General features: G+C 71.3%; 52 protein-coding genes and 1 riboswitch (2 of these 53 running past the window's edge). Of the genes, 29 read left to right on the forward strand and 23 right to left on the reverse strand.

Features of this window, described 5'->3' with window-relative positions; translation table 11 throughout:
• The 3 genes from J2W21_RS03430 to J2W21_RS03440 all read right to left on the reverse strand — a co-directional run.
• On the reverse strand, positions 1 to 56 hold the 5' end (the start) of the coding sequence (locus tag J2W21_RS03430) for a DUF6318 family protein (protein WP_307113115.1). It extends 583 nt beyond the left edge of the window; only the first 56 of its 639 coding nucleotides appear in the window; its start codon is at positions 54 to 56; its stop codon lies off the left edge, out of view.
• A 109-nt stretch (positions 57 to 165) separates the two neighbouring features.
• Positions 166 to 1,497: a UDP-glucose dehydrogenase family protein gene (locus tag J2W21_RS03435; protein WP_307113116.1), complete on the reverse strand. Its 1,332-nt coding sequence runs from the start codon at positions 1,495 to 1,497 to the stop codon at positions 166 to 168.
• 34 nt (positions 1,498 to 1,531) lie between these two features.
• Positions 1,532 to 2,713: a glycosyltransferase family 4 protein gene (locus J2W21_RS03440; RefSeq protein WP_307113117.1), complete on the reverse strand. Its 1,182-nt coding sequence runs from the start codon at positions 2,711 to 2,713 to the stop codon at positions 1,532 to 1,534.
• A gap of 154 nt (positions 2,714 to 2,867) precedes the next feature.
• Between J2W21_RS03440 and J2W21_RS03445 the strand changes: the two genes are divergently transcribed.
• A complete protein-coding gene (locus J2W21_RS03445; RefSeq protein WP_307113118.1) occupies positions 2,868 to 4,034 on the forward strand; it encodes an NADH:flavin oxidoreductase in 1,167 nt (388 codons plus the stop codon).
• A gap of 65 nt (positions 4,035 to 4,099) precedes the next feature.
• Positions 4,100 to 5,410 (forward strand): cell division protein PerM, encoded by a 1,311-nt coding sequence (locus tag J2W21_RS03450; protein ID WP_307113119.1) that lies wholly within the window; start codon positions 4,100 to 4,102, stop codon positions 5,408 to 5,410.
• A 3-nt stretch (positions 5,411 to 5,413) separates the two neighbouring features.
• Here the strand turns inward: J2W21_RS03450 and J2W21_RS03455 are convergent, their stop codons facing one another.
• Positions 5,414 to 5,797 carry a hypothetical protein gene (locus tag J2W21_RS03455; RefSeq protein ID WP_307113120.1) on the reverse strand — a complete coding sequence of 128 codons (384 nt, stop codon included), beginning with the start codon at positions 5,795 to 5,797 and terminating at the stop codon, positions 5,414 to 5,416.
• A 61-nt stretch (positions 5,798 to 5,858) separates the two neighbouring features.
• Between J2W21_RS03455 and purN the strand changes: the two genes are divergently transcribed.
• On the forward strand, positions 5,859 to 6,440 hold the full coding sequence (purN, locus tag J2W21_RS03460; RefSeq protein WP_307113121.1) for a phosphoribosylglycinamide formyltransferase: 582 nt from the start codon (positions 5,859 to 5,861) through the stop codon (positions 6,438 to 6,440).
• Positions 6,441 to 6,552: 112 nt separating this feature from the next.
• Here the strand turns inward: purN and J2W21_RS03465 are convergent, their stop codons facing one another.
• From J2W21_RS03465 to J2W21_RS03480, 4 genes are all read right to left on the reverse strand, one after another.
• Positions 6,553 to 7,026, reverse strand: coding sequence for an SRPBCC family protein (locus tag J2W21_RS03465; RefSeq protein WP_307113122.1), 474 nt, complete (start codon positions 7,024 to 7,026; stop codon positions 6,553 to 6,555).
• A 79-nt stretch (positions 7,027 to 7,105) separates the two neighbouring features.
• Positions 7,106 to 7,591: a DoxX family protein gene (locus J2W21_RS03470; protein WP_307113123.1), complete on the reverse strand. Its 486-nt coding sequence runs from the start codon at positions 7,589 to 7,591 to the stop codon at positions 7,106 to 7,108.
• Between the two features lie 35 nt (positions 7,592 to 7,626).
• Positions 7,627 to 8,199: a hypothetical protein gene (locus J2W21_RS03475; protein WP_307113124.1), complete on the reverse strand. Its 573-nt coding sequence runs from the start codon at positions 8,197 to 8,199 to the stop codon at positions 7,627 to 7,629.
• 12 nt (positions 8,200 to 8,211) lie between these two features.
• A complete protein-coding gene (locus J2W21_RS03480; protein ID WP_307113125.1) occupies positions 8,212 to 9,360 on the reverse strand; it encodes a zinc-dependent alcohol dehydrogenase in 1,149 nt (382 codons plus the stop codon).
• 161 nt (positions 9,361 to 9,521) lie between these two features.
• Between J2W21_RS03480 and purH the strand changes: the two genes are divergently transcribed.
• Complete coding sequence (gene purH / locus J2W21_RS03485) at positions 9,522 to 11,195, forward strand: bifunctional phosphoribosylaminoimidazolecarboxamide formyltransferase/IMP cyclohydrolase (protein ID WP_307113126.1); 1,674 nt, start codon at positions 9,522 to 9,524, stop codon at positions 11,193 to 11,195.
• A gap of 168 nt (positions 11,196 to 11,363) precedes the next feature.
• Here purH and J2W21_RS03490 read toward each other — a convergent pair whose 3' ends face one another.
• Complete coding sequence (locus J2W21_RS03490) at positions 11,364 to 11,618, reverse strand: hypothetical protein (protein WP_307113127.1); 255 nt, start codon at positions 11,616 to 11,618, stop codon at positions 11,364 to 11,366.
• 240 nt (positions 11,619 to 11,858) lie between these two features.
• Here J2W21_RS03490 and J2W21_RS03495 point away from each other — a divergent pair, with 240 nt between their 5' ends.
• A complete protein-coding gene (locus J2W21_RS03495) occupies positions 11,859 to 14,081 on the forward strand; it encodes an NADP-dependent isocitrate dehydrogenase (RefSeq protein WP_307113128.1) in 2,223 nt (740 codons plus the stop codon).
• Between the two features lie 245 nt (positions 14,082 to 14,326).
• Positions 14,327 to 14,773, forward strand: a complete 447-nt coding sequence (locus tag J2W21_RS03500) for a DoxX family protein (RefSeq protein ID WP_307113129.1) — start codon at positions 14,327 to 14,329, stop codon at positions 14,771 to 14,773.
• A 181-nt stretch (positions 14,774 to 14,954) separates the two neighbouring features.
• On the opposite strand, the gene J2W21_RS03505 is transcribed toward J2W21_RS03500, so the two are convergent.
• The 3 genes from J2W21_RS03505 to J2W21_RS03515 all read right to left on the reverse strand — a co-directional run bounded on the left by J2W21_RS03505 (position 14,955) and on the right by J2W21_RS03515 (position 18,806).
• Positions 14,955 to 16,535, reverse strand: coding sequence for a hypothetical protein (locus J2W21_RS03505; protein WP_307113130.1), 1,581 nt, complete (start codon positions 16,533 to 16,535; stop codon positions 14,955 to 14,957).
• An 81-nt stretch (positions 16,536 to 16,616) separates the two neighbouring features.
• Positions 16,617 to 17,633: a hypothetical protein gene (locus tag J2W21_RS03510; protein WP_307113131.1), complete on the reverse strand. Its 1,017-nt coding sequence runs from the start codon at positions 17,631 to 17,633 to the stop codon at positions 16,617 to 16,619.
• Between the two features lie 99 nt (positions 17,634 to 17,732).
• The gene (locus J2W21_RS03515) at positions 17,733 to 18,806 is read right to left on the reverse strand and encodes a Gfo/Idh/MocA family protein (protein ID WP_307113132.1); all 1,074 of its coding nucleotides are present in this window, start codon (positions 18,804 to 18,806) and stop codon (positions 17,733 to 17,735) included.
• 112 nt (positions 18,807 to 18,918) lie between these two features.
• Here J2W21_RS03515 and J2W21_RS03520 point away from each other — a divergent pair, with 112 nt between their 5' ends.
• Complete coding sequence (locus J2W21_RS03520; RefSeq protein WP_307113133.1) at positions 18,919 to 20,799, forward strand: heavy metal translocating P-type ATPase; 1,881 nt, start codon at positions 18,919 to 18,921, stop codon at positions 20,797 to 20,799.
• A gap of 12 nt (positions 20,800 to 20,811) precedes the next feature.
• On the opposite strand, the gene J2W21_RS03525 is transcribed toward J2W21_RS03520, so the two are convergent.
• From J2W21_RS03525 to J2W21_RS03540, 4 genes are all read right to left on the reverse strand, one after another.
• Positions 20,812 to 21,912 carry a substrate-binding domain-containing protein gene (locus J2W21_RS03525; RefSeq protein WP_307113134.1) on the reverse strand — a complete coding sequence of 367 codons (1,101 nt, stop codon included), beginning with the start codon at positions 21,910 to 21,912 and terminating at the stop codon, positions 20,812 to 20,814.
• A 112-nt stretch (positions 21,913 to 22,024) separates the two neighbouring features.
• A complete protein-coding gene (mmsB, locus tag J2W21_RS03530; protein WP_307113135.1) occupies positions 22,025 to 23,317 on the reverse strand; it encodes a multiple monosaccharide ABC transporter permease in 1,293 nt (430 codons plus the stop codon).
• Positions 23,318 to 23,334: 17 nt separating this feature from the next.
• Positions 23,335 to 24,879, reverse strand: coding sequence for a multiple monosaccharide ABC transporter ATP-binding protein (mmsA, locus tag J2W21_RS03535; RefSeq protein WP_307113136.1), 1,545 nt, complete (start codon positions 24,877 to 24,879; stop codon positions 23,335 to 23,337).
• A gap of 156 nt (positions 24,880 to 25,035) precedes the next feature.
• Complete coding sequence (locus J2W21_RS03540; RefSeq protein WP_307113137.1) at positions 25,036 to 26,229, reverse strand: ROK family transcriptional regulator; 1,194 nt, start codon at positions 26,227 to 26,229, stop codon at positions 25,036 to 25,038.
• Between the two features lie 95 nt (positions 26,230 to 26,324).
• On the opposite strand from J2W21_RS03540, the gene J2W21_RS03545 reads away from it, so the two are divergent.
• Positions 26,325 to 26,846, forward strand: coding sequence for a gamma carbonic anhydrase family protein (locus tag J2W21_RS03545; protein ID WP_307113138.1), 522 nt, complete (start codon positions 26,325 to 26,327; stop codon positions 26,844 to 26,846).
• A 210-nt stretch (positions 26,847 to 27,056) separates the two neighbouring features.
• On the opposite strand, the gene purU is transcribed toward J2W21_RS03545, so the two are convergent.
• Entirely contained in the window at positions 27,057 to 27,905 is an 849-nt protein-coding gene (gene purU / locus J2W21_RS03550) for a formyltetrahydrofolate deformylase (RefSeq protein ID WP_307113139.1), read from the reverse strand.
• 54 nt (positions 27,906 to 27,959) lie between these two features.
• Positions 27,960 to 29,066, reverse strand: a complete 1,107-nt coding sequence (locus J2W21_RS03555; RefSeq protein ID WP_307113140.1) for an NAD(P)-binding domain-containing protein — start codon at positions 29,064 to 29,066, stop codon at positions 27,960 to 27,962.
• A gap of 96 nt (positions 29,067 to 29,162) precedes the next feature.
• Positions 29,163 to 29,249, forward strand: a riboswitch (ZMP/ZTP riboswitch).
• A 103-nt stretch (positions 29,250 to 29,352) separates the two neighbouring features.
• Between J2W21_RS03555 and glyA the strand changes: the two genes are divergently transcribed.
• From glyA to J2W21_RS03580, 5 genes are all read left to right on the forward strand, one after another.
• On the forward strand, positions 29,353 to 30,645 hold the full coding sequence (glyA, locus tag J2W21_RS03560; RefSeq protein WP_307113141.1) for a serine hydroxymethyltransferase: 1,293 nt from the start codon (positions 29,353 to 29,355) through the stop codon (positions 30,643 to 30,645).
• Between the two features lie 8 nt (positions 30,646 to 30,653).
• Positions 30,654 to 31,559, forward strand: coding sequence for a bifunctional methylenetetrahydrofolate dehydrogenase/methenyltetrahydrofolate cyclohydrolase (locus J2W21_RS03565; protein ID WP_307113142.1), 906 nt, complete (start codon positions 30,654 to 30,656; stop codon positions 31,557 to 31,559).
• A 134-nt stretch (positions 31,560 to 31,693) separates the two neighbouring features.
• Complete coding sequence (locus J2W21_RS03570) at positions 31,694 to 32,836, forward strand: sensor histidine kinase (protein ID WP_307113143.1); 1,143 nt, start codon at positions 31,694 to 31,696, stop codon at positions 32,834 to 32,836.
• The gene (locus J2W21_RS03575; RefSeq protein ID WP_307113144.1) at positions 32,833 to 33,501 is read left to right on the forward strand and encodes a response regulator transcription factor; all 669 of its coding nucleotides are present in this window, start codon (positions 32,833 to 32,835) and stop codon (positions 33,499 to 33,501) included. The genes J2W21_RS03570 and J2W21_RS03575 overlap by 4 nt, the downstream gene beginning before the upstream one ends.
• Positions 33,502 to 33,658: 157 nt before the next feature.
• Positions 33,659 to 33,997: an SHOCT domain-containing protein gene (locus J2W21_RS03580; RefSeq protein ID WP_307113145.1), complete on the forward strand. Its 339-nt coding sequence runs from the start codon at positions 33,659 to 33,661 to the stop codon at positions 33,995 to 33,997.
• A 138-nt stretch (positions 33,998 to 34,135) separates the two neighbouring features.
• Here J2W21_RS03580 and J2W21_RS03585 read toward each other — a convergent pair whose 3' ends face one another.
• On the reverse strand, positions 34,136 to 35,521 hold the full coding sequence (locus J2W21_RS03585; RefSeq protein ID WP_307113146.1) for an MFS transporter: 1,386 nt from the start codon (positions 35,519 to 35,521) through the stop codon (positions 34,136 to 34,138).
• Positions 35,522 to 35,724: 203 nt separating this feature from the next.
• Between J2W21_RS03585 and J2W21_RS03590 the strand changes: the two genes are divergently transcribed.
• From J2W21_RS03590 to J2W21_RS03625, 8 genes are all read left to right on the forward strand, one after another.
• Positions 35,725 to 36,720 (forward strand): LysR family transcriptional regulator, encoded by a 996-nt coding sequence (locus J2W21_RS03590; RefSeq protein WP_307113147.1) that lies wholly within the window; start codon positions 35,725 to 35,727, stop codon positions 36,718 to 36,720.
• Positions 36,721 to 36,803: 83 nt separating this feature from the next.
• A complete protein-coding gene (locus J2W21_RS03595; protein WP_307113148.1) occupies positions 36,804 to 37,742 on the forward strand; it encodes an ABC transporter ATP-binding protein in 939 nt (312 codons plus the stop codon).
• Positions 37,735 to 38,586 carry an ABC transporter permease gene (locus tag J2W21_RS03600; RefSeq protein ID WP_307113149.1) on the forward strand — a complete coding sequence of 284 codons (852 nt, stop codon included), beginning with the start codon at positions 37,735 to 37,737 and terminating at the stop codon, positions 38,584 to 38,586. The genes J2W21_RS03595 and J2W21_RS03600 overlap by 8 nt, the downstream gene beginning before the upstream one ends.
• Positions 38,583 to 39,413: an ABC transporter permease gene (locus tag J2W21_RS03605; RefSeq protein WP_307113150.1), complete on the forward strand. Its 831-nt coding sequence runs from the start codon at positions 38,583 to 38,585 to the stop codon at positions 39,411 to 39,413. Before J2W21_RS03600 ends, J2W21_RS03605 begins: the two co-directional genes overlap by 4 nt.
• 337 nt (positions 39,414 to 39,750) lie before the next feature.
• Positions 39,751 to 40,275 (forward strand): hypothetical protein, encoded by a 525-nt coding sequence (locus J2W21_RS03610; protein WP_307113151.1) that lies wholly within the window; start codon positions 39,751 to 39,753, stop codon positions 40,273 to 40,275.
• Positions 40,276 to 40,284: 9 nt separating this feature from the next.
• Entirely contained in the window at positions 40,285 to 41,112 is an 828-nt protein-coding gene (locus J2W21_RS03615) for an exodeoxyribonuclease III (protein ID WP_307113152.1), read from the forward strand.
• Positions 41,113 to 41,134: 22 nt separating this feature from the next.
• Entirely contained in the window at positions 41,135 to 42,178 is a 1,044-nt protein-coding gene (gene trpS, locus J2W21_RS03620) for a tryptophan--tRNA ligase (protein ID WP_307113153.1), read from the forward strand.
• Between the two features lie 4 nt (positions 42,179 to 42,182).
• Positions 42,183 to 42,761, forward strand: a complete 579-nt coding sequence (locus J2W21_RS03625) for a 2'-5' RNA ligase family protein (RefSeq protein WP_307113154.1) — start codon at positions 42,183 to 42,185, stop codon at positions 42,759 to 42,761.
• Positions 42,762 to 42,858: 97 nt separating this feature from the next.
• Here J2W21_RS03625 and J2W21_RS03630 read toward each other — a convergent pair whose 3' ends face one another.
• From J2W21_RS03630 to sdhC, 4 genes are read right to left on the reverse strand one after another with little or no spacing between them, the layout of a single operon-like run.
• Positions 42,859 to 43,641: a succinate dehydrogenase iron-sulfur subunit gene (locus J2W21_RS03630; protein WP_307113155.1), complete on the reverse strand. Its 783-nt coding sequence runs from the start codon at positions 43,639 to 43,641 to the stop codon at positions 42,859 to 42,861.
• A complete protein-coding gene (gene sdhA, locus J2W21_RS03635; protein WP_307113156.1) occupies positions 43,641 to 45,428 on the reverse strand; it encodes a succinate dehydrogenase flavoprotein subunit in 1,788 nt (595 codons plus the stop codon). The genes J2W21_RS03630 and sdhA overlap by 1 nt, the downstream gene beginning before the upstream one ends.
• Positions 45,429 to 45,464: 36 nt before the next feature.
• Positions 45,465 to 45,947 (reverse strand): succinate dehydrogenase hydrophobic membrane anchor subunit, encoded by a 483-nt coding sequence (locus J2W21_RS03640; RefSeq protein ID WP_307113157.1) that lies wholly within the window; start codon positions 45,945 to 45,947, stop codon positions 45,465 to 45,467.
• Position 45,948: 1 nt separating this feature from the next.
• On the reverse strand, positions 45,949 to 46,329 hold the full coding sequence (sdhC, locus tag J2W21_RS03645; RefSeq protein WP_084249366.1) for a succinate dehydrogenase, cytochrome b556 subunit: 381 nt from the start codon (positions 46,327 to 46,329) through the stop codon (positions 45,949 to 45,951).
• Between the two features lie 251 nt (positions 46,330 to 46,580).
• Here sdhC and J2W21_RS03650 point away from each other — a divergent pair, with 251 nt between their 5' ends.
• From J2W21_RS03650 to J2W21_RS03685, 8 genes are all read left to right on the forward strand, one after another.
• Positions 46,581 to 47,741 carry a mannose-1-phosphate guanylyltransferase gene (locus J2W21_RS03650; RefSeq protein WP_307113158.1) on the forward strand — a complete coding sequence of 387 codons (1,161 nt, stop codon included), beginning with the start codon at positions 46,581 to 46,583 and terminating at the stop codon, positions 47,739 to 47,741.
• 25 nt (positions 47,742 to 47,766) lie between these two features.
• Complete coding sequence (locus J2W21_RS03655; RefSeq protein ID WP_307113159.1) at positions 47,767 to 48,966, forward strand: amidohydrolase; 1,200 nt, start codon at positions 47,767 to 47,769, stop codon at positions 48,964 to 48,966.
• 178 nt (positions 48,967 to 49,144) lie between these two features.
• Positions 49,145 to 50,263 (forward strand): BMP family lipoprotein, encoded by a 1,119-nt coding sequence (locus J2W21_RS03660; RefSeq protein ID WP_307113160.1) that lies wholly within the window; start codon positions 49,145 to 49,147, stop codon positions 50,261 to 50,263.
• A 144-nt stretch (positions 50,264 to 50,407) separates the two neighbouring features.
• Entirely contained in the window at positions 50,408 to 51,979 is a 1,572-nt protein-coding gene (locus J2W21_RS03665) for an ABC transporter ATP-binding protein (protein ID WP_307113161.1), read from the forward strand.
• The gene (locus J2W21_RS03670) at positions 51,972 to 53,261 is read left to right on the forward strand and encodes an ABC transporter permease (RefSeq protein ID WP_307113162.1); all 1,290 of its coding nucleotides are present in this window, start codon (positions 51,972 to 51,974) and stop codon (positions 53,259 to 53,261) included. The genes J2W21_RS03665 and J2W21_RS03670 overlap by 8 nt, the downstream gene beginning before the upstream one ends.
• Positions 53,258 to 54,724: an ABC transporter permease gene (locus J2W21_RS03675; RefSeq protein WP_307113163.1), complete on the forward strand. Its 1,467-nt coding sequence runs from the start codon at positions 53,258 to 53,260 to the stop codon at positions 54,722 to 54,724. The genes J2W21_RS03670 and J2W21_RS03675 overlap by 4 nt, the downstream gene beginning before the upstream one ends.
• On the forward strand, positions 54,711 to 55,124 hold the full coding sequence (locus J2W21_RS03680) for a cytidine deaminase (RefSeq protein WP_307113164.1): 414 nt from the start codon (positions 54,711 to 54,713) through the stop codon (positions 55,122 to 55,124). Before J2W21_RS03675 ends, J2W21_RS03680 begins: the two co-directional genes overlap by 14 nt.
• 17 nt (positions 55,125 to 55,141) lie before the next feature.
• Positions 55,142 to 56,200 carry the 5' portion of a thymidine phosphorylase gene (locus J2W21_RS03685; RefSeq protein WP_307113165.1) on the forward strand. Its footprint extends 270 nt past the window's final position, so only the first 1,059 of its 1,329 coding nucleotides appear in the window; its start codon is at positions 55,142 to 55,144; the stop codon falls past the right edge of the window.

Genomic DNA, 56,200 nt, shown 5'->3' on the forward strand with positions numbered 1-56,200 from the left:
GAGGCCAGGACGAGAGCGGGCAGGGCAGAGCGAAGCGTGCTGCGGCGAATCGCCATTGACATCCCCCGAGGTCGTTGGTGTGGGCGCCGCCCGGTGCATGGCGACGCTTGTCCGGCAGTCTACAAGCTCATGACTAGACCTGTCGGGAGTTATCCACAGGGCCGCTCACCGGGCCCGGGCCGGGAGGGCGTCACCGGTGCCGAGGCCGTGGAGCTCCCAGCCCGCGTCCCGCCAGGCCCGAGCGTCGAGGACATTGCGCGCGTCGAGCATGACGGCCCGGCGGACCCGGCACGCGGCCTCGGCAGGGTCGATGGCCCGGAACTGCGGCCACTCGGTCAGCAGCAGGACGAGCTCGGCGCCGTCGAGCGCCGCGGCCGGGGACGGCTCGAACTCGAGCTGTGGGAAGCGCAGCCAGGCGTTGTTGATCGCCTTCGGGTCGGTCACGACCACATGCGCCCCGGCTGCGGCGAGCCGCACCGCCACATCGAGGGCGGGGGAGTCACGGATGTCGTCGGTGTCCGGCTTGAACGCCGCGCCGAGCACGGCCACGCGCCGCCCCGCGACGTCGCCGCCGCAGAGGTCCGCGGCGCGGGCCGCGACGCGCCCGCGCTGGCCCTCGTTGACCGCGTCGACGAGGCCCATCCACGCGTCGACGGAGTCCACGCCGAGATCCTGTGCCTGGGCGCGGAACGAGCGGATGTCCTTGGGCAGGCACCCGCCGCCGAAGCCGAGGCCGGCGGCGAGGTAACGCTGGCCGATGCGGGGGTCCAGGCCCATGGCCGCGGAGAGCTGGGTGACGTCGGCCCCGGCGGCGTCGCACAGCTCGGACATCGCGTTGATGTAGGACAGCTTCGTGGCGAGGTAGGCGTTCGCCGCGGACTTGATGAGCTCGGCGGTCGCGAAGCCGCACACGATCCGGGGCACGCCGGCCTGCAGCAGGGGAGCGTAGACCGTATCGAGCGTCCGCGCGGCGGCCGCCCCGCCGTCGTCGTCCGCCACCCCGTACACGAGCCGGTCCGGCACGAGCGAGTCCTTCACCGCGGTCCCCTGCCGCAGGAACTCGGGGTTCCACGCGAGCCCGAGGTCCTCGCGGCCGAGCCACTCGCGCACGCGGTGGACCGTCCCCACGGGGACCGTGGACTTGCCGACGACGGCGGCCCCCGGCTTCGCGTGCCGGCCCACCGAGCGGGCGGCCGCCTCCAGGTACCCCAGGTCGGCGACGCCGCTCGTCTTGGCCTGCGGGGTCCCGACGCACAGGAAGTGCACGTCGCAGTCCGCGGCGAGGGCCATGTCGGTGGAGAAGGCGAGCCTGCCCGTGGCCCGGCCGTCGGCGAGGAGCTCCTCGAGTCCGGGCTCGAAGAAGGGTGCGGTGGCGCGGGCCAGGCGCGCCGCCTTGTCCGCGTCGGTGTCGATGCCCACGACGGTGTGGCCCATCGAGGCGAGGGTGGCGGCGTGGACCGCCCCGAGGTAGCCGCAGCCGATGACGGAGATCTTCATGGTGTCGCTTCCTTCTCTTGCGGACTGAGCGGACTCAGCGGACTCGCCGGGCGGTGGTTTCGACTCCGCTCAACCAGCGCTCTTCGATGACGTCTTCGTAGTGGCGGATGAGCTCGCCGCAGATGGCGCTCCAGGACCGGCCCTGCACGCTCCGCCAGGCGGCCTCCGCGAACGCGGCCCGCTTCGCGTCGTCGCCGAGAAGGTCCTGGGCGTAGGAGCGCAGCTGGGCCAGGTCGCCGGGGGAGTACAGCCAGCCGGTCTTGGAGTTCTGCACGAGGTCGAGCGGGCCGCCCCGGCCGGTCGCGACCACCGGCACGCCGGAGGCCATGGCCTCCTGGATCGTCTGGCAGAACGTCTCGAACTCGCCCGGGTGGACGAACAGATCGAAGCTCGCCACGATCCGCGCGAGGTCCTCGCCGCCCTTGAAGCCGGTGAAGAGCGCGCCGGGGAGCTGGGCCTCGAGCTGGGAGCGCAGAGGCCCGTCGCCCACCACCACGAGGCGGGTGCCGGGCAGGTCCGCGAGCACGCGCAGGTCCTCGACCTGCTTCTCCGCCGCGAGCCGCCCCACATAGCCGATCACGGCCACCGGTGAGCCCTCGGGGGTGCACCCGGCCACCGAGGCCCGCCACACGGCGTCGCGCTTCGCCGGGGTGAACCGGTCCGTGTCCACGCCGCGGCGCCACAGCTCGACGCCGGGGATCCCGCGCCCGCGCAGCTGGTTGAGCGCGAACGTGGACGGCGCGAGGGTCCGGTCCGCGAGGAGGTGGATCGCCTCGACCCGCTGCCAGGCCCAGTTTTCGAGGAAGGGCACCCCGTACCGGGCGGCGTACCCGGGCACCTCGGTCTGGTAGACCGCCACCGTGGGGATCCCGAGCTGGCTCGCGGCGCGCACGGCCCGCCACCCGAGCTCGAACGGGGAGGCCAGATGCACCACATCCGGCTGGAACGCCCGCAGGAGGCGCCGCACCCTCGGCACGGCCCCGAACGCGATCCGCACATTCGGGTACCCGGCCACCGGCACGGCCGGCAGCCGCACGACCCTCGCACCGGAGACGGTCTCATGCTGCGGGAACACTGCGCCGGCGCCCTCGCCGGACGGGGCGAGCACGAGCACGTCGTCGCCGCGCTCACGCAGGTGGTCGAGCACCCGCAGGACGGAATGGGTGACGCCGTTCATCTGCGGCAGGAACGACTCGGCAACAATCGCGATCCTCACGCCTCCACGCTCCGCCGCTTCTCTGGCCGGGCGGCGGCGGGGGCGTGACCTGCGGGGGAAGCCCGGGTGAACGCCCGGCAGACCGGCTGCGTGAGGTGCGCCACACTCGCAGGGCCAGGGGAATGGTGCGGCGCGGGGCTCGGTTGCCCAGAGCATGACGATCCAGGACACCGCAACCGGCCGCGCCACGGCGGCTCCGCTCTCGAGCCTCTTCACGCCGTTCGACCTCGGCACCCTCCGCGTGCCCAACCGCTTCGTCATGGCCCCCATGACGCGGGAGTTCTCGCCCGAGGGGACCGTCACGGACGACGTCGTGGGCTACTACGCGCGCCGCGCCGCGGCCGGCGTCGGGCTCCTCATCACGGAGGGCGTGTACGTCTCCGAGGACTCCGGCCCCAGCACCCGCGTGCCGCGTCTGTTCGGCGAGGCCCAGCTCGCCGCGTGGCGCCGCCTCGTCGAGGAGGTCCACGCAGCCGGCGGCACGATCGTGCCCCAGCTCTGGCACCTCGGCGCCGCCCGTGGAGACCACGCGGAGTTCAACCCGCAGCTGCCGTCCCTGAGCCCCTCCGGGATCGCGCCGATCGGCGCCGAGCGCGGCCGCGCCGCGACCGTGGAGGAGCTGGCCCGCATCCGGGACGACTTCGCCCGGGCCGCCGCCGCGGCCAAGGAGGCCGGGTTCGACGGCGTCGAGCTGCACGGCGCCCACGGCTACCTCCTCGACCAGTTCCTCTGGGAGGGCACCAACCGCCGCGAGGACCAGTACGGCGGCTCGCTCGAGGCCCGGCTGCGCTTCCCCGCGGAGGTCGCCTCGGCGGTGCGCGCCGCCGTCGGCCCCGACTACCCGGTGATCTTCCGCTTCTCCCAGTGGAAGTCCGGCGACTACGGCGCCCGGATCGCCCAGACGCCCGAGGAGCTCGGCACCATCCTGCGCACCCTCGCCGAGGCGGGCGTCTCGGCCTTCCACCCGTCGACCCGGCGCCACTGGGAGCCCGCGTTCCCCGAGGCCGGGGCCGAGGCCGGGAACGCCGGCGACGCCGCCCTCGGCCTCGCCGGCTGGACCAAGAAGCTCACCGGCCTTCCGGTCATCACGGTCGGCTCGGTGGGCCTGGACAACGAGTTCGAGGTCACGTGGCAGGAGGGCGGGCGCTCCCAGGTCCGCGGCCTCGAGGCCCTGCTGGCGCAGTTCGGTCGCGGCGAGTTCGACCTCGTCGCGGTGGGCCGCGTCCTGCTCTCCGACCCGTTCTGGGTCGAGAAGGTCCGCGAGGGGCGCACCGACGAGATCCGCCCGTTCAGCGCCGAGGACCGCCTCCACCTCTCCTGAGCCCGGCCGGCAGCGCCGGTGCGCCTGAGCGGCGCACCGGCGGCGCCGTGGCACAGTGGAGGGCGATGAAACTCCGCGCCGACCAGTCTGGACTCCGCGGGCTCCCCATGCCGCTGTGGCTCCAGGGGGCCGCGGAAGCCGTCCAGGCCCTCCTGATCTCCGCCGTCCTGGCGATCGTGCCCGTGTTCGCCGTCTGGATGACCGGCGGCCTCGGGCCCTGGCCGCCCGAGGACGCCGCCCGCCTGGCGGGCCAAGCGTGGCTCCTCGCCCACGGGGTGCCGCTCAAGCTCAGCCTGGCCGCCGGGACGTCGGAGGCCGCCCAGCCGGTGACCGGGACGCTGTCCCTCGTCCCGCTCGGGCTCACGATCATCCCGGTGCTCCTGGCCTGGCGCGCGGGCCGGCGGCTCGCCCGCGCCTCCTACGCGGACACGCTGTGGCAGGCGCTCGCCGGGGCCGCGGCCGCCTACGCGGCATTCGCGTTCGCGACCGCGTTCGTGTGCCGCACGGCCCAGGTGGACGTGGGCATGGTCGCCGCGACCCTGATCCCGATGGTCCCTGCGGGCCTCGGCCTCGTGGCCGGCGCCCGGCGCGAGGCCGGCGCCTGGACCCGGCTCATCGGCGTGGACGCCGTCGACTGGATCGCCCGCACCGGCCAGTACTCGCGCTGGGCCGGCAGCTACGTCTGGGCGGCGGTCCGCGCCGGGGCCGTGGGCCTGCTGACCTCGCTCGCCCTCGCCGCGCTGCTGCTCGCCGTGGACCTCCTGGGCCACTGGGCCGAGGCCGTCGCCGTGTTCGAGGGCGTCGGCGCAGACGCCGTCGGCGGGGCCGCCCTGACCGTTGCCCAGATCGGCTACATCCCCCACCTCGTCGTCTGGACGCTCGGCTGGGCGTCCGGCGCCGGCGTCGCCCTCGGGACGGGCTCGACGGCGGGTGCGCTCGCCACCGCGGTGGGGCCCCTGCCGCCCGTCCCGATGCTCGCCGCCGTGCCCACCGGGCCGCTCGTGTTCGGCCCGGCGGCCCTGGTGGTGCCGGTCCTCGGCGGCCTCGTCGCCGGCTGGTGGTTCGTGCGCGAGGGGGAGGACCACTTCGACGAGTGGCTCTCGATCAAGGTCCGCGCCCGCTGGTTCTCGGCGCCTGTCTCGGCGCTCTTCCTCGGCGCACTCGTCGGGGCCGTCGCGGGCGCCCTCGCGGCCGGGCTCGCGTGGCTCACGAGCGGCTCCGCCGGCGTCGGCCGGCTCACCGACCTCGGCGTGAGCCCGCTGTGGATGCTGGTCTGGGTCGGGGCCGAGACCGCGGTCGGGGCCTGCATCGGCTACGGGCTCGGGCCATGGCTCGAGCGCTCCCGCGCCCGCAGCGCCGACTCGGCGGACGCCTAGAACTCAGCCTCGCTGTGCGGCCGCGGCCAGGCCAGCACGGAGGTCCGCCTGGCAGATGTCCTTGGCGGTGATCGTGATCGCGTGGTGGGAGCACTCCTCGAAGCGGGCCACCTGCCCGGCGAATGCCAGTGCGGCCGCCGAGTAGAGCCCCAGCACGAGCCCGACGAGCATGCCGGCCACAGCCCCCACGGCCAGCGACCGTGGATGGCCCCCGCGCCCGACGAGCACGAGCACCGTGATCCCGCCGCCCAGCACCGCCGCGGACAGCAGTGCCGAGGCCCAGGCCCAGCCGACGCCGTGCGCCGCGGCGATCCACGTCAGGAGGACGGCCACCGCGAGGGCGCGGAGCAGGAACTGGGTGCGGGCGAGGGAGGCCGGGGCGGTCACGGTTCCCCACCCTACCGGCGCGCGGGACGGCCGGCGTGCGCGGCGCCGGTAAGGTTTTCCCATGCGCATCGTGGTCCTCGTCTCCGGCACCGGCTCCAACCTGCAGGCCGTCATCGACGCGGTGAGGGCCGGCGATCTCGATGTCGAGATCGCGGCCGTCGGGGCGGACCGCGAGGGCACCTATGGGATCGAGCGATCCGACGAGGCCGGCATCGAGACCTTCGTGGTGAACTTCAACTCGTTCCCCACCCGTGACGAGTGGGACGCCGCCCTCGCGGACAAGGTCGCCTCCTACCGCCCGGACGTGGTCGTCTCCTCGGGCTTCATGCGGATCGTCAGCCCCGCGTTCATCGCGCGCTTCGGCGGCCGCTACCTCAACACCCATCCCGCGCTCCTGCCCGCCTTCCCCGGCGCGCACGGGGTCCGCGACGCCCTCGACTACGGCGTCAAGGTCACCGGCTGCACCGTCCACTGGGCCGACGCCGGCGTGGACACCGGGCCCATCATCGCCCAGGAGGCGCTCGCGGTCGCCGACGGTGAGGACGAGGACTCCCTCCACGAGCGCATCAAGGTCATCGAGCGGCGCCTGCTCATCGACGTCCTGCGCCGGCTCGCCGCCGGAGAGGTCCCCGCACCCGCCTGAGCCAGGCTGACCCGGGCTGGCGCCGCCTGTCCCGGTCCAGCAGGGGGAGACGCACGACGGCGCGTGCCCGCCTGAGCGGGGCACGCGCCGTCGTGCGCGGAAAAGCTGCGGGTCAGAGGGTGCCGCCGCTCTGCGGGGGCGCGTCCACGGAGCCGCGCCATCCGCCGGTGGCGCCGTGGGACTCGACGAAGTCCTTGAACTTCTTCAGGTCGCTCTTGACCTGGGCGTTGTCGGCGCCGAACGCTGCACCGATCTTCTCGGTGGCGGAGCCGGGCTCCCAGTCGAACTGCACCGACACGCGGGATTCGGCGTCGTTGAGCCGGTGGAACGTGACGACTCCGGCGTGGTTGGGGCCGTCGATGCTCTTCCAGGCGATCCGCTCGTCCGGGTTCTGCTCGGTGATCACCGTGTCGAACTCGCGGGTCTGCCCGGCCACCTTCGTGGTCCAGTGCAGGTGGGTGTCGTCCTGCTGGACCACGGACTCGACGCCGCCCATGAAGTGCGGGAAGGACTCGAACTGGGTCCACTGGTTGTACGCCGTCGCGACGGGGACGGCAACATCGATCGTTTCCTGGACGGTAGACATGCGTTTCTCCTAGCGAAGTTGGCGCTGTGGGGACTCTCTACAGGTACCCGGAGGTGCGGGGATCAAAACACGGGGCGGACTACTTCACGGCGGCCTTGACGGCCGTCTTCGCCTGGGCCGCCCTGGCCCGCGCCACCTTGCGGCGGGCCTTGACGGGATGGTGCTTGCGGTCGAGGAGGAGGGCCACGCCGATCCCGGCAAGCCAGACGTCCTTGGCCATCGGCACGCCGGCGGGCGTGGGCCTGATGCCGTCCGACTGGGTCAGGCCCGGGGTCTTGGCGTAGACCGCGAGCAGGCCGCCGGAGAACGCCGTGAGCCCGAGCGCCGCGAGCCGGGTGGGGACGAAGGGCGCCAGCAGCGCGGCACCCAGTGCCACCTCGGCGCCGGCGACCAGCTTGCCGAACGTCGTCGGGGCCACCTGCTTGGCCTGGGGGATCGCGTTGGCGGTCATGTCCTGCAGCCGCCCGGCGCCCTCGGCGTCGAGGGAGAACTTGGAGACTCCCGAGTTGAGGAAGAAGGCGCCCGTGACGAGGCGCAGGACTGCGTGGCTGGGCTTGAATCCCATGGTGTGTATGCCTTTCGGTGGTGGAGGGTAGGCCGTTAGCGGGTGGGGGAGGGCTTCAGGAGCCGGCGGACGCCGAGCCAGGCGACCACGACTGCCGCGGCCCAGGGGCCGCCCACGATGATCGGGTCCATCCACGCATGCTTGAGGTCGGCGCGGTTCCGGCCGAGCCGGGAAGACAGCGGCCGGCGGCCGGCCTCGGCGAGGATGCCCGACTCGGTGATCGGGTTGTCAGGATGGCGCGTCGCGAAAGATCGGAGGTGCGACTCCCAGGCATCGACGCGGTCCCCGGCCAGGAGCAGCAGCCAGTGCGGCGTCTGCCCCTCGCTGTAGCGCCGGTATGCGAACCGGCGGATGGCGCCGGAGGCCCCGTGCAGCGGGGTGGTCGTGCCGAACGCCGGGGTGAGGAACTTGTGCTCGAGGGAGCGCTCGCGCGGGGCGTTCTCCGGCTGCCGCTCCGGGAAGTCCCAGTGGGCCCCCGTCGGCTCCCGCTTCTCCCGCGGCACCGAGGGCCGGTCCGCGGGGTCCAGGTCTGCTCCCCAGCCCGGGATCCGGCCGCGGAGCTCGTCTGCGGACGGCGGCTGGCGGCGCATGTCGGCGGTGTACGGCATGGCTGGCTCCTTTCAGGACGCCCCGGGGACCACGAGGGGCTTGATGATGCCGTCGAGCTTGCTCGAGAACAGGTGGTAGCCCTCGGCGATGTGCTCGAGGGGGATGCGATGGGTGACGAGCTCGCTGGGCTTGAGGTAGCCGTTGCGGATGTGCTCGAACAGGCGCGGCCACTGCCTCTTGACCGGACACTGGTTGGTGCGGATGGTGAGCCCCTTGTTCATGGCGTCGCCGAACTTGATGCCCGTGGGCGCTGGCCCGTAGGCGCCGAGGACGGACACTGTTCCGCCCTTGCGGACGGCGTCCAGCGCCCAGTTCAGCGCGATCGGGGATCCGCCCTGGAGCTTGAGCTTGGCCCCCGCCACATGCTGGAGGAAGCTCCCGTCCGCCTCGGCGCCAACCGCGTCGATCACCACGTCCGCCCCGAGGTAGTCGGTGGCCCTCTTCAGCTCGAGGATGATGTCCCGGTGCTCGGCGAAGTTGTACGTCTCGGCGTGCGCGAACTCCCTGGCCTTGTCGAGGCGGTAGTCCAGATGGTCGACGACGATCACGCGCCCGGCTCCCATGAGCCAGGAGGACGCGGCGGCGAAGAGGCCCACGGGCCCGGCGCCCAGGACGATCACCGTGTCGCCCTCGGAGATGTCCCCGAGCTGCGCCCCGAAGTAGCCGGTGGGGAGGGCATCGGTGAGCAGGACGGCGTCCTCATCGCTCATCCAGTCGGGGATGAGGGAGGGCCCGACGTCGGCGAACGGGACCCGCACGAACTCGGACTGGCCGCCGTCGTACCCTCCGCAGCTGTGCGAGTAGCCGTAGATCCCGCCGATCGCGGTGGCGTTGGGATTCACGTTGTGGCAGTTGGAGTACAGGCCGCGCGCGCAGAAGTAGCACGAGCCGCAGTAGACGTTGAAGGGGACCATGACGCGGTCGCCCCGCTTGAGGTGCTGCACCGACGGGCCGACCTCCTCGACCACGCCGATGAACTCGTGGCCGAACGTGGTCCCGACCCGGGTGTCCGGGATCAGCCCGTGGTAGAGGTGCAGGTCGGAGCCGCAGATGGCGCCGAGGGTGACGCGGACGATCGCATCGTTGGGGTGTTCGACCGAGGGGATGTCCTTCTCCTCGACCCTGACCTTGTACGGGCCCCGGTAGACCATTGCGCGCACAGCGGACCTCCCTCCTCGCTGGGTGACGGGATGCTTCGGGCACCTCTGGCCAGACCCTTCCCCGCCAGGTGCTCCGTCAACCAACCGCGCACCCGGGCGGCCCGGGGCGGCGACGGTAGAATGGCGCCGACCCCTCCCCGCTGCTGCTTCGAGAAAGACGAGTGCCTGTGACCCAGCTGGACCGTGTTCCCATCCGCCGAGCCCTGATCTCGGTGTACGACAAGTCGGGGCTCGAGGAGCTCGCCGTCGGCCTCAACGAAGCCGGCGTGCGCATCGTCTCGACGGGTTCGACCGCGAAGCGGATCGCCGCCGCCGGCGTCCCGGTCCAGGAGGTCGAGGAGGTCACCGGCTCGCCCGAGATGCTCGACGGCCGGGTGAAGACGCTGCACCCGCGCGTGCACGGGGGCATCCTCGCCGACCGGCGCGTCCCGGCCCACATGGAGACGCTCGAGCGGATGGAGATCGAGCCGTTCGACCTCGTCGTGGTGAACCTCTACCCGTTCGTGGAGACGGTCGCCTCCGGGGCTGCGATGGATGACGTGGTCGAGCAGATCGACATCGGCGGCCCCGCGATGGTGCGCTCCGCGGCGAAGAACCACGCCGCCGTCGCCATCGTGGTGGACCCGGGAGCCTACGGCGACGTCGTGGCCGCCGCGAAGGCCGGCGGCTTCGACCTCGCGGCGCGCCGCCGCCTCGCCGCCAAGGCGTTCGCGCACACCGCGGCCTACGACACCGCCGTGGCGACGTGGACGGCGAGCCAGTTCCCCGACGAGGACGAGAACGGGGCGGTGCACTGGCCGGCGTACGCCGGGCTCGCGCTCGAGCGCTCCGAGGTGCTCCGCTACGGCGAGAACCCGCACCAGCCGGCTGCGCTGTACGTGGACCGGGCCGCCCCGGCGGGCATCGCCCAGGCGGACCAGCTCCACGGCAAGGCCATGAGCTACAACAACTTCGTCGACGCCGACGCCGCCCTGCGCGCCGCCTTCGACTTCGACGAGCCCGCCGTCGCGGTGGTCAAGCACGCGAACCCGTGCGGGATCGCCGTCGCCACCCCCGGCGCCCAGGACCCGATCGCGGACGCGCACCGCAAGGCGCACGCGTGCGACCCGGTCTCCGCGTTCGGCGGCGTCATCGCGGCGAACCGCCCGGTGACCCGCGCCATGGCCGAGACCGTGGCGGGCATCTTCACCGAGGTCGTCATCGCCCCGGACTTCGAGCCCGAGGCCGTCGAGATCCTCTCGAAGAAGAAGAACATCCGCCTGCTCGCCCTTCCCGAGGGCTACGGCCGCTACCCGACCGAGATCAAGCAGATCTCCGGCGGCGTGCTCGCCCAGGTCAGCGACACGTTCTCGGCCGAGGGCGACGACCCGGCGCGCTGGACCCTCGCCGCGGGCGACGCGGCGGACGAGGCGACCCTCGCCGACCTCGCCTTCGCGTGGCGCGCCTCCCGCGCCGCCAAGTCCAACGCGATCCTGCTCGCCAAGGACACCGCCTCGGTCGGGATCGGCATGGGCCAGGTCAACCGGGTCGACTCGTGCCGCCTCGCGGTCGAGCGCGCCAACACCCTCGGCGTGGAGGTGACGTCCGACGTCGACTCCGCCGGCGGCGCGTCCGGCACCGGCGGCTCCGGGTCGGCGCCGGAGCGCGCGCGAGGCGCCGTCGCGGCGTCGGACGCGTTCTTCCCGTTCGCCGACGGGCTGCAGATCCTGATCGACGCGGGGGTCAAGGCCGTGGTGCAGCCCGGCGGGTCCGTCCGCGACGAGGAGGTCGTCGAGGCCGCCAAGGCCGCGGGCATCTCGATGTACTTCACGGGCGCGCGCCACTTCTTCCACTGACGCCGAGCGCGGCACGGGAGGGAGGCGGGGTCACACCGGACCCCGCCTCCCTCCTCCCGTTTCGGGTACGCATCTCGTCGCCCTTTTCCCGTTCCGGGTACGCATCTCGTCGCCGAATCGGCATTCCGGGTACGCGGGGCGCGCGGCTGTGGTTTCCGCGGGGGCGGGTCAGCCCCGCGGGGCTCCGGGCGGCCCCTGCCGCGCCTCCAGCCACTTCCGGACCGCCTCGAGGGCAGACTCGGGATCGGCGACCACCGCCATGCTCGCCGGCTCGCTCTGTCCCTCCGAGGCGAGGATGCGCACCCTCAGGCCCTGCTCGGCGCCGGGCTCCCGCCAGACGCGCAGGACCAACGCCCCCAGTTCCTCGATCGCCGGCTCGGGCGCCTGGTCCTCGTCGCCGACGGACGCGGAATGCTGTGCCATTCTCTCCCCTGAGGATCGCTGCTGGTCGATGGCGGGCAGGGGGCCGCGCCTCCTGCCCCCCGGGCCAGTCTAGGCACGCAGAGCGCCCGATCCGGGCCTCGGGCGGTCACGAATCGGGCCAGGGCTCTGTCTCCGGTAAGTTAAGGACGTTGACATAGCAGCACTCACGCACACTGCGGCCCATGCTGATGCGCGCATCCGCGCCGCGGTCTGCTCCAGCTCCGCAGGAGGCGCACACCCATGGCCACCATCATCTATACGCACACGGACGAGGCGCCGATGCTGGCGACTCACTCCTTCCTGCCGATCGTCCAGGCTTACTCCTCGGCGGCGGGTGTGCAGATCGAGACGCGGGACATCTCCCTTTCGGGCCGCATCATCGCCGCATTCGGCGACTATCTGACGGCCGAGCAGCAGCAGTCGGACGCGCTCGCCGAGCTGGGCGCCCTCGCCAAGACGCCCGAGGCGAACATCATCAAGCTGCCGAACATCTCCGCGTCGATCCCGCAGCTCAAGGCCGCGATCGCCGAGCTCCAGTCCCAGGGCTACGCGCTGCCCGACTACCCGGACAACCCCTCCTCCGACGAGGAGACGGACATCCGCTCGCGCTACGACAAGATCAAGGGCTCCGCGGTGAACCCGGTGCTCCGCGAGGGCAACTCGGACCGCCGCGCTCCGCTCTCCGTCAAGAACTACGCGCGCAAGAACCCGCACTCGATGGGTGCCTGGAGCGCCGACTCCAAGACGAACGTGGCCACGATGAGCGAGAACGACTTCCGTTCGAACGAGAAGTCCGTCGTCATCCCCTCGGACGACTCCCTCACCATCCAGCTCGCCCTCCCGGACGGCACCGTCAAGGAGCTGAAGAAGGGCATCAAGGTCCTCACAGGGGAGGTCGTGGACGGCACCGTCATGCGGGCCGCCGCCCTCGATGACTTCCTCGCCGCGCAGGTGGCCCGCGCCAAGGAGGAGGGCGTCCTCTTCTCGGCCCACCTCAAGGCGACCATGATGAAGGTCTCCGACCCGATCATCTTCGGCCACGTCGTCACCGCGTACTTCGCCGAGCTGTTCGAGACGTACGGCAAGCAGCTCGCCGCCGCAGGCCTGAGCCCCAACAACGGCCTCGCAGCGATCCTGAACGGTCTGGACGCGCTTCCGGAGGACGTCCGCGACGGCGTCAAGGACCTCATCCAGAAGGGGCTCACCGAGGGACCCGCCCTGGCGATGGTGGATTCGGACAAGGGCATCACCAACCTCCACGTCCCCTCGGACGTGATCGTGGACGCCTCGATGCCGGCCATGATCCGCATCGGCGGCCACATGTGGGGCCCGGACGGCCAGGAGCATGACACGCTCGCGGTCCTGCCCGACTCGTCCTACGCCGGCGTGTACCAGACCGTGATCGACGACTGCCGCGAGCACGGCGCCCTCGATCCCACCACGATGGGCACCGTGCCGAACGTGGGCCTCATGGCGCAGGCGGCCGAGGAGTACGGCAGCCACGACAAGACCTTCGAGATCCCGGCCGCGGGCACGGTCCAGCTCGTCAACCAGGCCGGCGACGTGCTCATCGAGCACGCTGTCGAGCCCGGCGACATCTGGCGCGCCTGCCAGACCAAGGACGTGCCGATCCGCGACTGGGTCAAGCTCGCCGTCAACCGCGCCCGCGCCACCGACACGCCCGCCGTGTTCTGGCTCGACGAGGACCGCGCCCACGACCGCAACCTCATCGCGAAGGTCCGCGAGTACCTCGGCGAGCACAACACCGAGGGCCTCACCATCGAGATCCTCCCGCCCGCGGAGGCCACCGCCTACACGCTGGAGCGGCTCCGCAAGGGCGAGGACACCATCTCGGTGACGGGCAACGTCCTGCGCGACTACCTCACCGACCTGTTCCCGATCCTCGAGCTGGGCACGAGCGCCAAGATGCTCTCGGTCGTCCCCCTCATCGCCGGCGGCGGCCTCTTCGAGACAGGCGCGGGCGGCTCCGCCCCGAAGCACGTCCAGCAGCTCGTGAAGGAGAACTACCTGCGCTGGGACAGTCTCGGCGAGTTCTTCGCGCTGGTTCCGTCCTTCGAGCTCTATGCGGAGCAGGCTGGACTGCCGGCGGCGAAGGTCCTCGCGGACACGCTCGACCGCGCCACCGGCACGTTCCTCCTCGAGAACAAGTCCCCGGGCCGCAAGCTCGGCACCATCGACAACCGCGGCTCGCACTTCTTCCTCGCCCTGTACTGGGCGCAGGAGCTGGCGAAGCAGACGGACGACGCCGGCCTCGCCGCCGCCTTCGCTCCCGTCGCCGAGGCTCTGGCCTCGCAGGAGGAGGCCATCGTCTCGGAGCTGCTCGCGGTGCAGGGCTCGCCGGTGGAGCTCGGCGGCTACTACCGCCCGGACGAGGAGAAGGTGTTCGCGGTCATGCGTCCCTCCAAGACGCTCAACGGGATCGTGGACGGTCTGGCCAAGTAGCGCAAGCAGCCTTCCGGGCGGGCTGAGCCCCGCCCACGACGACGGCGCCCCTCGCCGGAGGTGATCGACCACCTCCGGCGGGCGGGCGCCGTTGCCGTCCGGGGGTCGGTGCGCTGGGGGACTTATCGGGCGTCATGCTTTTGACACGGCCTAACCGTCTCGGCATGATGGTTGAAGCTTCAATTGATTGTGCTCGCCTGCTTGGTGATCACGAAGCCAATGCCCCCGACAGCAAGGAGTCCACCATGGCACGTGCCACCAGCCCCGTCTTCGCCGACACAGCCCGCACTATCCTGCGCGTGGCGCTCGGCACCGTCTTCCTGGCCCACGGCTGGCAGAAGTTCTTCGAGTTCACCATCCCCGGCGCGCAGGGCGCCTTCGCGCAGATGGGCGTCCCCGGGGCCGAGATCGCCGCTCCCGTGGCCGCCACCCTCGAGCTCGTCGGCGGCGCCCTGCTCATCTTGGGGGTGCTGACCCGGATCGCCGGCATCCTCCTGGCCCTCGAGATGCTCGGCGCGCTGTTCCTGGTGCACGCTTCCGCGGGCATGTTCGTCGAGAAGGGCGGCATGGAGCTCGTGCTGGTGCTTGCGGCAGGGGCCGCCGCGGTGGCCCTCGTGGGACCGGGGCGCTTCTCGGCCAGCGGCCTGCTGTTCGGTCGCGCGTCCGGCCGCTGGGCGACCATCGCTGCGTGAGGCTTCCGTAAGGACAACGGCGCCCGCGCCCCAAGGTGCACTGACACCTCGGGGGCGGTGCGCCGTCGTGCTCTGCCCGCCGGCGCCGGGGCCGCGGCTGCGGAATCCCGACCGGTCCGTGATGCCCCAACTCACCAGGTCCGGTCGGAACGGCAGCCGCGGCCCGGCGCCGGCGGACGTATCAGGCCGCCGCGGTCGCGGGGCGCCGGCGCAGCGCCAGTCCCGTTCCCAGGCCAGCACCGGCACCGAGCAGGAGGCCGAGTCCCGCGAGCAGCATCGCGAGGGTCAGGCTCAGGCTGGCACCGGCTTCCTGCACGAGCGACGCCGGGCACATCCCCGGCGCCTGGGCGGCCCGAGGTGCCGCGTACGGACCGGGCGCGGAGCTCGTGGCCGGTGCGGACGTCGCCGTCCCCGCCGTACCCGAGGCGCCGTTGTCGAACGCTCCGGTGGCACCCCACACCGGGGCGATGCGCACGATCACGTGCGTGGCGCTCCGTCCGCTCGGGGTCCCGCCCCACGCGGCGGAGCCGATTCCCGCGGGCATCGCAGGACCCGCGGCGGTTCCGGGAATCGTGCCCATGTCCGAGCCGTTGGCGGCCTCCGGCATCGTCGCGGGACCAGCCCCGGTGTCCGTACCAGTGCCCTCACCGGACGCCGGGCCGGAGCTGCTGCCGGGGGCAGGCGTGCCGGGCACGGAGCCCGGGATGCCGCAGCCCCCGTCCGGCAGCACTACACCGGTCGCGCCCAGGCCGATCCCGAGGGGCAGCGCGAGGCACATCCTGGGCGCAGTGGCGGCGCCGATCCCCCCGAGCCCCGAGGCACCGAGGACGGTGCTGCCAAGCAGCGTGCCGGTCGTGGCGCCGGTCGGGGCGTTGAGGGTCAGCACAGGGTCGGTGACGGCGGTGACCCCGCCGACCGTGCCCGTCCCGGTGCCGGTCCCGGTGCGGCCGAGGACGGTTCCGGTGGTGGCGGCGGTCGGGGCGTTGAGGGTCAGCACAGGGTCGGTGACGGCGGTGACCCCGCCGACGGTGCTGGCCGCCGCGCCCGTCCCGGTGCCGGTCCCGGTGCCGCCGAGGACGGTCCCGGTGGTGGCGGCGGTCGGGGCGTTGAGGTTCAGCACAGGGTTGGTGACGGCGGTGACCCCGCCGACGGTGCCCGTCCCGGTGCCCGTCCCGGTGCCGGTCCCGGTGCCGCCGAGGGCGGTGCCGGTGGTGGCGGCGGTCGGGGCGTTGAGGTTCAGCACAGGGTCGGTGACGGCGGTGACCCCGCCGCCGGTGCCCGTCCCGGTGCCGGTCCCGGTGCCGCCGAGGGCGGTGCCGGTGGTGGCGGCGGTCGGGGCGTTGAGGGTCAGCGACGGGTTGGTGACTGCGGTGACCCCTCCGACGGTGCCGGTCCCGGTGCCGCCGAGGACGGCGCCGGTGGTGGCGGCGGTCGGGGCGTTGAGGGTGAGCACAGGGTCGGTGACTGCGGTGACCCCGCCGACGGTGCTGGCCGCCGCGCCCGTTCCAGGGCCCGTTCCGGTGCCGGTCCCGGTGCCGCCGAGGACGGTTCCGGTGGTGAGACCGGTGGGGGCGTTGAGGGTCAGCACAGGGTCGGTAACTGCGGTGAGCGGCGAGGCTGTCACCGCGGACGGCGCGGTGACGACCGCGCTGGGATCTGTTGTGACGGTGGTCGCATCCGCGCTGGCGGCGGCATGGCCGAGGCCGAGTAGGCCTCCCGCGACCACGGTGCCGAGCATTGCTCGGCGCACCAGGGTATTCACGGTAGTTCTCCTGACAACGATTCGATGGCGCGTTGCGCGCCGGGGACGCATGTGCCTGCATGAGGGCAGACTCGTCCCCTCCTAGTCGGGAGTGGAACCGGGGTCGAAGGCCGGCAGCGCCGGAACACGAACGGCGCGCGGATGAACCCGTGGACCGGCTCGCCACGCCAGTGCGAGGGCGAAACCTGCGGCGGCGAGGGCGGCCGGGCTGGGCCCGGACCCGCCTGGCCCGAGCAGGCCGCCATCCACGGAGCCCGCGGTGGCCGGAAGCCACGGAAGCGTCGGGAAACTGGGTGCCGGGTCGTCGGGAAGAACGGCCGACGCGGCGGCATCGACCATGAGTGCCGCCGACACGAAAGGTCCGGTGAGCAGGCTCCTCGTCGTGGAATCCAACGAGGAGTCCGCGGGGACCGCCTCGAATGCTCTCGGCCCCGAGCCGGTTGCGGCCCTGCTGGCCTCGGCAGCTGGCACCGCGTCGGCGGTGCCAGGCAGATCCGGAGTCCCGCCTGCCTGCGCCGCCACCGGTGCGGGGTGAGCGGGGACCGGGGCGGGGACAGGCACGGGCACCTCGACCCGCGGCGCGGGCAGAACGGCGGTGGTGGTGTGCGCGACATCCTGGGCTGCGCTGCCCACGGCGTCCACGGCGCTGCCAAGGGCGCCGGCGGTGCCGGACACGACCGGTGCGAGGACGGGGGAGAGCGGCGCGAGAGGGCCATTGGTGAGCGGCTCGACGGCCCCGGGCAGCGCTCGCAGCTCCGAGGCGGTGGACGTGGTGGCCCCTGCGGCGAGTCCAGCGACGGTGCCGACCGGGTCAGAGGTGAGCGCCGCCGTCGTGCGCGGGAGAGTGCCGGCCACGCGCTTGCCGAGGGCTCCCGTGCTGACGGAAGCGCTGAGGAGCGAGGGCGTCGAGTGCCCCGGTGACGAGGCCGCGGCAACCGGGGGAGCAACGACCGAGCCGAGGAGGTCCCCCGGAGGCGGTGCGGCGGCGCTCGCGGCGCCGCCCGAGAGGAGCAGCCAGCCGACGCCGAGGCCCGCAGCAGCCGCCGCATGGCGGACGAGGGAACGCGCTCTGCTGCGCCAGTCGGCATGGTTGCGCATCCCGCGCCCTCCTCCCCAGTCAGACGGCGGCCCGGATGGGCTGTGCGGCCATCCTAGGAACGGGGAGTGCCGGAGGTCCAGACGTGGGGCCGAGGTTTTTCAGTCCCGTTCGTCGTTCGGGTAGCTGATGCCCAGCTGGCGGCGGACGCCGTCGAAGAGCCGCATCGTGTCCACGCTGTGCCCCCACGGCATGGTCGGGCTCTCCGAGACGCCCTGCTGTACACACCGGACCACCTCGCGCAGCTCGTACACGTAGCCACGGCCCACGACCTCGATCTTCTCGGTCCGTGCCGGATCCCACCCGCGCCGCACCACAAGCTCGCTGGGGTTGTTGACGCTGCCGACGCTCGTGAGGACGCCCTCGGTCCCCGCCACGGTCGCGGTCCGCGGCCCGTGGGCCACGAGCGAGGAGATGAGCGAGGCGAGCTGGCCGTCGGAGTAGGAGAGGGTGAGCACGTTCTGCTCGTCCACCCCGGCGTCGTTGAGCTTCCCGACCGCCGTGAGGGAGTCCGGGAAGCCGAGGGCGCCGACCGCCCACAGGAGCGGGTAGACGGTCAGGTCGAGCAGCGCTCCGCCGCCCGCCGGCACGTCCCAGAGACGGCTCGTGGGGTCCTTGGGCGCCGGGAAGCCGAGGTCGGCCGAGACCCACTGCACCGCACCGATCTCTCCCGACTCGATGATGTCGAAGGCCCTGAGCATGCCCGGCACGAACCGGCTCCACATGGCCTCCATGAGGAAGAGGCCCTTCGCCTCCGCCAGGCCGACCAGATCCTGGGCCTCGTGGGCGTTGACCGTGAAGGCCTTCTCGACCAGCACGTTCTTCCCGGCTTCGAGGGCGGCGCGGGCCACCTCGTGGTGCTGTCCGTGCGGCGTGGCCACGTACACGACGTCGACGTCCGGATCCTCGACCAGCTGGACGTAGCCGGGCCTCGAGCCTTCGTCCGAGTACGCGCGCAGGGCTCCGAACTCTCGCGCGAAGGCGAGCGCCCGATCGTGGACGCGCGAGCTGACCGCGTGCAGCGCCGCGTCCGGAAGGAGCGCGAGGTCCCGCGCGACGGTCCGGGCGATCCCGCCCGTCGCCACCACGCCCCACCGGACCGTGCGGCCGGTTGGCTCGAGCGGATCGCCAGTGGACTGCAGCGACAGCCACGGCCGCTGGATGTGACGTGTCATGCGCCCATCCTTCCACGGCGGCCCGGGCGGCGGCCGCGGCCACGCGGCGCGATCCCGGCCGGCCAGCCCAGGCTTGCTGGACGGCTGCCGGCGCGGGCGGGAGGATCGGACCATGGGGATCCTCCGTCTGGCCCGCCGGTATCCGATCGTCATCGCCGCTCTCCTCGTGCTGGTGGCCGCTCTCGCCCTCGCCGGGCTCGGCCAGCAGGAGGCCGCGCTCATCACGGCGAGTGCGTTCGCCGCTGCCGTGGGTGCCTGGACCCTGTTCGAGATGGTCCGGGAGATCCTCCGTGGCCACTTCGGCCTCGACATCCTCGCCGTCACGGCCATCGCCGCGACCCTGCTCGTGGGCGAGTACATCGCCGCGGTGATCATCGTGCTCATGCTCTCCGGCGGCGAGGCCCTCGAGGACTACGCGGCCGGGCGCGCCAAGCGCGAGCTCACCGCCCTGCTCGACCGCGCGCCCAGGCTCGCGCACCGGCAGGCGGCGGACGGGACGGTGGAGGATGTGGCGCTCGAGGAGGTGGCGCCCGGGGACCTGCTGGTGGTGCGTCCCGCCGAGGTGGTCCCGGTCGACGGCGTCCTGGAGTCTCCCGCTGCGAGCTTCGACGAGTCCTCGCTCACGGGCGAGAGCCTCCCCGTGGACCGGATGGCCGGGGAGGACGTCCTCTCCGGCTCGGTCAACGGCACCGGGGCGGCCATGCTCCGTGCCACCGCCACCGCAGCGGACAGCCAGTTCTCCCAGATCGTGGCGCTCGTGCGGGAGGCCGCCGCGAGCCGGGCGCCGGTAGTGCGGCTTGCGGACCGGTATGCCGTCCCCTTCACGCTGTTCTCCCTCGCCCTCGCCGGCGTCGGCTGGTGGGCCTCCGGGGATCCGCGGCGCTTCGCCGAGGTGCTCGTGGTCGCCACCCCGTGCCCGCTGCTCATCGCAGCGCCGGTCGCGTTCATGGGCGGGATGAGCCGGGCGGCAAAGCATGGCGTGATCGTCAAGGGCGGCGCGGTGCTCGAGCTGCTCTCCCGCGTGAAGACCGCCGCCTTCGACAAGACGGGCACGCTCACCCGGGGGCGTCCCGAGCTCGTGGCGGTCCGGCCCGAGCGCGGGTTCGACGCCGAGCAGCTCCTGACGCTCACAGCCTCGGCCGAGCAGTACTCGACGCACGCGCTGGCCGCCTCCGTCGTCGAGGCCGCCGTGGCACAAGGGGTCGTCCTCCTCCCGGGCGGGGGCGCGGAGGAGGCCGCGACCAACGGCGTGCTCGCCGAGATCGCCGGCCAGCGCGTCCTCGTCGGCAAGCGCGCCTTCGTGGCGGCGGAGACGGGCCGCCAGATCGCCGAGCCCCCGCTCGAACCGGGGGAGCTGGCCGTCTACGTGGCGGTCGACGGCGCGTTCGCCGGCGTCGTCGTGCTCAGGGACCTCCCGCGGCCCGAGGCCCGCGCCACCCTGGCCCGCCTCGGCGCCCTGGGCGCGCGCCATACGGTCATGCTCACCGGCGATGGCGCGTCGACGGCCCACAGCATCGCCTCCCACCTGGGGGTCACGGACGTGCGTCCCGAGCTGCTGCCGCTCGACAAGGTCGAGATCGTGCGGGCAGCCCAGCCGCGGCCGGTCCTCATGGTCGGCGACGGGGTCAACGACGCCCCGGTCCTCGCCGCCGCCGACGTCGGGATCGCGATGGGCGCCCGCGGCTCCACCGCGGCCAGCGAGTCCGCGGACGCCGTCGTGCTCGTCGACGACATCTCGCGGGCGGCGGACGCGGTCGAGATCTCACAGCGCACCGTGCGGGTCGCACTGCAGTCCATCTGGCTCGGCATCGCCCTGAGCGTGGGCCTCATGGCCGTCGCCCTCACCGGGCTGCTGCCCCCTGTTGTCGGAGCGCTCCTGCAGGAGGCGGTGGACCTGGCCACCATCCTCAACGCCCTGCGCGCCATCCGGGGAGGTGCGCAGACGGCGACGGCGGCCGCCCCCGCAGTGGGGACGGCCGCCGTCAGAGGCTGAGCTCTCGGGGTACTACTGGGTGAGCTTGCTCAGCGTCGGGTCGTTCGCGTAGGCCTCCTTGGCGTTGGCCTTCGTCACGATCTGGGGCGGCAGCAGGAAGGCCGGCACCGTCTTGACGCCGTTGTTGTACGACTTGTCGTCGTTGATGTCCGGCTTCTGGCCCTGCTGGAGCTTCTTGACCATGTCGATGGCCTTGTTCACCAGGTTGCGGGTGTCCTTGTTGATGGTCGAGTACTGCTCGCCCGCCATGATGGACTTGACCGACTCGACCTCGGAGTCCTGGCCGGTGACGACCGGGACCGGCTTGCCGGCGCTCTTCACCGAGGTGATGATCGCGCGGGCCAGGGTGTCATTCGGGGACAGCACGCCGTCCAGCGACGCGGAGTTGTAGCTCGCGGCGAGGATGGTGTCCATGCGCTTCTGCGCGTTCTCCGCCTTCCAGCCCTGGGTGACGGCCTGGTCGAAGGACTTCTGGCCCGAGACGACCTTGAGCGTGCCGTCGTCGATCTTGGGCTGGAGGACGTTCATCGCCCCGTCCCAGAAGACCTTGGCGTTGGCGTCGTCGGGGGACCCGGCGAACAGCTCGACGTTGTACGGGCCGTTCGGCTTCTTCGCCTTCATGCCGTCCAGGAGCGCCTGGCCCTGCAGCTGCCCGACCTTGAAGTTGTCGTACGCGACGTAGTAGTCCACCGCGTCCGTGTTCTTCAGGAGGCGGTCGTAGGCGATGACCGTGGCGCCCGCGGCCTTGGCCTGCTGCACCTGGGTGCCCAGCTGGGAGCCGTCGATGGCACCCACGATGATGACCTTGGCGCCCTTGGTGACCATGGCCGAGATCTGGTTCTGCTGCTCAGAGACGCCACCGTTGGCGAACTGGACATCGGGGTTGAAGCCCGCCGACTTGAGCCCATCGTTGAACAGCCCCTCCGCGAGGACCCAGTTCTCCGACGTCTTCTGGGGGAGGGCCACGCCGATCGTCGAGTTCGCAGCGAACCCGCCGGTGCCGCCGCTCGCGCTGGCGGAGCTGCTCGACTCCGAGCGTCCGCAGCCTGTGAGCGCGAGGGCCGCGATGGCCACGACGGCCGCGGCCTTTCCTGCCGTACCGAACATACGCATTGTTTCTGCTTTCTGTGGTTTCCTGTGGATCCGGTTGCGGAATCGTGGGGGTCTGGTGGTGCCCGGAAGGGGAGGCGCCGGCCGCGCCCGGGCGCGCGGCCGGCGTCGTGCGTCAGGCGTCCTTGGCGAGGACTTCGCTTGTCTTGGTCGTCTCGTCCGGCTGGAGCGGGGTCCCGGTAGTGCCGGTGCCGCCCCGGCCGCCGCCGGCGCCGCGGAGGAGCAGGCCGATGATGGAGCGGCGTCCCTGGGACTTCTGGTAGACGTCGAACGCGACGGCGGCGAGGAGGACGAGGCCCTTGATGATCGCGGTGCGGTCCGCGCCGATGCCGAGGAGCTGGAGGCCGTTGTTGAGCACAGCCATCACGAGGCCACCGACGATGGAGCCGATCACGGTGCCGACGCCGCCCGTGACGGCGGCGCCGCCGATGAACACGGCCGCGATCGCGTCGAGCTCCCAGCCGGTGCCGTCGAACGGGCCGGAGGCGGTGGAGCGGGCCACGAAGACCATGCCGGCGAGGGCGGCGAGGATCGCCATGTTCATCATCACCAGGAAGTTGACCTTCTTGGACTGGACGCCGGAGAGCTCGGCCGCGTGGCGGTTGCCGCCGACGGCGTAGACGTGGCGGCCGATCACCGTCTTGGAGGAGATGAAGCCGTAGATGAGCACGAGGACGCCGAGGATGATGCCCGGCACCGGGAAGGAGGTCCCGGGGCGGCCGGTGGCGAAGAGGTAGGTCGCGTAGAGGATGGCGGCGCTGATGAGCACGAGCTTCGTCACGGTGACCCACAGTTCCGGGACCTCGGCGCCGAGCGCCTTGGCCTCGCGGCGGGAGCGCAGCTCGAAGAAGACCACAGCGGCGACGCCGATGATGCCGATGAGGAGCGTGAGGTTGTTGTACCCCGTGTCGGGGCCGAGCTCGGGCAGGTAGCCGGCGCCGATGAACTGGAAGTCCTTGGGAACCGGGACGGTGTTGGACTGGCCGATCCACTGGTTCACGCCGCGGAAGATGAGCATGCCGGCGAGGGTCACAATGAAGGCCGGGATGCCGATGTAGGCGACCCAGAAGCCCTGCCAGGCGCCGATGACCGCGCCGATCACCAGGCCGAGGATGATCCCGACCCAGGAGGGAAGGCCCCAGTCCCGCATCGCGATGGCGACGATGATGCCGACGGCGGCGGCGATCGAGCCGACGGAGAGGTCGATGTGCCCGGCGATGATCACGAGGACCATGCCGATCGCCAGGATCAGGATGTACGAGTTGCCGTTGAAGAGGTTGATCACGTTGTCCGGCGTGAGCGTGAGCCCGCCGGTGAGGATCTGGAACAGGATGATCAGGGCCACGAGGGCGAAGATCATCCCGAACTGGCGGCTGTTGCCGCCAAAGAGCTTCTTGAGGGCGTCCATGGTTGGTCCTTCGTCTCTCAGGCTGCCTTGCGGGCCTGGGTCATGAGCTTCATGAGGCTCTCCTGCGTGGCCTCTTCCTTGGTCAGGACGCCGGTGATGGCGCCCTCGAAGATCGTGTAGATGCGGTCCGAGAGTCCCAGCAGCTCGGGCAGCTCCGAGGAGATCACGATCACGCCCTTGCCCTGGCTGGCCAGGCGCTGGATGATCCCGTAGATCTCGTACTTCGCGCCGACGTCGATGCCGCGGGTGGGCTCGTCGAGGATCAGCAGCTCGGGATCGGTGAACATCCACTTGGCCAGGACGACCTTCTGCTGGTTCCCGCCGGAGAGCTTGGCGACGCCCTCGTCGACGTTCGGGGTCTTGGTCCGCAGCGAGCGGCGGTACTCCTCGGCGACCTGGTACTCGCGGTTGCGGTCGACGACGAGGCCCCGGGTGATCTTCTTCAGCGCGGCCGAGACGGTGGTCGTCTTGATGTCGTCGAGCAGGTTCAGGCCGAGCGACTTGCGGTCCTCGGTGACGTACCCGAGGCCCGCCTCGATCGCCTGGGCGACGGTGTTCATGCGGACCTCCTTGCCATGCATGTAGGTGTGGCCGGAGATGAACTTGCCGTAGGAGTGGCCGAAGATGCTCCGGGCCAGCTCGGTCCGGCCGGCGCCCATGAGCCCGGCGAAGCCGACGATCTCGCCCTTGCGGACGAAGAAGTCGGAGCCCTTGCACACGAGGCGGTCGGCGATCACCGGGTGCTGCACCGTCCAGCCCTTGGCCTCGAACAGGACCTCGCCCACGGTCGGGGTGTGGTCCGGGAAACGGGACTCGAGGGTGCGCCCGACCATGCCCTTGATGATGCGGTCCTCGTCGACGCCGTCGCGCTTGACGTTGAGGGTCTCGATCGAGCGGCCGTCGCGGATGATCGTGATCTCGTCCGCGACCTGCTCGATCTCGTTGAGCTTGTGGGAGATCATGATCGAGGTGACACCGCGGCCCTTGAGGCCCACGATGAGGTCCAGCAGGTGCTGCGAGTCGGACTCGTTCAGCGCGGCCGTGGGCTCGTCGAGGATCAGGAGCTTGACGGACTTGTTCAGGGCCTTCGCGATCTCGACGAGCTGCTGCTTGCCGACGCCGATCTCCTTGACCTGGGTGTCGGGATCATCGGAGAGCCCGACCCGCGCGAGCAGGTCCAGGGACCGCCGGCGGGCTTCCTTCCAGTCGATCACTCCGCGGCGGGAAGGCTCGTTGCCCAGGAAGATGTTCTCCATGATGGACAGCTCGGGGATCAGGGCGAGCTCCTGGTGGATGATCACGATCCCCGCGGCCTCGCTGGCCCGGATGTCCTTGAACTCCTGGACCTGGCCCTGGTAGACGATCTCCCCGGCGTAGCTGCCGTGCGGGTAGACCCCGGAGAGGACCTTCATGAGCGTGGACTTGCCAGCTCCGTTCTCCCCGCAGATCGCGTGGATCTCTCCGGCCTTCACCTTCAGGTTCACGTCCGCGAGCGCTTTCACGCCCGGGAACTCCTTGGTGATGGACCGCATTTCGAGGATGACGGGTTCGTTCGGCGCCATGTGCCCCTTGCCTCCTGGTCATCAGGTCGAACTTCATTGTCCGGCTGCCAAGGTTCGGCGCCGTCTGAGTAGAAAGTAAACAATCTCTGCGCTCTTGTCGTCAAGGCTTGAACGCAATCTGATGGTGCGGCTCCGATTCCGGAGGTCCCGGGGGCCTCAGGAATGGTGGGCGATGTCCGCGTTCTGGAATACGAGCGCCGCCGCTCCGAGGGCTTCGGCGCGCGCGCCCAGCGCAGACATCGCGAGGGCGGTCGTCTCGCCCACGAGCGGCACGGCATGCCGCAGCAGGCCGCGCCGGATGGGCTCGAGGAGGATCTCGCCGAGCCCGGCGAGGGGCCCCCCGATCACGATCACCTCGGGGCTGATGAGGTTGGCGACGGCGCCGAGTGCCCGGCCCACCGCCAGCCCGGCGTCGTCGAGCACCCGCAGCACCGCGGCCGAGCCGGCGTGGGCGCGCTGGACGATCTCGTCCGGGGTCATCGGCTCGGGGTGGCCCCTGCTGAGCAGCTCGGACATGGTGGTCGTCGAGGCCACCGTCTCGAGGCAGCCGCGGTTGCCGCAGCGGCACACGAGCCCGTGCTCCACGATCGTCGAGTGCCCGATCTCGCCGGTCACGCCGACGTGCCCGTAGAACGGAGCCCCGTTGATGATGAGGCCCGCGCCGATGCCGGACCCGATCTTCACGAACATGAGGTTCTCGACCCCGTTGTGGGGGCCCCAGGTGACCTCGCTGAGTGCGCCGAGGTTGGCGTCGTTGTCCACGAAGACGGGCAGCCCGAGCCTCTCCTCGAGGTGGGCGAGGATCTGGAAGCCGACCCATTCGGGCAGGATCGCGCCCTGCACCACGGTGCCCGTCCGGTGGTCGATGGGTCCCGGGATGCCCGCGCCCACGCCCACGATGTGCTCGCGGCGCACGCCCGACTCGGCCAGCAGCCGATCGAGCACGTCCACGGCGGCCGTGATGCTCACGTCTGCCTGGTGGCCGAGGGGCAGCATCATGCTCTCCTCGGCCAGGACCTCGTAGGCCAGGTTCGCGAGCACCACCCTCAGGTGTCGGCGACCGAAGTCGATGCCCACGGCGACTGCTGAGTTGCTGTTGAGCCGGACGCTGAGGGCGCGCCGGCCCGAACTCGTGGTCGGTTCGGTGGCGACCACGCTCGCATCGCAGAGCACCTTGACGATGTTGGAGACCGTGGCGGTCGAGAGGCCTGTCTGGCGGGAGAGCTCGGCCTGCGTCGCCGGGCCCGCCATCAGCGCCTCCACGATGCGCTGCTCGTTGAGCTTTCTGAGCGCTGACTGGGAGCCGGGGTTGCCGGTGCCGCTCGTCGTCGAGCGCAGGGTGGAGACCATGCCTCACAGCTTGCGCTCTGGCGCCTCTTGTCGTCAAGAAATGAACGCAATGCGGCTCCTCGGCAAGGTTTTGAGGGGACCACTAGTCTGGGGCCATGAGCCCAGTGATCGACTTCGGGGGCAAGTCCCCGGACATCCACCCGAGCGCCTTCGTGGCGCCGACGGCCTCCATCATCGGAGACGCACACCTGGCCGACCGCTCAAGTGCGTTCTACGGGGTCTCGGTGCGCGCCGACACGGCCACCATCACCGTGGGGGCCGGGAGCAACCTGCAGGACAACGTGGTCCTGCACGCGGACGCCGGGTTCCCGTGCACGGTCGGCGCGGGCGTGTCGGTGGGCCACAACGCGGTGGTCCACGGCTGCACCGTGGGGGACAACGTGCTCGTGGGCATGAGCGCGACCATCATGAACGGGGCCGTGATCGGGGCGGAGTCGCTCGTCGCGGCCGGGGCAGTGGTGCTCGAGGGGACTGAGGTGCCGCCGCGGTCGCTCGTGGCGGGAGTGCCCGCCAAGGTGCGCCGGGGGCTCACGGACGAGGAGGTCCAGGGCCTCTACCGCAATGCGTCGCACTACATGGACCTGGCCCGGGCCCACCGGCAGGCCAACAGCCGCTGACCGACCCCTCCCGACCGCCGAGGTCACCCCGTGGGGGCGCGAGGTCACCCCGAGGGGGCGCGAGATCACCCGGTGATTGCGCGAGGGTGGTCGGCCGCGCAAGGTGAGCGGCCGGCGTCGTGCGTCACACCCCCCGACCTCGGCGTCCCACGGGGTGACTTGGGCGTCCCACGGGGTGACTTCGGCGTCCCACGGGGTGACCTCGGCGGATCAGGCGAAGACGACCGTGCGGTGCCCGTCGAGCAGGACCCGGTGCTCGGCGTGCCACTGCACCGCGCGGCAGAGCGTGCGCCCCTCCACGTCGCGGCCCATCTGCACGAGCTGTTCGGCCGTCTTGGAGTGGTCCACCCGGATCACCTCCTGCTCGATGATCGGCCCCTCGTCGAGGTCGGCGGTCACGTAGTGCGCGGTCGCGCCGATGATCTTCACCCCGCGCGCGTGCGCCTGGTGGTACGGCTTGGCGCCCTTGAATGAGGGCAGGAACGAGTGGTGGATGTTGATGGCCCGCCCCTCGAGGGCCCGGCAGAGCCCGTCGGAGAGGATCTGCATGTACCGGGCCAGGACCACGAGCTCGATCCGGTGCTCCTCGACGAGGGCCAGCAGCTTCGCCTCGGCCTCGGCCTTCGTCCCCGAGCCCACCGGCAGGTGCACGAACGGCACGCCGTAGAAGTCGGCCATCGGGGCGAGGTCGGTGTGGTTCGACACGATCACGGGCACCTCGATGGGCAGCGTGCCGGCCCGCTGCTGGAAGAGGAGGTCGTTGAGGGTCCGGCCGTCCTTGGAGCACATGATGAGCGTGCGCACCGGCTGGCCGCCGGTGAACAGCCCCAGCCGCATCGAGAACGCCTCGGCAACGGGCGCGAGCGAGGCGTCCAGCGCTTCCCGGTCCGATTCCGTCTCCACTTCGACCCGCATGAAGAACGTGCCCGTGTGGGGGCTCTCGTACTGGCGGGACTCGGCGATGTTGCAGCCGGCGGCGAGCAGGGCGCCGGAGACGGCGTGCACGATCCCCGGTCGGTCGGGGCAGGAGAGGGTCACGATGAACCTGTTGCGCTTCACGCGCTCTAGCGTATCGAGCCGCGCGCACCCGTCCCGCCGGGGGAGGCGGCCGGCTCAGCGCACGACGGCGGCCGCCTCCTCGGGCACGGACCGGCGCCGCAGCGCCCGTGTCGCGGCCAGGGCGGCGGCGCGCCCGGCCCGGGTCGCCCCGACGGTCGAGGCACTGGCCCCGTAGCCGACGAGGAAGAGCCGCGGCTCGCGCACCACGCTCACGCCGTCGCCGCCCATGAGGACGCCCCCGCCGGGCTCCCGCACCCTCAGCGGGGCGAGGTGCCCGAGGGCCGCCCGGAAGCCCGTGGCCCAGAGGACCGCGTCGAGCTCGAGCGAGGTGCCGTCGGCGAGCACGGCGCCGGTCGGCGTGAGGCGGGAGAGCGGGCCGCGCGAGACGAGCACCCCGGAGCGGATGCCGGCCAGGTACTGCTCCGTGAGCGGCAGCCCGGTCGCGGCGGAGACGCTCAGCGGCGGCAAGCCGGCGCGGGTGCGCTCGCCGACCCGCCGCTCGACGTCCGCGCCCCACTCGGCGTCGAAGGGCGCGTCCGTCCACTGCGGCGGCCGACGCGTGGACCAGACGGTGCGGGCGCCCGCGGCGTCGAGCTGGAGGAGGAACTGCAGCGCGCTCGTCCCGGCCCCCACGACGAGGACGCGCTGCCCAGAGAACTCCTCGGCCGAGACGAAGTCGTGCGTGTGCAGCTGGCGGCCGCGGAACTGCTCGCGCCCGGGGTAGTGGGGCCAGTACGGCTGGTCCCACGTCCCGGTCGCCGAGATGACGCTCTCGGCGAGCCACCCGCGCCCGTCGGCCGCGCGCACGAGGAGGGCGGCGCCGTCGTCCGCGCGCTCCACCGAGACCACGCGGGCGGGACGGAGCACGGGCAGCCCGAAGGCGCGCTCGTAGCCGCCGTAGTACCGGCGCACGACGGCGGAGGCCGGCTCGCGCGGGTCGGGCGCCTCGAGGGGGAGGCCGGGGAGGGAGTGGAGATGGTGGGCGGCATCGAAGGTCAGGGAATCCCACCGGTGCCGCCAGGCTCCGCCCGGGCCCCCGTTGGCGTCCAGGACCACGAAGTCCTCCCACGGGACGAGCCCCCGGCGCTGCAGCCAGTACGCAGCGCTGAGCCCGGCCTGTCCGGCGCCGATCACCACCACCGCGGCCCTTGCCTCCACCATGCCCTCCTTCATTGACGGGTCAACTACCTGCGGAACCGCGGGAGGCGCCGGGATGTTCCCGGCGGGCCCCCTCGTCCTGGCCGCCCACGGTAGACTGGGCTGCGTCGCGACTGGCGTTGGGTGGATCACCACCGGGGAGCGGCACACATGGGACACCGCGGATCGTACGCCTGGGCCGGGGTCGTGACGCCGTGCCTTCATGCTCCGCAGCGAGAGTTCCGCCGGGAGCGCGGAGGCCGGTAGCCTGACCAGTAGCCTCCCGCCACCTGACAACCCAGGAGACCCCGTGAGCCCCACCACTCCTACCGTGTCCGCCGTCAGCAACCTGCCGCTGAGCGAGGTCGATCCCGAGATCGCCGCCGTCCTCGAGCAGGAGCTCGGCCGCCAGCGCAGCACCCTCGAGATGATCGCGAGCGAGAACTTCGCCCCGCGCGCCGTCATGGAGGCCCAAGGGTCGGTCCTGACCAACAAGTACGCCGAGGGCTACCCGGGCAAGCGCTACTACGGCGGGTGCGAGTACGTCGACGTCGCCGAGAACCTCGCGATCGACCGCGTCAAGGCCCTCTTCGGCGCCGAGTACGCGAACGTCCAGCCCCACTCGGGGGCGCAGGCCAACGCCGCGGCGCTGTCCGCGATGATCAACCCCGGCGACAAGATCCTCGGCCTCTCGCTCGCGCACGGCGGCCACCTCACGCACGGCATGAAGCTCAACTTCTCCGGCAAGCTGTACGAGGTCGCGGCCTACCAGGTCGAGCAGGACACCTTCCGCGTGGACATGGACCGGCTCCGCGAGCAGGCCCTCGCCGAGCGCCCCCAGGTCATCATTGCCGGCTGGTCCGCCTACCCCCGCCACCTGGACTTCGCCGCGTTCCGCTCGATCGCGGACGAGGTCGGGGCGCTCCTGTGGACCGACATGGCCCACTTCGCGGGCCTCGTCGCCGCGGGCCTGCACCCCTCGCCCGTGCCGCACTCCCACGTCGTGACATCGACCGTGCACAAGACCCTGGCCGGCCCCCGCTCGGGCGTGATCCTGGCCAAGGAGGAGTTCGGCAAGAAGATCAACTCCAACGTCTTCCCCGGCCAGCAGGGCGGCCCGCTCATGCACGTCATCGCCGCCAAGGCCGTGGCGTTCAAGGTGGCCGGCTCCGAGGAGTTCAAGGAGCGCCAGCAGCGCACGCTCGAGGGCGCCAAGATCGTGGCCGAGCGCCTCTCGCAGAAGGACGTCGCGGATGCCGGCGTGTCCGTCCTCACCGGCGGCACGGACGTGCACCTGGTGCTCGTGGACCTACGCCACTCCCAGCTCGACGGCCAGCAGGCCGAGGACCTCCTCCACGAGGTCGGCATCACGGTCAACCGCAACGCCGTCCCGTTCGACCCGCGGCCGCCGATGGTCACCTCGGGCCTGCGCATCGGCACCCCGGCGCTCGCGACCCGCGGCTTCGGTGCCGCGGAGTTCACCGAGGTGGCAGACATCATCGCGACCGCGCTCAAGGGCGGCGCAGACGCCGACGCCCTCCGCGCCCGTGTCGAGAAGCTCGCCGAGGACTTCCCTCTCTACCCGGGCCACGAGGAATGGTGAGCGGGCCGATGACGTCCCAGGCAGCGGGCCGCGCCGTCGTCCTCGACGGCAAGGCCGCCTCGTCGGCCATCAAGGAGGAGCTTGCCGAGCGCGTCGCGGCCCTCAGGGCCCGCGGAATCACCCCCGGCATCGCGACGGTGCTCGTCGGCGCCGACCCCGCCTCGCAGCTCTACGTGGGCATGAAGCACAAGCAGTCCGAGGCGATCGGGATGAACTCGATCCAGCGCGAGCTGCCGGCCGATGCCACGCAGGAGCAGGTCGAGGCCCTCATCGACGAGCTCAATGCGGATCCCGCGTGCCACGGGTACATCGTGCAGCTCCCGCTGCCGAAGCACCTCGACACGGACGCGATCCTCGAGCGGATCGACCCGGCCAAGGACGCCGACGGCCTGCACCCGACCAACCTCGGCCGGCTCGTGCTGAACGTGGGCGGGACCATCGACACGCCGCTGCCCTGCACGCCCCGCGGCGTGATCGAGCTCCTGGCCCGCAACGGCTACGACCTCAGGGGCAAGCACGTGGTCGTGGTGGGCCGCGGCGTCACGATCGGCCGGCCGATCCCGCTGCTGCTCACGCGCCGCGAGATCAACGCGACCGTGACCATCACCCACACGGGCACCGTCGACCTGTCCGAGCACCTGCGCCGGGCAGACGTGATCGTGGCCGGCGCCGGGGTCAAGCACATCGTCCGGCCCGAGGACGTCAAGCCTGGTGCGGCCGTGCTGGACGTCGGCGTGACCCGGGAGACGGACCCCGAGACGGGCAAGTCGAAGGTCTACGGCGATGTCCACCCGGACGTCGCCGAGGTCGCGGGCTACGTCTCGCCGAACCCCGGCGGCGTGGGCCCCATGACCGTGGCGCTGCTGATGACCAACGTGGTCGAGGCCGCGGAGAGGGCCGCCGGCCCCGCCTGAGTCTGGGGCACCCCAGATCCGCAGGGTGGGGGCGTCACCGTCGCGCGGCCCGTACTCCCACGGGAGCAGCCGGGCGGTGCATCTGAGCCTCCCGTACGACGACGCCGGGCCGCTCCCGCGCGTACGCTCGCCTCATGCAGGGGTGGAGTGGGGCGCGGCCGCGCCCGGCGTGGGTGCATCGCCGCGCGCCGTGGCCCATCAGGGTCGCGGCCGTCGCGGTGCTCGCGCTCGTGCAGGTGTTCGGCACGCACGGAGCGGCGTTCCGCCAGCCGGGGGCGCGCCCCGTGGATGCCTTCGCAGTCATCCTCCTCGTGGCCGGACCCGCACTCCTGCTCGCGCTTGCCCGTACGCCGGGCCCAGCGGCCGCCGCCATTGTCGCGGTGACCCTCGTCTACTTCGGGCTCGGCTACCCGTGGGGTCCCGTGCTCGCCTCGCCGGCGCTCGGGCTCGCGCTCGCGACGGCGGCCGGCGCGCGCCGCTGGACCTGGGCGGCCGGGCTGACGGTCGTGGCTGCCGCGGCCGCCTGGACCCTGCCCGCCGGCAACTGGCTCGGGGCTGGAGCGGCGGCGGCCTGGACCGGCATCGTGCTGCTGCTTGGCGAAGGCCTCCGCGTGCGCCGGGAACGGGCCGCCGCCCGGCGCCGCGAGTGGGAGTCCCACCGCCGCGAGGTCCGCGACCAGGAGCGCCTCGAGCTCGCCCGCGACATCCACGACATCGTGGCCCACTCCCTCTCCCTCATCAACGTCCGAGCGAGCGTCGCGCTGCACCTCGCCGAGAAGAACCCCGCCGAGCTCGTGCCTGCCCTCGAGGCCATCAAGCACACGAGCCACGAGGCCCTCGGAGAGGTGCGCGAACTCCTCGGCGTCCTGCGCCAGGACGCGCCCGTCACCCCCGAGGACCCGCTCGGCCGCATTCCGGGGCTCATCGAGGACGCGCGGGGGACCGGGCTCGAGGTGACCCTCGACGCGCGGCTCGACCCGCCGCCGTCGTCCTCCATCCAGCGCGTGGTGCACCGCGTGGTCCAGGAGGCGCTCACCAACTCCGTGCGCCACGCGGGCGCGCACCGCGCCGACGTGCGGATCGGGCGCGAGGGCGGCCGCGTCGTCGTCGAGGTGCACGACGACGGCACCGGACTGCGCGGTTCCCTCCCCGGCGCGGGGATCACCGGCATGCGCGAACGCGTCGAGTCGCTCGGAGGCACCCTCCTGCTCACCGACGACGGCGGCCTCAGGGTGCACGCAGAACTGCCCGAGGTGGAGACGGGGGAGAGGCGATGATCCGCATCCTCGTGGTCGACGACCAGGCGCTCCTGCGCGCCGGCTTCCGTGCGCTCCTCGACGCGGAGCCGGACATGGAGGTGGTCGGCGAGGCCGGGACCGGGGCGGACGCGGTGGCCGCGGCGGCGAGGCTCGCGCCCGACGTCGTGCTCATGGACATCCGCATGCCCGGCGGGGACGGGCTCGAGGCGACGCGATCGATCCTCGCCGCACCCCCGGACGGCCTGAAGGTGATCATCCTGACCACGTTCGAGCTGGACGAGTACGTCACCGGCGCGATCCGGGCCGGCGCGAGCGGCTTCCTCGTCAAGGACACGGAGCCGGCGGACCTCGTGCGGGCCGTCCGTGCAGTGCACGACGGCGACGCCATGCTCTCGCCGTCCGTCACCCGCAGGCTGCTCGCGCGCCTTGCGGCCGAGCGCGCTCCCGCTGCCGAGGCGCCAGCGGTGGACATCAGCGGCCTCACGGAGCGCGAGCGGGAAGTCGTCTCCCTGGTCGGCCAAGGCCTCAACAATGCGGAGATCGGAGCGCGCCTGTTCATCACCGCCCTCACCGCGAAGACCCACGTCTCCCGGGCCATGACCAAGCTCGGCCTGCGGGACCGGGCACAGCTGGTGGTCCTCGCCTACGAGTCGGGGCTGGTGCGGCCGGGCTGGCTCGGCTGAGCGGGGGCGGCCGGCACCGGGCGTACGGCCGCGTGATCCCGCCGGAGTAGGCGGCCCCCACCAGATGACTCCGCGGGGCCGATGCCGGAGCAGGGCCGCCTGAGAACACTGGAGTCAGCGGCTGAAGTCCAGCCGACACATTCCCAAGGAGACCGCCATGTTCGCCGTCCTCGATGCCACGGCAGCCGCCGACCCGACCGCCCACTGGGCCGGACCCTGGTTCCCGTGGTTCCTGATCTTCCCGCTGTTCTGGATCTTCGCTCTGGGCCTCTTCTTCTTCCTCGGCCGCCGCATCTGGTGGGGCCGCCGCGGGCAGGCGGCGGGTGCCGGCCGCTTCGGCCCGGGCCCGTACCCGGGGCCCTTCCCGGCCGGCCCCGCGGCCGCCGAGGAGATCCTGCGCGAGCGCTACGCGCGGGGCGACATCGATGAGACCGAGTACCGCCAGCGGCTCGAGGTCCTCCGCGGAGCCGAGCCGGGGCCCTACTACCAGCCCTGACCCGGCGCCGCCCGCCCGAAGGCCACCTTCTGGGGTCACCGTCTGCGGGTTACGACTGAGGGTCAGGTCCTGTGGGTCACGCCAGGTGACCTTCAGGACCTGACCCTCGCACGCGGCCTCCCAGTGGGGGGAGGGCGGTCAGGCCTTCGCGGCGACCGGCTCCGCAGAGAGGTTCGGTCCGAAGACGGTGGCGCCGGTGGCCTGCTCGGCCTCGTGGTCCGGCCCGAGCGGGATGCCGCGCCGGTCGCGCAGGCACAGGACTGCGCCGATCGAGACGAGCGTCGCCACGAGCAGGTAGGCCGAGACGGCGGCCGTGGAGCCCGTGGCCTGCAGGAGCGCCTGGGCGATCGTCGGGGCGAAGGCGCCGCCGAGGATCGCGCCGATGGCGTAGGAGATCGAGACGCCGGAGAAGCGCACCGAGGCCGGGAAGATCTCCGCGTACCACGCGGCCTGGGGGCCGTAGGTGAGCCCGAGCCCGATCGAGAACAGCACCAGCCCGGTGTAGAGGCCCCCGAGGTTGCCCATGTTGACGAACCAGAACAGCGGGAACACCATCAGGGCCTGGAACACGAAGCCGATGAGGTAGGTGGCCTTCCGGCCGATCCTGTCGGCCAGCACGCCGGCCACGAGGGTGGACACGAACCACATGGCGGAGGCAACGGTGGCCGCGAGGAGCACGGCGGTCGCGTCCATCTTCAGCTTGCCGGTCGCGTAGCCCTGGATGAAGCCGCCGGTGGTCATGTAGCCGGCCGCGTTGTTGCCCACGAACACGAGCGCCGCAAGGATCACGAGGTGCCAGTGCTTGCGGAACAGCACGACGATCGGCACCTTGGTCTGGCGGCCGCGCTCGGCGATTTCGGCGAACACCGGGCTCTCCTCGACGGAGCGGCGCACGAAGTAGCCGACGACGATCAGCACGACGCTCAGCAGGAACGGCACGCGCCAGCCCCACTCGAGGAACGCCTTGCCGGGGGAGACGATCCCGGTCATGATCGCCATGACGCCGGAGGCGAGGAGCATGCCGAGCGGCACGCCGAGCTGCGGGAACGCGCCGGCGAGGCCGCGGCGCTTTGCCGGAGCGTGCTCAACGGCCATGAGCACCGCGCCGCCCCATTCGCCGCCCGCCGAGACGCCCTGGAGGATACGCAGGAGCAGCAGCAGGATGGGCGCCGCCATGCCGACCTGGGAGAACGTGGGCAGCACGCCGATGAGGGTGGTGGACGCGCCCATGAGGATGAGGGTGATCACGAGCATCGCCCGGCGGCCGATCACGTCGCCGAAGTGCCCGGCGAGGAAGGCCCCGAGCGGGCGGAAGAGGAAGGAGATGCCCACGGTCGCGAAGGAGAGCAGCGTGGCGATGTTCGCGCCCGCGGGCTTGAAGAACAGCTCCGCGAAGACGAGGGCCGCGCCGGTGGCGTAGATGAAGAAGTCGTACCACTCGATGGTGGTCCCGATGATCGTTGCGAAGGCGACGCGTCGCTGGTTCGCTGCGGCGGAGACGGCGCCGGTGCCGGTATGGGTCATGGCTGGTGTCCTTGCTGGCCGGCATCGTCGCTGATGCCTCGTGGTGCGGCCGGGGCCGCGGGGGGAACGGTGATGGCCCTTGCCCGTTCGGGCTCGGGCTCGGAGGTGGGGGTGTGACCATAGTGGCCGACACCACTTCCGAATGTAAACTTCAGAGAATCGCCAATGAACTTCGAGGCAACTTATATAGGAGGTGAGCGTCCATGGCGGACGTGACGCTGCGGCAGCTCGAGCTCTTCGCCGCGCTGCCGGACCACGACACCCTCAGCGCGGCCGCGGTCCGCCTGCACATCTCGGAGTCGGCGCTCTCCCAGGCCATCACGAGCCTCGAGAAGACCGTGGGGGAGCAGCTGTGCGTGCGCCGCAAGGCGCGGGGACTCGCGCTCACGCCCGCGGGGCAGCACTTCGCGGTGCAGGCCCGACGCATCCTCGCGGACACCCGCGAGCTCGTCCTCGATGCGCGCCGCGGCGAGGAGCTGCGCGGACCGGTGAAGCTGGGATGCTTCGCGAGCTTCGCGACCAGCATCGTGCCGGCGCTCCTCGACGGCTTCCCCCGGCGGCATCCGGGGGTGGACCTCGAGATCACGGTCGGCACCAACGACGACCTGCTCCCGGCGCTCGACTCCGGGCGCCTCGACGTCGCCATCATGTATGACATGTTCCTGCCGGTGGGCTACAGCAGGCGCGAGATCTACGCGACCGAGCTCGAGGCGCACCTGCACCCCGACCATCCCCTCGCCTCCCGGGACGCCGTGGACCTCGCGGACCTCGCGGACGAGCCGCTGATCCACTACGAGGCGAGCCCGAGCACCGTCAACACCGTCCAGGCCTTCGCCGCCCGCGGACTCGCGCCCACGATCGCCGCGAGGGTCCCGCAGATCATCCTCGTGGAGGCGCTCGTGGGCCGCGGAGTGGGGTACGGGCTGCTGATGTCCCGCCCCAACGTCCGGCCCGCGAGCGTCGAGGGGCTTCCCGTCGCGGTCCGCCCCCTCGACCCGCCCGCGACCCGCACCCACGTCGTGGCGATCTGGCCCGAGGACATGGTGCTCACCGCGCGCGCCGCCGCGCTCCTCGACTACGCGGTCGAGAAGCTCGGCTCCTACGGACGGCCCGAGGCGGACGACGGCGGTTCCCCGGCCGGCGCCGCCGTCGCGCCCCATGCGGGGGAGCCGCCCGCGGGCGCGCCCCCTTCATTGTGAAAGATTCGTTGCGGAATGTGGCCCGGCGTACTAGGCTGCGACCTGTGTCACATTCCGCTCTTGCAACTGCCGGGGGGTCAGCCGTGAGTGAGGCAGGCAGGCGGACCGTCATCCGCGCCGAGAACCTCGTGAAGGCCTACGGCGAGTTCCGCGCCGTCGACGGGATCAGCTTCGAGGTTCCCGCCGGGGAGTCCTTCGGCCTCCTCGGACCCAACGGGGCCGGGAAGTCGACCACCATGCGGATGATCGGCGGCGTCACCCAGCGCACCGGCGGCCGGCTGGAGATCATGGGCCTCGACCCCGAGCGCCAGGGACCGGAGGTCCGCGCGCACCTCGGCGTCGTGCCGCAGCAGGACAACCTCGACGAGGAACTCCGGGTGCGGGACAACCTCATCGTCTACGGGCGCTACTTCGGGCTTCCGCTGGACTACCTGCGCCAGCGGGCCGACGAGCTCCTCGCCTTCGCCCAGCTCGAGGACAAGGCCGGCGCCAAGGTCGACTCGCTCTCCGGCGGCATGAAGCGCCGCCTCACCATCGCCCGCTCCCTCGTCAACGAGCCCAAGATCCTGCTCCTCGACGAGCCGACCACGGGCCTCGACCCGCAGGCCCGCCACGTCCTGTGGGACCGCCTGTTCCGCCTCAAGGAGCAGGGCGTCACGCTCGTCCTGACCACGCACTACATGGACGAGGCCGAGCAGCTGTGCGACCGGCTCATCGTCGTGGACAAGGGGCGCATCATGGCCGAGGGATCGCCCGCGGCGCTCATCCGCGAGCACTCGAGCCGGGAAGTCCTCGAGGTGCGCTTCGGCGCCGAGCGGAACGCCGCCGTCGCCGGCCAGCTCGAGGGCGTCGGCGAGCGCGTCGAGGTGCTGCCGGACCGCGTGCTCGTCTACGCCGCGGACGGCGAGCGGGCGCTTGAGCTCATCCGGGTCCGCGGGCTGCACCCCCTCACCTCGCTCGTGCGGCGCTCGTCCCTCGAGGACGTGTTCCTCCGCCTGACCGGACGGTCGCTCGTTGACTGAGGCCGCGCCGACACGCCTCGCGGCGCACGCTCCGGAGGTCTCGGCGGCGAGGGCACGCCGCTGGGGCTCGTTCTACTTCGCCGAGCACATGCTCCGCGGCATGCGGGCGTACCTCGTCACGATCGTCGTCACGAGCGTCGGGAACCCGCTGCTGTACCTGTTCTCGATGGGGGTGGGGCTCGCCTCCATCGTGGACAGGAGCGCCGGCGGGGCGCGTGCCGCGTTCGACGGCGTGGGGTACCTCGCGTTCGCCGCCCCGGCCCTGCTCGTCTCGAGCGCCGTCATGACCAGCGCGAACGAGATGATGTTCCCCGTCATGGACGGCTTCAAGTGGCGGCGCGTCTACTTCGGCCCGCACGTCACGCCGCTCGTGCCGGGCCAGCTCGCGGCCGGGCACATCATGGCCGTGGGGGTGCGCCTGACCGTCCAGTGCCTCGTGTTCTTCCTCATCATGCTCGCGTTCGGCGCCGCACCCGGTCCGTGGGCCTGGCTGCTCGTGCCGATCGGGGTGTTCGCGGGGATGGCCTTCGGGGCGCCGCTCATGGCCTACTCGGCGCACATCGAGTCGGAGAACTTCCAGTTCTCCATGATCCAGCGCTTCATCGTCATGCCCCTGTTCCTGTTCTCCGGCACGTTCTACCCGCTCGCGACCATGCCGGTCGGCATGCAGTGGATCGGCTGGATCTCGCCGCTGTGGCACGGCAACGAGCTCGGCCGGATGGCGTCCTACGGGCTGAGCGAACCGGCTTGGCTCGTGGCGGTGCATGTGCTGTACCTGGGCGCGCTCGGGGCCGTGGGCATCTGGTGGGCGCGGAGGAACTACACGAAGAGGATGGGCAAGTGAGCGCCCTGACGGACGAGGACTACGCGATCACCGCCAGCGGGCGTCCCCTCGGGGCGCTGTACGCGGGCAATGCGCGCGCGGTGATCGAGCGCGGCTTCCGCGTCATCAAGAGCCAGAACTGGATCATCCTCGTCTCGGGGTTCTTCGAGCCGGTGTTCTACCTGCTCTCGATGGGGATCGGGCTCGGAAGCCTCGTCGGCACGGTCGCCGGGCCGGACGGCACGCCCATCTCCTACGCGGCGTACATCGCCCCGGCGCTGCTGGCGGTCTCCGCCATGAACGGGGCGATCTACGACTCGACGTGGAACGTGTTCTTCAAGATGCACTTCGGCAAGCTGTACCAGGGCATGCTCTACACGTCGCTCGGTCCCCTCGACATCGCGATGGGCGAGATCTTCATGGCCCTGTTCCGCGGCTTCCTCTACGCGCTGGGCTTCACCGGCGTCATGGGGGTCATGGGCCTCATCACCACGCCGTGGGCGCTCCTGCTCGTGCCCGCCTCTGTGATGGTCGCGTTCGGGTTCGCGTCCTTCGGCATGGCCATCACGAGCTACATGAAGACGTTCCAGCAGATGGACCTGATCACGTTCGTCATGCTGCCCATGTTCCTGTTCTCGGCGACCTTCTACCCGCTGTCCGTCTACCCGGTGCCGGTGCAGTGGATCGTGCAGGCGTTCCCCCTGTGGCACGGCGTGGAGCTTATGCGGCAGATCAGCATCGGCTCGTTCAGCCCCGCCACGGGAGTGCACCTGCTGTACTACGCGGTGATGATCCTCGTGGGGGTCGCCTTCACCACGCGCCGGCTGCGGTCCCTCTTCCTGCGCTGACCGCCGGGGGCCACCGGCCCTGCCGGCACCCCTCACTCCCTCCCCGCTCCACCCCGCCCCACCCCACGCCCACCCCCACCCCCGGTTTCGGGTACGCATCTCGTCGCCCTTTCGGCATTTCGGGTACGCACGACGCCGGGTGCCCGGCCCGCGCGCGCCGGGCACCCGGCGTCGTGCCCCACCTCCCTCGTACCCGAGAACGGGACATGGCGACGAGATGCGTACCCGCAACGGGAGAAGTGCGACGAGATGCGTACCCCAAACGGCAGGGTGGGATGGTGCTCGGGGCGCGATGGGGCGGCCACCGACGCGGCGGGCGTCTGGGAGAATGGACCGCATGCAGAGTCTCGGCCACAAGAACACGTCCCCCCAGCCCGACGGCGCCCCGGCCCCGCGCCGCGGCGGCATCAAGGTCGGTGCGCTCGGCCTGTCGGTCCTCGTGCTCGCGTTCCTCGTGGCCGTCATCTTCGCGGCGAACCAGAACGCCGTGATCGGATGGATCGTGGCGATCGTCTCGTTCGGCTGGCTGGTCTTCGCGCTCTTCGTGTTCACCACGGTGCGCACCGCGGGCCGGAAGGCGCAGGAGCGGTTCGAGCGGGCCGCTGAGCAGCTCACCGGCCGGGCGCCCTCGGTCGCCGGCGGCGAGGCACACACGGTCGACGACGTCCGCGACCTCAAGCTCGACCACTCCTTCAAGATCATCCAGGTCCAGGAGCGCGTGATCCGGGAGAACCTCGGAAGCGACCGGGAGATGGTGGACCGCGCCCTCGAGACGATCCAGATCACGGCCGCCAACGCCCGCGACATGCTCCGCCCCGAGGACGGCACGCCCCTCACGGGGACCGTCATCGACGAGGGGTAGAGTGGCTAGGTGACTTCCCCCGAATCGGCCCCGAAGGGTGGGGCCCTGCGCATCGCGACCGTCAACGTCAACGGCCTCCGCGCCGCGTGGCGCAAGGGCATGCCGGAGTGGCTCGGGACGCGCGAGGTGGACATCCTCTGCCTCCAGGAGGTCCGCGCCCCGGACCCGATCGTGCACGAGTACTTCGACGGCTGGCACGTCCTGCACGCCGAGGCGGACGCGAAGGGCCGGGCCGGGGTGGCGATCGCCTCCCGTGAAGCTCCTACCGAGACCCGCATCGGGATCGGCGATGACTACTTCGCCACGGCCGGGCGCTGGGTCGAGGCGGACTTCGCCCTCGAGGGCGGACGCCAGCTGACCGTGGTGAGCGCCTATGTGCACTCCGGCGAGGCGGGCACCCCCAAGCAGGACGACAAGTACCGGTTCCTGGACGTCATGCTCAAGCGGCTGCCGGAGCTGGGGGAGATGAGCGACTACGCGCTGGTGGTCGGCGACCTCAACGTGGGCCACACCCCGCTGGACATCCGCAACTGGAAGGCCAACCAGAAGCGCGCCGGGTTCCTCCCCGAGGAGCGGGCCTACTTCGACAGGTTCTTCGGCGCCGAGATCGGCTGGCGGGACGTGCACCGCGACCTCTCCGGCCAGGTGGACGGCCCCTACACATGGTGGTCCCAGCGTGGCAAGGCGTTCGACAACGATGCAGGGTGGCGCATCGACTACCAGATGGCCACGCCGTCCCTCGCCTCGGTGGCGCGCAACGCCGTCGTCGACCGCGCCAGCGCCTGGGACACGCGATGGTCCGACCACGCCCCGCTCGTCATCGACTACCAGCTCTAGACCTCCGGAAGTGCCTGACCCCATGACTTCTCCTGCTCACGCCCGCCAGCGACTCCTCTCCGGCATGCAGCCCTCGGGCGATTCGCTCCACCTCGGCAACTACCTCGGTGCCCTCGTCAACTGGGTCAAGCTCCAGGACCAGTACGAGTGCCTGTACTTCATCCCCGACCTGCACGCCATCACGGTCCCGCACGACCCTGCTGAGCTCCTGCACCGCACCCGGCTGACGGCCGCCCAGTACATCGCGGGCGGAATCGACGTCGAGCGCTCCACGCTGTTCGTCCAGTCGCACGTCCCGGAGCACGCCCAGCTCGCATGGGTCTTGACCTGCCTCACGGGCTTCGGCGAGGCGTCCCGCATGACCCAGTTCAAGGACAAGGCGGCCCGCCACGGGCACGACGCCGCGAGTGCTGGCCTGTTCATGTACCCGATGCTCATGGCAGCCGACATCCTCCTCTACCGGCCCTACGGGGTCCCCGTGGGCGAGGACCAGCGCCAGCACCTCGAGCTCGCGCGCACCCTGGCCCAGCGCTTCAACACCCGGTTCGGCGAGACCTTCGTGGTGCCGGAGGCGCTCATCCCGCCGACCTCGGCGAAGATCTACGACCTGCAGAACCCGACGGCGAAGATGTCGAAGTCGGCCGAGTCGCCGAACGGCCTGATCAACCTCCTCGACGACCCCAAGGCCACGGCGAAGAAGATCAAGTCGGCGGTGACTGACGCCGAGACGGTCGTCCGGTTCGACAGGGAGGCCAAGCCGGGCGTCTCCAACCTCCTGACCATCATCTCGACCATCACCGGCGAGGACATGGACTCGCTCGTGGCCTCGTACGAGGGCAAGATGTACGGCCACCTCAAGGCCGACGTCGCGCAGGTCGTCGTGGACGCCGTCGCGCCCATCAAGGCACGCACCGAGGAGCTCCTCACCGATCCGTCGGAGCTCGATCGGCTGCTGGCCCGCGGCGCCGCGAAGGCGCGCGAGATCGCGTCGCGCACCCTCGCCGACGTCTACGAGCGCGTCGGGTTCCTCCCTGCCCTCGCCCCGGCGGCAGCGGCCGTCGGCTGAGGCCATGCCGGGATTCGAGGACGGCGCGATCGAGGACGCAGCGGGCACCGCAGGGGGTGCCGACCGGCCGCTCGTCGGGGTGATCCTCGGGTTCCCCGACACGGTGGCCCAGGAGCTGCGCGCCTGGCGTGCCTCCTTCGGGGACCGCATGGCCGAGGTCATCCCGGCCCACATCACGCTCGTGACCACCACCGAGACGTCCGACTGGGACGCCGCGGTGCGGCACGTGCGCGCCGTGGCCGCCCGGGCGCGCCCGTTCACCGTGGGGCTGAAGGGCACCGGGACGTTCCGGCCGGTCTCGCCCGTGGTGTACGTCAGGGTGGACGAGGGCTTCGCGGAATGCGTCAGCCTGCACCGGGAGCTCCAGCAGGGCCCGCTCGCGCGCACGCTGCCCTTCCCGTACCACCCGCACGTCACCGTGGCGCACGATCTGCCGCCGGAGCGGCTCGATGAGGCGCAGAGCGGGCTCGAGACCTACAGCGCGGCCTTCACCGTGGGCAGCATGGGCCTGTACCAGCACGACGCCGACGGGTTCTGGCAGCTGCGGGAAGAGCTCGAGTTCGGCGCCCGCCCGAGGGCCTGAAGGCAGCGGTCCCCGGCGCAGACAACGCGAAAGGGCGCCGCCCCTCCTGGACTGGCCAGTGCGGGCGGCGCCCTTTCGCATGCCGGGCGACGGCTCCCTACATCTTGCGGGCCAGGATGGCCTGCTTGACCTCGGCGATCGCCTGTGTCACCTGGATGCCGCGGGGGCACGCCTCGGTGCAGTTGAAGGTCGTGCGGCAGCGCCACACGCCCTCCTTGTCGTTGAGGATCTCGAGGCGCATGTCGCCGGCGTCGTCACGCGAATCGAAGATGAAGCGGTGCGCGTTGACGATGGCGGCCGGCCCGAAGTACTGGCCGTCCGTCCAGAAGACCGGGCAGGACGAGGTGCACGCGGCGCACAGGATGCACTTGGTCGTGTCGTCGAAGCGCTCGCGCTCCTCAGCCGACTGGAGGCGCTCCTTGGTGGGCTCGTGGCCCTTGGAGACCAGGAACGGCATGATTTCGCGGTAGGACTGGAAGAACGGCTCCATGTCCACGATCAGGTCCTTCTCGACGGGCAGGCCCTTGATGGGCTCGACCGTGATCGGCTTGGACGTGTCGAGATCCTTCAGGAGGGTCTTGCACGCCAGACGGTTGCGGCCGTTGATGCGCATGGCATCGGAGCCGCACACGCCGTGCGCGCACGAGCGGCGGAACGAGAGCGACCCGTCGTGCTCCCACTTGACCTTGTGGAGGGCGTCGAGGACGCGGTCGGTGCCGTACATCGTCACCTGGAACTCGTCCCAGGTCGACTCCTCGGAGACCTCCGGGTTGTAGCGGCGCACTCGCAGCGTGACATCGAACGTGGGGATCTCGCCCCCGCCGCCCACGCTCGCGGGCAGCTCGACCTTGGACGCTGGCTCAGCGGTTGAGGCGGTCATCAGTACTTACGCTCCATCGGCTCGTAACGGGTGAAGACAACGGGCTTCGTGCCGAAGCGCAGGCCCTTGATGCCCTCGGTTTCCGCGGCGTCGTCCTTGTAGAGCATCGTGTGCTTCATCCAGTTGGCGTCGTCGCGATCGGGGAAGTCCTCGCGGTAGTGGCCGCCGCGGGACTCCTTGCGGTGCAGCGCGGCAACGGTCATGACCTCGGCGAGGTCCAGGAGGAAGCCCAGCTCCACGGCCTCGAGGAGGTCGAGGTTGAAGCGCCTGCCCTTGTCCTGGATGCCGATGTTCCGGTACCGCTCGCGCAGCGTGGCGATGTCCGCGAGGGCCTGCGCGATCGAGTCCTTGGTGCGGAACACCTGCATGTTCGCGTCCATGGTCTCCTGCAGGTCCGCGCGGATCGCGGCGATCCGCTCGGTGCCGGAGGCGTTGCGGACGGCGTCCAGCATGGCGACCGTCTCGGCGGCCGGGTCCTCCGGCAGCTCCACGAACTCGGCGGTCTTGGCGTACTCGGCGGCGTTGATGCCGGAGCGCTTGCCGAAGACGTTGATGTCGAGCAGCGAGTTGGTGCCCAAGCGGTTCGAGCCGTGGACGGACACGCACGCGACCTCGCCGGCCGCGTAGAGGCCGGGGACCACGGTGTCGTTGTCCTGGAGGACCTCGCCCTTGATGTTCGTCGGGACGCCGCCCATGACGTAGTGCGCGGTCGGGAACACCGGCACGGGCTCCGTGTACGGCTCGACGCCGAGGTAGGTCCGCGCGAACTCGGTGATGTCCGGCAGCTTCGCATCGATGTGCGCCGGCTCGAGGTGGGTGAGGTCGAGCAGCACGTAGTCCTTGTTCGGACCGGCACCGCGTCCCTCGCGCACCTCGTTGGCCATCGAGCGGGCCACGATGTCGCGGGGGGCTAGGTCCTTGATGGTCGGCGCGTAGCGCTCCATGAAGCGCTCGCCCTCGGAGTTGCGCAGGATCGCGCCCTCGCCGCGGGCCGCCTCCGAGAGGAGGATGCCCAGGCCCGCGAGGCCCGTCGGGTGGAACTGGATGAACTCCATGTCCTCGAGCGGGATGCCGCGGCGGAACGCGATCCCCATGCCGTCGCCGGTGAGGGTGTGCGCGTTCGAGGTGGTCTTGAAGACCTTGCCGGCGCCGCCCGTGGCGAACACGACGGCCTTGGCCTGGAAGACGTGCAGCTCGCCCGAGGCGAGGTCGTAGCTGACGACGCCGGCCACTCGCTTCTGCTGGTAGACGGTGCCGTCCTCGCGGGTCGCCTCCTCTTCGACGACGAGCAGGTCGAGGACGTAGTACTCGTTGTAGAACTCGACGTTGTGCTTGACGCAGTTCTGGTACAGCGTCTGGAGGATCATGTGGCCGGTGCGGTCGGCGGCGTAGCACGCGCGCCGGACCGGGGCCTTGCCGTGGTCACGGGTGTGGCCGCCGAAGCGGCGCTGGTCGATCCGGCCCTCCGGGGTGCGGTTGAACGGCAGGCCCATCTTCTCGAGGTCGAGGACCGCGTCGATGGCCTCCTTGGCCATGACCTCCGCCGCATCCTGGTCGACGAGGTAGTCGCCGCCCTTGACGGTGTCGAAGGTGTGCCACTCCCAGTTGTCTTCCTCGACGTTGGCGAGGGCCGCGCACATGCCGCCCTGGGCGGCTCCCGTGTGCGAGCGGGTGGGGTACAGCTTGGTCAGCACGGCGGTACGGGCCCGCTGGCCGGCCTCGATCGCTGCTCGCATGCCGGCGCCACCGGCGCCGACGATCACCACATCGTATTTGTGGACCTGCATGCTGTGAAGCTCCATTTCTTGCGGGGGATCCGCTGGTTACGAGGCGGGGCAGTAGTCGGCGACGGTGCGGACACCGTTGACCACCGGGCACGGATCGAAGGTGAAGATCACGAGGGTGCCCAGGATCACGATGATGGCGCTGGCCGCGAAGAGGACCGCCTTGAGCCAGAAGCGGACGGAGTCCCGCTCGGCGTAGTCGTTGATGATGGTGCGCACGCCGTTGGAGCCGTGGAGCATCGCGAGCCAGAGCATGGCGAGGTCCCAGACCTGCCAGAACGGGCTGGCCCACTTCCCGGCGACGAAGCCGAAGTCGATGCCGTGGACGCCCTCGCCGACCATGAGGTTCACGAAGAGGTGGCCGAAGATCAGGACGACGAGGACGATGCCGGACAGGCGCATGAACAGCCAGGCGAACATCTCGAACTGGCCCTTCGAGCCGCCGGCGCGCTTGTACTGCGGGGCGACGCGGCCGGTCACGGACGTGCTGCGCGGCTCGCGGATTTCAGGTGCTGTGGTCATGTCAGTGGGCTCCCAGCGCGAGTGAGAGGTGGCGGATGGCGAAGCCTGCGAACACGACGACCCAGACGATCACGACCGTCCAGAGCATCTGCCGCTGGTACTTGGGGCCGTTCTTCCAGAAGTCCACGAGGATCACGCGCAGGCCGTTGAAGGCGTGGAAGAGGATGGCAGCGACGAGACCAGTCTCGCCGAGGGCCATGAGCGGGTTCTTGTATTCGGCGATGACCGCCGTGTACACCTCGGGGGACACACGCACCAATGAGGTGTCCAGGACGTGCACCAACAAGAAGAAGAAGATGACGACGCCGGTGATCCGGTGTACGACCCACGACCACATGCCTTCACGGCCGCGGTACAGGGTGCCAGCTGGTTTTGTCGGCACTGAATAAACCTCCCTGCGGGCACCGGCGCCCGCATGGGGCCCATGCGGAGGGGGCAACCGGTGCGGAGTGGCCCTGCTGTGCGAAGGGCGCGCTCACCTAGTCAGAATCCAGCCTAAATCTAGGCTTCGCCCACAGCTTACTCAAATAGCCCTCTGGGGCATGTTAAAGCAGTGGGGATTGTCACAACGACCCCCCTTGCGGTCTGTGGCCGACCGTGATCTGCCCCCTCGCTCCACTAGAGTGGAGGGCGATGACAGAGAATACTGCCCCCGTCGCCGCCCCGGCGCCCGCCCCGCACGATCCGCTCGAGAAGTTCGTCGCCGTGATCCCTGCCGGCGGCGTGGGCACTCGGCTGTGGCCGCTCTCGCGCGCCGCCGCGCCCAAGTTCCTGCACGACCTCACCGGGTCCGGCAGCACCCTCATCCGGGCGACGTACGACAGGCTGACCCCGCTGGCGGGCGACCGCTTCCTCGTGGTCACCGGCGAGGCCCACCGCGCCGCAGTCTGCCGACAGATCCCCGAGCTGGACGCCGCGAACCTCGTTCTCGAGAGCGAGCCGAAGGACTCGGCGGCCGCCATCGGCCTGGCGGCCGCGATCCTGTACCGCCGGGACCCGGCCACGATCATGGGCTCGTTCGCCGCCGACCAGGTCATCAGCCCCGACGGCGTCTTCCAGGCCGCGGTCCGCGAGGCAATCCTCACGGCCGCCTCTGGCGAGCGGGGCAAGATCGTCACGATCGGGATCGAGCCCACGCATCCCTCGACGGGTTTCGGCTACATCCGCGGCGGCGAGGCGCTCGACGTGCCGGGCGCACCGAGCGCACGTGCCGTCGTGGAGTTCGTCGAGAAGCCGAACCTCGAGGTCGCTGAGAAGTACCTCGCCTCGGGGGAGTACCTGTGGAACGCGGGCATGTTCGTCGCGCCGGTCGCGCTCATGCTCGAGCACCTCGCGGCCAACCAGCCCGAGCTCCATGCCGGCCTGACGGAGATTGCCGAGGCCTGGGACACTCCGGCCCGCGACGAGGTCGCCGCACGCGTGTGGCCCACGCTGCCCAAGATCGCCATCGACTACGCCGTCGCCGAGCCTGCCGCGGCCGCCGGGGACGTCGCCGTCGTGCCCGGCGCGTTCCGCTGGGACGACGTCGGGGACTTCGCCGCCATCGGCCGGCTCAACAGCGCCCGTGAGGCCGAGCGCGTCACAGTGCTCGGGGAGGGCGCGCGCGTCTTCACCGAGGATGCGAGCGGGATCGTCGTCTCGGACACGAAGAGGGTCATCGCGCTCATCGGCATCGAGGACGTCGTCATCGTGGACACGCCGGACGCCCTCCTCGTGACCACGACGGAGCACGCCCAGAAGGTCAAGAACGCGGTCGCCGGGCTCAAGGCGAGCGGGGACCTCGACGTCCTCTGAGACGCGGTGACGCTAGAGTGAACGGGTGCGAAACTACACGACGGAGACGAAGCCCACGCCCCTTGTAGGCCCCCGTCTCGAGGCGTTCCTGCCCGAGCTGATCGAATTCCGTCGGGACCTCCACTCGCACCCCGAGCTGTCCTTCCACGAGTACCGCACGACCGACAGGATCGTGGCGCGCCTCGAGGCGGCCGGACTCACGCCGCGCCGGCTCGACGGCACGGGCGTCGTCGTCGACATCGGCTCCGGCCCCATCGCCACCGCGGTCCGCGGCGACATCGACGCCCTGCCGATCATCGAGGAGACGGGCCTGCCGTTCGCCTCGCGCAACCACGGCGTGACCCACGCGTGCGGCCACGACGTCCACACGACCGTGGCCCTGGGGGTAGCGCTGCTCCTCGCCGAGATCGACCGGGAGACCCCGCTCGACGGCACGGTGCGCGTCCTCTTCCAGCCCGCGGAGGAGACGATGCCTGGGGGCGCCCTGGCCTGCATCAGCCAAGGGGTGCTCGCCGGTGTGCCGCGCATCATGGCGCTCCACTGCGACCCGCGCATCGAGGTGGGCAAGATCGGCACCCGCATCGGCCCCATCACCTCGGCCTCGGACACGATCCGCATCCAGCTCACCGGCCGCGGCGGCCACACCTCGCGCCCGCACCTGACCGAGGACCTGGTCTTCGCCCTCGCGCAGATCGCGGTGAACGTGCCCGCGGTCCTCTCCCGGCGCGTCGACGTCCGCAGCGGGGTGTCCATGGTCTGGGGCCAGATCTCCGCGGGCGCCGCGCCGAACGCCATCCCCGCTACCGGCTCCATGTCCGGGACGATGCGCTGCCTCGACCGTGAGGCCTGGCACAGCGCAGGAGAGCTCCTCGACGAGGTGGTCCAGCAGGTCGCCGCGCCCTATGGGGTCGAGGTGAGCCTCGAGCACATCCGCGGGGTGCCCCCGGTGGTGAACTCCGAGCACGAGACCGCGCTGCTCGAGGCTGCGGCGCGCGCCGAGCTGGGGGAGAAGGCCGTGGTGCTCACCCCGCAGTCGATGGGCGGGGAGGACTTTGCCTGGTTCCTCTCCGAGGTCCCCGGATCGATGTTCCGCCTCGGCACCCACACCCCCGGCGGCGAGGAGTACGACCTCCACCGCGGCGACTACGTGGTCGACGAGGCGGCGATCGGCTGCGGCGTGCAGGTCCTCGCCGCGGCAGCCCTGAGGAGTCTGCGCGACCTCTGACCGGGCCGCGTGGCCCGCGGTGAGGTTGGTAACGAATCACCAACGATTCGCGCGGCCGACACGACCCGCCGGTGTGTGAAGGAATCCTTTCGAGTATCCTTGTGCGCTGTACCACACGCCCGGCGGACCTTCGGGACCGACGGAGACGGAGGATTCTCTCGCGCATCCTGGAGGACATGTGAACCCCTTCCGCAAGCCCCTTCCCCGCGCCGGCGTCACGGGCGCGGCGCTCGCCGCGGCCACGGCACTCGCCCTCGCGGGCTGCGGTTCGGCCCCGCCCACGTCGAGCTCCTCGGGCGGCTCCTCGGCGCAGGCCTCCAACTACCTCGGCTGCATGGTCTCGGACTCGGGCGGCTTCGACGACAAGTCGTTCAACCAGTCGGGCTACGAGGGCCTGCAGAAGGCGGTGAAGGACCTCGGAATCCAGGAGAAGCACGTCCAGTCGAAGGCGGACACCGACTACGACCCGAACCTGCGCTCGATGGTCCAGGCCGGCTGCAAGCTCACCGTGACGGTCGGCTTCCTCCTCGGCGACGCGACCAAGAACATCGCGACCGCCAACCCGAACAGCCACTTCGCCATCATCGACTACACGGACCCGGCCTTCCCGAAGAACGTCAAGCCGATCGTGTACGACACGGCGCAGGCCGCGTTCCTCGCCGGCTACCTGGCTGCGGGCGTCTCGAAGACCGGCAAGGTGGCCACGTTCGGCGGCCTCAACATCCCGACCGTGACGATCTTCATGGACGGCTTCGCGGACGGCGTGAAGTACTACAACCAGAAGAAGGGCAAGAACGTCCAGGTCCTGGGCTGGGACAAGGACAAGCAGGACGGCACGTTCGTGGGCGACTTCAAGTCCGTCGACAAGGGCAAGGTCCTCACCCAGGGCTTCCTCCAGCAGGGCGCGGACGTCGTGCTCCCCGTGGCCGGCGCGGTCGGCCCCGGAGCTGCCTCGGCGGTGCTGGACGCCAAGAAGGCCGGCCAGGACGCCAAGCTCATCTGGGTCGACTCGGACGGCTACCTCACCGCTCCGGACTACAAGTCGGTCATGCTGACCTCGGTCCAGAAGACGATGTCCACCGCCGTCGAGTCCGTCCTCAAGGACGACCTGAACGGCAAGTTCGACGCGACGCCGTACGTCGGCACGCTCGACAACGGCGGGGTGGCCCTCGCCCCGTTCCATGACCTCGACTCGGCGGTCCCGGCGGACATGAAGAGCGAGCTCGACCAGCTCAAGAAGGACATCATCTCGGGCGCCGTCAAGGTCGAGTCGAAGTCCAGCCCCGTTTCCAAGTAGCGCCAGCACGATTACCTCCAGCACCCCGGTTCACGGTGCTCCAGGCACCGAGCCACCCAGTGCCGTCCGTCCCACCTTGGCCGGGCGGCGCTGGCATGCCGGGGAGGAAGCTGGTCCCACGTACCCCAGGGGACGGTTCCCGCAGTGAAACTCGAACTCCGCGGCATCACGAAGCGCTTCGGCTCCTTCGCCGCCAATGACCACATCGACCTCGTCGTCGAGGACTCCCAGATCCACGCGCTGCTCGGCGAGAACGGTGCCGGGAAGTCGACTCTGATGAACGTCCTCTACGGCCTCTACGAGCCGACCGAGGGCGAGATCCTCGTGGACGGCAGGCCCGTCACGTTCCGCGGCCCGGCGGACGCCATGGCAGCCGGGATCGGCATGGTGCACCAGCACTTCATGCTCGTCCCCGTGTTCACGGTGGCCGAAAACGTGGCCCTCGGCGCCGAGAGCACCAAGGCCGGAGGGTTCCTCGACCTCGATGCGACCCGGGCGAAGGTCCGTGAGATCTCGGCCCGCTACGGATTCGACGTCGACCCCGACGCCCGCATCGAGGACCTTCCCGTGGGCGTGCAGCAGCGCGTGGAGATCATCAAGGCCCTCGTCCGGGACGCGAAGGTCCTGATCCTCGATGAGCCCACCGCCGTCCTGACCCCGCAGGAGACGGACGAGCTCCTCGCGATCATGGGCGGTCTGAAGGCCTCGGGCACGTCGATCATCTTCATCTCCCACAAGCTGCGCGAGGTCAAGGCCGTCGCGGACGTCATCACGGTGATCAGGCGCGGCCGCGTGGTCGGCGACGCCCCGCCGTCGGCCGCCCCCGCCGAGCTCGCCACCATGATGGTGGGCCGGCCCGTCAGCCTCACCCTCGACAAGGCGCCGGCCCAGCCCGCGGAGACCACCTTCTCGGTCCGGGACCTGACCCTCGTGGCCCCCAGCGGCCAGCGGATCGTGGACGGGGTCTCCTTCGACATCGCCCAGGGCGAGATCCTCGCCGTCGCCGGCGTCCAGGGCAACGGCCAGACTGAGCTGACCGAGGCCATCCTGGGCCTGCACCGGCATGTCACCGGCTCGGTGACGCTCGACGGCGAGGAGCTGCTCGGGCGCAGCGTCAAGCAGGTCCTCGAGGCCGGGGTCGGATTCGTTCCCGAGGACCGCTCGCACGACGGCCTCGTGGGCGCCTTCAGCGTGGCCGAGAACCTCGTCCTGGACCTCTACGACCGTGCGCCGTTCGCGCGCGGGCTCGCGATGAGCCCGGCCCGCGTCGAGGCCCAGGCCAAGGAGAAGATCGAGGAGTTCGACATCCGCGCGGGCTCGCCCGACGCCCCGGCCTCCTCCCTCTCGGGCGGCAACCAGCAGAAGGTCGTCATGGCGCGCGAGCTCTCGCGGCCCCTGCGGCTGTTCATCGCCTCGCAGCCCACCCGCGGCGTGGACGTGGGCTCGATCGAATTCCTGCACCGCCGGATCCTCGCCGAGCGGGACCACGGCACCCCGGTCATGATCGTCTCGACCGAACTCGACGAGATCATGGAGCTCTCGGACCGCATCGCGGTGCTGTACCGCGGACGCCTCATGGGCATCGTCGACGGGGACACCCCCCGTGACGTCCTCGGCCTCATGATGGCCGGCATGAACGCGGACGAGGCCGCGGCTGCCGCCGCCGAGGCCCGCCAGACCGACGGCGAGCACACCACAGGAGAGACCCATGGCTGACGTGCAGAACGCGCCCGATTCGGCCCAGGCGCCCCAGCCGGTGCCGACCCCGCCGCCCGGTGGCCCGGCCGCCCGCGAGGCGGGGGAGACCCTGTTCCGCCGGATCGCGACCGGCACCCCGATGGTGTCCCTGCTGTCCGTGGTCCTCGCGATCGTCATCGGCGGAATCCTCATGGCGGTGACCAACCCGAAGGTCGCCACGGCCGCGGGCTACTTCTTCGCGCGGCCCTCCGACACCATTGCCGAGGTCTTCCGTCCCTACGCGGCGCTGGTCCAGGGCTCCATCTTCAACTGGCAGGGCGCGGACCTCGCCGCACAGCTCTACCCGCTCGCAGAGACCCTCACGGTCTCGACGCCGCTGATCCTCGCGGGCCTCGGCGTGGCCCTGGCCTTCCGGGCCGGCCTGTTCAACATCGGGGCCCAGGGGCAGCTCATCTTCGGAGCCCTCTTCGGCGCCTACGTCGGGTTCGCGTGGCACCTGCCGTTCGGGCTGCACCTGCTCGTGGTCATCGTGGCCGGGATCGTGGGCGGCGGCATCTGGGGCGGGATCGTGGGCCTCCTCAAGGCCCGCACCGGGGCCCACGAGGTCATCGTGACGATCATGTTCAACTACATCGCGAGCTTCCTGCTGCTGTTCCTGCTCACCACGCCGGCGTTCCAGCGGAAGGGCTCGACCAACCCGATCTCGCCGTTCCTGGACCCCTCCGCCCTGTTCCCGGAGCTCCTCGGCCCGCAGTTCCGCCTCCACGCCGGCTTCATCCTCGCCATCCTCGTCACGTGGGGCGTGTGGTGGATCCTGTCCCGCTCGACCCTGGGGTTCGAGTTCCGCGCGGTCGGCGCCAACCCGAACGCCGCCCGCACCGCGGGCATCAACGTGGGCCGCTCCACCGTCCTCGTCATGGCCCTTGCCGGGGCGCTCTCGGGGCTCGCCGGCATCGCCCAGGTGTCCGGGACCGAGAAGTACCTCTCCGGGGGCGTCGCCGCCTCGATCGGCTTCGACGCCATCACCGTGGCCCTCCTCGGCAGGTCGACCCCGTGGGGGACGTTCTTCGCGGGCCTGCTGTTCGGCGCATTCCGGGCAGGCGGGGTCTCCATGCAGGCCGTGACCCAGACGCCGATCGACATCGTCCTGGTGATCCAGTCGCTCATCGTCCTCTTCATCGCCGCCCCGCCGCTCGTGCGGGCGATCTTCGGCCTCGGCCCGCGCCGGAGGAAGCGCAGCCGGTCCGGGCCGCCCACCCCCACCCCGGCCGAAGCTGCCGAGAGCGGAGCCGCGTCATGAGCACCAGCACAGCAGCCTCCGCGCAGGACGCCCGGCCCGGCGCCGTCGCCGCGCCCGTGTCCCTCAAGGCCCCGATCGGGCTCAGCGTCCTGGCCGTGGTGGGCACGGTCCTGTTCGGCGTGCTCTCGGGCAGCAAGAGCGCCTCGTTCGGGCTCGTCGACGCGGGGCGGGAGGCGTCCGGGTTCGCCGCGTGGCTCGCCCTCGCCGTCGCACTCATCGCCGCCGTCTGGTTCGGGTACCTCCGGTTCAGGGGCCCCCGCGCCGGCCGGACGCCGGCCCGCTGGGTGACCGGGGCGCTCGCCGCCGCGGTCGTCGTCTTCCTGCTGGCGATCCTGGGCGTCGCCGGCGTCACCGTCATCACGGTCAGCTCGCCCGTCGTCGGCTGGGTCACCTCGGCCGTCATGCTCGCCGGCGCGGCCTACTCGGTGTGGCTCACGTCTGCGCGGCGCACGACGCCGGGCTGGGTCGGCGCCGTCTTCGCAGTCGCGTTCCTCGTGGGCTTCCTCGTGTGGATCGTGGCCGGCGGTCGCGACCAGACCCCCTTCATCTCCCTCGCCGGCCTGCTCGCGGGCGCCGTCACGCTCTCGGTTCCGCTGGTGTTCGGCTCCCTCTCGGGGGTGCTGTGCGAGCGGTCCGGGATCGTCAACATCGCCATCGAGGGCCAGCTGCTCATGGGCGCCTTCAGCGCCGCGGTCGGCGCGACCCTCGCGCACAACGTGTACGTCGGCCTGGTCGCGGCGGCCGTGGCCGGGGCGCTCGTCTCCCTCGTCCTCGCCCTCGTGAGCATCAAGTACCTCGTGAACCAGATCATCGTCGGGGTCGTCCTCAACGTGCTCGTGGTCGGGCTGACCAACTTCCTCTTCTCGACGCTGCTCACGGAGGACCCGGACGGGCTCAACAAGCCGCCGCACCTGGGGAACATCGAGATCCCCGTCCTCGCCGACGTGCCGGTGATCGGACCGATCCTGTTCCGCCAGTCGCTCGTGGGCTACCTCATGTACATCGCCGTGGTGGTGGTCTACGTGGGCCTGTTCCACACGCGCTGGGGCCTGCGCGTGCGGGCCGTGGGGGAGCACCCGCAGGCCGCGGACACGCTGGGCGTCAACGTCAACCGGACCCGGTTCTGGAACACGATCCTGGGCGGGGCGGTCGCCGGCATCGGCGGCTCGTTCTTCACCCTCGTGGCCGTCGACGCCTTCAGCAAGGAGATGTCCGCCGGCCGCGGCTACATCGCCCTCGCCGCGCTGATCTTCGGGCGCTGGAACCCGATCGGGGCCTTCCTGGCCTCGCTCCTGTTCGGCTTCGCCGACAACCTGCAGAGCATCATCACGATCATCGGCTCGCCGGTCCCCAGCCAGTTCATGGCCATGCTCCCGTACGTCGTCACCGTCTTCGCGGTGGCCGGCCTCGTCGGCCGCTCGCGTCCGCCGGCCATGGAGGGGATCCCGTATGTCAAGCAGTGAGCCCCCCGCACCGGAGGTCGACTGGGAGACCCTCACCGCTGCGGCCACCGAGGCGATGCGGGCGGCCTACGCGCCGTACTCCCGGTTCCCCGTGGGCGCGGCGGCGCTGACCGACGACGGCCGAATCGTCACCGGCTGCAACGTCGAGAACGCCTCGTACGGGCTGACGCTCTGCGCCGAGTGCACCCTCGTGGGCCAGCTCCGGCTCGGCGGGGGCGGCCGGATCGCGGCCTTCGCCTGCGTCGACGCCGCCGGCGGCGTGCTCATGCCCTGCGGCCGCTGCCGCCAGCTGCTCTACGAGTTCCGCGCGCCCGGGATGGTGCTGCTCACCGTCAGCGGCGTGCGGACCATGGACGAGGTGCTCCCCGACGCGTTCGGGCCGCAGAACCTGCAGAACTGATCCGACGGAAGGACACCATGACCATCTCCGGGAACGGGGCGCGTGACCCAGAGGCGCACGACGCCGTCGACGTCATCCGGGCCAAGCGCGACCGGCGCGAGCTCAGCGACGCCCAGATCGACTGGGTCATCGACGCCTACACACGCGGGGCCGTCGCCGACGAGCAGATGTCCGCGCTCGCCATGGCGATCCTCCTCAACGGCATGACGCACCGGGAGACGGCGCGGTGGACGACGGCGATGATCGCCTCGGGCGAGCGGCTCGACTTCTCGTCGCTGCGGACCCGCTCGGGCGCCCAGCGGCCCACAGCCGACAAGCACTCCACCGGCGGGGTCGGGGACAAGATCACGCTCCCGCTCGCGCCCCTCGTGGCCGTGTTCGGCGTGGCCGTACCGCAGCTCTCGGGCCGCGGGCTGGGCCACACGGGCGGCACCCTGGACAAGCTCGAGTCGATCCCGGGCTGGCGGGCGTCCCTCAGCAACGAGGAGATGATGGCCCAGCTCGGCGACGTCGGGGCCGTCATCTGCGCCGCGGGAGCGGGGCTCGCCCCCGCGGACAAGAAGCTCTACGCGCTGCGCGACGTCACCGGCACCGTCGAGGCCATCCCGCTCATCGCCTCCTCGATCATGAGCAAGAAGATCGCCGAAGGCACCGGCGCGCTGGTGCTCGACGTCAAGGTCGGCTCGGGGGCGTTCATGAAGGACGCGGCGGACGCGCGCGAACTGGCCGAGACGATGGTGGCCCTCGGCCAGGACGCCGGCGTGCGCACCGTGGCCCTCCTGACCGACATGGAGACCCCGCTGGGCCTCACCGCGGGGAACGCGATCGAGGTCGAGGAATCCCTCGAGGTCCTCGCCGGCGGGGGCCCGGAGGACGTCGTGGCGCTCACGGTCCGGCTGGCCGAGGAGATGCTCGCGGCCTCTGGCGTGCAGGGCGACCCCGCGCAGGCGCTCAAGGACGGCCGAGCGATGGACGTGTGGCGGCGCATGATCGCCGCCCAGGGTGGCGACCCGGACGCCGCGCTTCCGCGCGCGAAGGAAGCCGAGACCGTCTACGCCCCCGCAGACGGAGTCCTC

This window comes from Sinomonas atrocyanea (assembly GCF_030811715.1).
GTDB lineage: Bacteria > Actinomycetota > Actinomycetes > Actinomycetales > Micrococcaceae > Sinomonas > Sinomonas atrocyanea_A.

Bases quoted from the DNA above. Each gene is read 5' to 3' on its own strand.
- J2W21_RS03465 (WP_307113122.1), bottom strand. From the start codon at position 7,026: ATGTCTACCGTCCAGGAAACGATCGATGTTGCCGTCCCCGTCGCGACG.
- J2W21_RS03610 (WP_307113151.1), top strand. From the start codon at position 39,751: ATGCAGAGTCTCGGCCACAAGAACACGTCCCCCCAGCCCGACGGCGCC.
- J2W21_RS03565 (WP_307113142.1), top strand. From the start codon at position 30,654: ATGACGTCCCAGGCAGCGGGCCGCGCCGTCGTCCTCGACGGCAAGGCC.
- mmsB (WP_307113135.1), bottom strand. From the start codon at position 23,317: ATGGACGCCCTCAAGAAGCTCTTTGGCGGCAACAGCCGCCAGTTCGGG.
- J2W21_RS03585 (WP_307113146.1), bottom strand. From the start codon at position 35,521: ATGACCCATACCGGCACCGGCGCCGTCTCCGCCGCAGCGAACCAGCGA.
- J2W21_RS03490 (WP_307113127.1), bottom strand. From the start codon at position 11,618: ATGGCACAGCATTCCGCGTCCGTCGGCGACGAGGACCAGGCGCCCGAG.
- J2W21_RS03580 (WP_307113145.1), top strand. From the start codon at position 33,659: ATGTTCGCCGTCCTCGATGCCACGGCAGCCGCCGACCCGACCGCCCAC.
- J2W21_RS03570 (WP_307113143.1), top strand. From the start codon at position 31,694: ATGCAGGGGTGGAGTGGGGCGCGGCCGCGCCCGGCGTGGGTGCATCGC.
- J2W21_RS03540 (WP_307113137.1), bottom strand. From the start codon at position 26,229: ATGGTCTCCACCCTGCGCTCGACGACGAGCGGCACCGGCAACCCCGGC.
- J2W21_RS03675 (WP_307113163.1), top strand. From the start codon at position 53,258: ATGAGCACCAGCACAGCAGCCTCCGCGCAGGACGCCCGGCCCGGCGCC.
- sdhA (WP_307113156.1), bottom strand. From the start codon at position 45,428: ATGCAGGTCCACAAATACGATGTGGTGATCGTCGGCGCCGGTGGCGCC.
- J2W21_RS03450 (WP_307113119.1), top strand. From the start codon at position 4,100: ATGAAACTCCGCGCCGACCAGTCTGGACTCCGCGGGCTCCCCATGCCG.
- J2W21_RS03520 (WP_307113133.1), top strand. From the start codon at position 18,919: ATGGGGATCCTCCGTCTGGCCCGCCGGTATCCGATCGTCATCGCCGCT.
- J2W21_RS03470 (WP_307113123.1), bottom strand. From the start codon at position 7,591: ATGGGATTCAAGCCCAGCCACGCAGTCCTGCGCCTCGTCACGGGCGCC.
- J2W21_RS03555 (WP_307113140.1), bottom strand. From the start codon at position 29,066: ATGGTGGAGGCAAGGGCCGCGGTGGTGGTGATCGGCGCCGGACAGGCC.
- mmsA (WP_307113136.1), bottom strand. From the start codon at position 24,879: ATGGCGCCGAACGAACCCGTCATCCTCGAAATGCGGTCCATCACCAAG.
- J2W21_RS03510 (WP_307113131.1), bottom strand. From the start codon at position 17,633: ATGCGCAACCATGCCGACTGGCGCAGCAGAGCGCGTTCCCTCGTCCGC.
- J2W21_RS03630 (WP_307113155.1), bottom strand. From the start codon at position 43,641: ATGACCGCCTCAACCGCTGAGCCAGCGTCCAAGGTCGAGCTGCCCGCG.
- J2W21_RS03500 (WP_307113129.1), top strand. From the start codon at position 14,327: ATGGCACGTGCCACCAGCCCCGTCTTCGCCGACACAGCCCGCACTATC.
- J2W21_RS03625 (WP_307113154.1), top strand. From the start codon at position 42,183: ATGCCGGGATTCGAGGACGGCGCGATCGAGGACGCAGCGGGCACCGCA.
- J2W21_RS03640 (WP_307113157.1), bottom strand. From the start codon at position 45,947: ATGACCACAGCACCTGAAATCCGCGAGCCGCGCAGCACGTCCGTGACC.
- J2W21_RS03670 (WP_307113162.1), top strand. From the start codon at position 51,972: ATGGCTGACGTGCAGAACGCGCCCGATTCGGCCCAGGCGCCCCAGCCG.
- J2W21_RS03435 (WP_307113116.1), bottom strand. From the start codon at position 1,497: ATGAAGATCTCCGTCATCGGCTGCGGCTACCTCGGGGCGGTCCACGCC.
- purN (WP_307113121.1), top strand. From the start codon at position 5,859: ATGCGCATCGTGGTCCTCGTCTCCGGCACCGGCTCCAACCTGCAGGCC.
- J2W21_RS03545 (WP_307113138.1), top strand. From the start codon at position 26,325: ATGAGCCCAGTGATCGACTTCGGGGGCAAGTCCCCGGACATCCACCCG.
- J2W21_RS03590 (WP_307113147.1), top strand. From the start codon at position 35,725: ATGGCGGACGTGACGCTGCGGCAGCTCGAGCTCTTCGCCGCGCTGCCG.
- J2W21_RS03515 (WP_307113132.1), bottom strand. From the start codon at position 18,806: ATGACACGTCACATCCAGCGGCCGTGGCTGTCGCTGCAGTCCACTGGC.
- J2W21_RS03475 (WP_307113124.1), bottom strand. From the start codon at position 8,199: ATGCCGTACACCGCCGACATGCGCCGCCAGCCGCCGTCCGCAGACGAG.
- J2W21_RS03495 (WP_307113128.1), top strand. From the start codon at position 11,859: ATGGCCACCATCATCTATACGCACACGGACGAGGCGCCGATGCTGGCG.
- J2W21_RS03650 (WP_307113158.1), top strand. From the start codon at position 46,581: ATGACAGAGAATACTGCCCCCGTCGCCGCCCCGGCGCCCGCCCCGCAC.
- J2W21_RS03575 (WP_307113144.1), top strand. From the start codon at position 32,833: ATGATCCGCATCCTCGTGGTCGACGACCAGGCGCTCCTGCGCGCCGGC.
- J2W21_RS03680 (WP_307113164.1), top strand. From the start codon at position 54,711: ATGTCAAGCAGTGAGCCCCCCGCACCGGAGGTCGACTGGGAGACCCTC.
- J2W21_RS03525 (WP_307113134.1), bottom strand. From the start codon at position 21,912: ATGCGTATGTTCGGTACGGCAGGAAAGGCCGCGGCCGTCGTGGCCATC.
- J2W21_RS03445 (WP_307113118.1), top strand. From the start codon at position 2,868: ATGACGATCCAGGACACCGCAACCGGCCGCGCCACGGCGGCTCCGCTC.
- trpS (WP_307113153.1), top strand. From the start codon at position 41,135: ATGACTTCTCCTGCTCACGCCCGCCAGCGACTCCTCTCCGGCATGCAG.